The following is a 49,787-nucleotide window of genomic DNA, read 5'->3' as shown; positions in this document are numbered from 1 at the left end:
CGAAGATCGCGCGCTGGACGCGAAAGTAGTGCCGAATTTTTCGGCAAAGCATCGAGATGCTGACGCCAACCTGCCTCAATCGCTTGATCCACCATGCGGTAGCAGGAACGGCGAAGAGGATGGCAATCGCTGCGAGGCAGACGAATTCCACGCGTGAAAACATGAGCCCTACCCAGGGACGTGACGGAGGGCGCTCGGCTGCCCTCGTCAATGTCAGGCAGCCGGAGCGTGATAGTTGGTTGTGATCGGCATGGAACGATCGCAGCCGGGCGCGCGAGGAATCCTGGGGGCAGCGAAGCGAATCACCCCGCATGGCGACATTGCGTGCGGCGGCGCTGGCCCTGTGGCGTCGAAGTGGCGAATACCGAGGAAAGATTCGACGACTCGAACGAGTTGCTGGATGGAAAGATCAATCGCATCGAGGAAGAGACGCAACTCCTCGATCAGGTCAAACGAGCCAAGGCCAGTGAGATTGATCTGCTGAGACGCGTCGCTCTGTACCAACCCGGAGGTGATCGTGGGAAGCTTGTTGTCAGCCTCGGATGTCGACAACAGGGCAGTGCTTGGCACTGCTGAGTGAGTCAGTACCTCGTGGAAGGATTCGATAGCCTTCCGGAGTTCGAGCGTGGTGGCCAACGACGCCCAGGCAACAGCGGCTCTCGTCTTACCCGCGCCAGTGCTCGTGATGACAAGTCGGTCGCCCCGGGCGAGGTGCTCCATGATCACACGCTTGACGAACATGCTCTTGCCGGTACCTGGTGGGCCTGTAACCAGAAGTGTCGCGCTGTCGAGGCTCCGCCATGCTTCAAATGCCAGGGCCTGTGCAGGAGTTGGGGAGCAGATAGCCTGAGGGACACCTGACGTCGTGATCTCAGGCACCTCCCCAAGAATGTTCACGCAGTAAGCGTAGACGTTCGTACCGTTGAGCGAGGCCATTCGTCCGAATCGTCGCTGGCGGACGAGAGCACGGGTTGATCGACATGCGCGATCATGTCTGTAGGGCGCGGGGGCGCACCCGAGCTGTGAAGGACCCCCGCCGTGGGACGCCCCGACAGAGCCGCGCGTGCGGCCATCGCGCGCCGCCGCTCGGACGCCATCGATCTACGCCTCGCCGGCGTGGACTGGTTGACGATCGCCCGCAAGCTGGCAGCCGACCCGGCCGTCAACTCCGACGGCATCGCCTACCCGCAGGGGTACGGAGTCGAGCGGTATCGCAAGAACCAGGACCCGCCCACCAACGAGGCCCTGATTCATACCGCCTGCCGGGACGTCCGCACCGCACTGGCCGACCGCCGCGCCGAACTCAACGATGATGTCGACGAGTTGCGTGCACTGGAAGCTGACCGCCTCGACCGGCTGTTCTTCGTCGCCTACAAGAAAGCCGTCCGCGACCAGGACCTCGCCGCCATCGACCGCACCCTGCGGATCATGGAGCGCCGCGCACGGTTGCTCGGCCTCGACATGCCCGTCCGAGCGGAACTGTCCGGCCCGGACGGCGGGCCGGTCCAGGTCGAGAACGTGACCGTCGACGAACTCGACGCCCTGATCGCGCTCACGGATCTGGACGGCGAATGACCCCGCGCGACCACGAAAGCGTTATCGCTCACTACAGGACCCTTCCGCCAGCGCAGCGCCGCACCATCGCACGGGCCGCATCTCCGACGCTGCGTGCGGAGCTGGCCCGCGTCGAACGCCAACTCGCCATGGATCGCTCGCCAGGTGCGCTCGCCGCCGTCCTCACCGGCGGACGCGAGATGCAGGCCCCGCACCTGGACCTCATCGACCAGGCGTTCATCGACATGGCCGCAGGCCGATGCGACCGCGTCATGCTGACCATGCCCCCGCGGCACGGCAAGAGCCGGCGGGCCTCTCGCTGGGCGCCCCTTTGGTACCTGCGGCGCAACCCCGGCCACCGCATGATGATCGCCAGCTACTCCGCTGACCTGGCCGACGACCACGGCCGGTGGATCAGGGACGCCATCAACACCTGGGGCGACGACCTCGGCATCCAGCTCAAGGCAGGAAGCCAGGCCGCCAACCGCTTCGACCTCGTCGGCGGCGAAGGCGGCCTCCTCGCGGCCGGTATCGGCGGCGGCCTCACCGGGCGCGGCGCACACATCGCTATCGTCGACGACCCGGTCAAGGACATGGCGGATGCAGACAGTCCCACCATGCGCAAGCGCGCCTGGGACTGGTGGACTTCCGTACTGCAGACCCGACTCGAACCCGTTGGTGCCATCTGCCTCATCCAGACCCGATGGCACGAGGACGACCTCGCCGGACGCATCCTCGCCACCGAGCGCGACGCCTGGCGGGTCATCGACCTGCCCGCCATCGCTGACAGCTCCGATGATCCGCTCGGCCGCGCCCCTGGGGAGGCGCTGTGGCCCGAACGCTTCGACGTCACCCATCACGCCAAGACCCGCAAGCGAGTCGGCGAACGCGTATGGGGCGCCCTCTACTTGCAGAAGCCTCGGCCGCCGGAGGGAGGCGTCTGGAAGCGGGAGTGGATCGAGACCGCCCGCATCAACGCCGTCCAGTTCTCCGGCCTCGACATGGCGCGCATCGTCGTCGCCGTCGACCCCGCTGGCGGAGAGTCCACCGTCGGAGACGAAACAGGCGTCATCGGCGTCGGCCGCGACTTCGACCGGCAGCTGTACGTCCTGGCTGACCGATCCGGCTCTATGGGCGCCAACGACTGGGGCCTGGCCGCTTGCCGTCTCGCGCTCGAACTCAAGGCCGACGCGATCGTGGTCGAGAAGAACTACGGCGGCGACATGGCTCGGCAGATCGTCACCCAGGCATGGGAGCAGCTGCGCCGCGAAGGTGTCACCCAGGGGCTCCTGATGCCCATGATCCTGGAGGTCACCGCCAAGGTCGGCAAACGCCTACGGGCCGCCCCTGTCGCCCAGCTGTACGAACAGCAGCTCGTGCACCACGTCGGCGAATACCCCGAGCTGGAAGGTCAGATGGTCACCTGGGTCGAGGGAATGGACAGCCCCGATCGCATGGACGCCGCTGTCCACGGACTGACCGAACTGGCCGACCCCGACCAGCTCGACACCCTGCCCACCGACACCGATGACGACCGCTTCGACGGCCGCCGCTGAACTGGCGAGGGCAGAGGTACGACCGAAAACGGCCCCAAGAGGAAACTGCCCAGGAGGATATGACCGCGGTGATGAGGCTCGTTGAAATTGTCTCTATCATCCGTGCGCACCGGTAGGGTCGGCGGCGTCGGAGCGAGGAGGAAAACCATGGCGCTGACTACGTCGCTGGCTGGCCGGGTCCGGAACACGAGCCTGCCGAAGAGTCATGCCCTCTTGCCGCTCCATGAGGCTGTCATTAACGGGATTCAGGCGATCGACGCCCGATTCGGTGACGATGTCGGGCGTGGCCGTCTGATCGTCCGGATCCAGCGCAGCTCACAGGAGGAACTCGACTTTGGTCCCGCTGGTCCTGGTCGTATGGCGCTGAAGCCCATTGTCGGCTTCAGCGTCGAGGACAACGGGGTGGGCTTCACCCCGGAGAACATGACCTCGTTCGAGACACTGGACAGCGACCACAAGGCCGCCATCGGCTGCCGTGGCGTGGGACGTCTGCTCTGGCTCAAGGCGTTCGACAGAGTCTCGATCCGCAGCGCCTATGAGGACGAAGCCAGAGGCTTCCATCGACGGCAGTTCCGGTTCTCCGTCGAGGGGGAGGTCGAGCCGGGCGGGGAGGTGGACGGCCTGGGCGATGTCGGCACGATCGTGAGCCTCGACGGGTTCAAAAAGCCCTTCCAACAGAGCGCGCTGAAGACCGTCGAGGCCATTGCTCGCGAGACGTTCGAGCACTGCATCTGGTACTTCCTCCGCCCAGGCGGCGCGCCCGACATCACGGTGACCGACGATGGCGAGACCGTCTCGTTCAACGACCTCATGGACGACTTTGTGTTCTCCGAGATGCCGAGGAGCTCAATCGACGTCAAAGGTGAGAAGTTCGACATGGTCAACCTCCGCCTCAAGTCCTCGACGCGCAATCTGCCGCGACTGCACTGGTGCGCCGCGAACCGCGTGGTCATGGACGAGAACCTCACGAGCAAGGTGCCGGGGCTACACGGACGACTCAAGGACGAAGCGTCTTCCCCGTTCACGTATGTCTGCTACCTGTCTTCCGCCTTCCTGGATAACCACGTCCGCTCCGACCGCACGGCCTTCGACATCGCCGAACGCGTGCCGGGCGCGACGCTGATCGAAGACGTATCGCTGGACGACATCCGCGAGGGGGTGCTGAAGGAAGTCGAGAGGATCCTCGCCGGCCCGCTCAGCGCAGCGCGCGAGGAGGGCAAGGCTCGCGTCAACGAGTTCGTGAGCAACCGTGCGCCGAGGTACCGGCCCGTCCTGTCGCGGCTCGAGCCGCTCGGCGTGACCGTGGATCCTTCCATCAAGGACCACGACCTTGAGCTGTTGCTGCACGGCAACCTACAGAAGCTTGAAGCCACTGCGATCGCCGAGGGTCAGGCTGTCTTCGCCGAAGACGGCTCCGCTCAGCCCGAGGACTACGCCGAACGGCTCGCTCGCTATCTGGACATGGTGAAGGACATCAACCAGTCCGACCTGGCCGCGTACGTCTCGCGCCGGCGAGCGATCCTCGACGTACTCACCAGACTGATCAGGTCCGACGACCAGGGCAGGTACAGCAGGGAGGACGCCATCCACTCGTTGCTCATCCCGATGCGGACCGACTCGAACGAGATCGGCACCGACGCCTCGAACCTGTGGATCATCGACGAGCGGCTTGCGTTCCACGACTACCTCGCTTCCGACAAGACGCTCAAGAGCATGCCGATTACAGGATCCGATTCGACGAGGGAGCCCGACGTGCTCGCGACTCGGCTCGTCAGCTCCCCGGTGCTCGCTGCGGAGGGCGAGACGCTTCCGCTGCCTTCCATCGTTGTGATCGAGGTCAAACGGCCGATGCGCAACGACGCGTCAGAGGGCAAGGATCCGATCCAGCAGTGCCTGGAGTATGTGAAGCGTGTGCGCGCCGGTGGCGTGAAGACCGCATCGGGGCGGCAGATCCCCGAGACGCATGAGGCGCCCGCTTTCTGCTACGTCGTCGCCGATCTCACACCGACGATGGTGGATAGGTGCAAATATGCGAGCCTGCGGCCCACCCACGACGGGCTCGGCTACTTCGGTTTCAATGAGCCGTATAAGGCATACATCGAAGTGGTGAGCTTCGACCGTCTCGTCAACGCGGCCACCGAGCGGAACCGAGCGTTCTTCGATAAATTGGGACTTCCGTCTAGTTGATCAATAATGGAGCTATTTCCATTTCATGCAGCCTCATCACCCGTGCCTTGTCTGAAGACTCGCCGATCTATGGACCATTCCTCTCAACACGCAGTGGCTCGCCAGCCACCAGGCGTTCAGCGATGTCCTGTGCCTCCGGGAACGCCGACGACGTCAGCCGCAGCCCGGCGTGGGCCGTTACCGTGGCAACGCGCTCTGCCAGTTCCCTGTGTTCTCCGCCCGGAACGCTGCTGAGGTTGAGCGAGAGGCAGACCCGCATGTCGTGACCCTGCGAGACGAGCACCGGGTCCTGTGGGGGAGTACAGGGAATCGTCGCGTCGGTCAGCGCGTGGACGACTTGGTCCCGTAGTTCGGCCGTGCTCCGCTGGTCGACCTCGCGTGTCGCGGCGTAGATCGCATCGCACAGCGCATTGGCAGCGGGGACTGCCGCGCTGACGGAGATGGTGAACGGCCCCATGGAGACGGTGTCGGTGACCGAGTCGTAGCCGAAACTCCAGAAGCCGCGGGCTACATCCCGCGGGTCAGCGCCCTTGCGGGCGTCGGCCTGGGGGCCGAACTTGCCCATACCGCGAGCCCAGTCCTCGAAGTGAGTGAGGCCGTCACGGACGTGCTTGATGTTCGGCAGGGCGTCAAGGAAGACCTGCTCGGCGTTATCGAGTGCGGTGATCACCGTGGGATCCATGCCGAGGTCCTTGAGGGCGATCCGTTCGAGCTTGACCGCGGCGAGGAGCTGGCGCAGGGCGACGACCAGTGTTCGTGCGTCGATCTGCCGGGAGCTGAACCAGCCGACTTGGACGTCGTCACCGTGCATGCGTGCCACGGTCAAGGCGACTGTGGCACGCAGCCAGCTCGATTCCGAGAGTGCGATCGAGTACGGACTGTCCGCTGGGGACCAATCATCCGGCAGGTTGCTGTTCATGACGGAATCTTCGACCCCGGAGCCTTCGGCTGCTCGGAATTTCCGGATCCCGAGGCGCTCGGAGCTGCGGAAGTCCGACGTAGAAGACGTCTCGTAGGCTGGAGGCGCGGCGCGGGGCCGACTGTCGGAGGGGCACTGTGGGCCTGCGCGAGCTGATCACCGACGCCTGGAGTTGGCTGGACTACAAGCCAGCCATGGCTGACCCGCGCCGACCGGGCCGTAACACCTGGGCGGAACTGACCCGCTCCTGGGTGCCGGACGAGGACCTGCGACGCCTGGCCGCCTACCGGCTCCTGGCCGCGTACGACTCCAACCAGGCCGGCCAGTTCGCCGCCGTGACTGGCGATGACAAGGCAGGCATCGAGCGGAGGGAACTCGGAGATGCCTCCAAGTTGGTCGACACGGCGCTCGGCTACCTCCTCGGCTCCCAGCAGGTCATCAGCGTCGCGGGCGCGGAGCACACCGACGACGAGCCGACCGCCGAAGCAGCCGCGGCGCTCGCCGTACAGGACAAGCTGAGGACGTGGGCAGAGAAGGAGCTGCTGCCGCTGCGCCTTCAGCAGGCCGAGCGAACCGCAATTCTGCTCGGCGACGCCGTTTACACCCTGGCCTGGGATCCCGCGAAGGGCCGGGTCGTGCTGCGTACTTGGGACCCGGGCCTGTACTTCCCGGAGTGGCCGGAGGACGGAGAGCAGGACGGCGCCGAGTTCCCCCTGCGCGTTCACCTGGCGTGGGAGCTGCCCGAGGACAAACGGCGCGGGCTCAAGGCCAGGCTTCGGCGGGTCACCTACGAACTCGGCCCGATCGGTCCGGCCAGTCGGCGCGGCGCAGCGAAGGACGGCAGCCCGGCGCGCGAGTACCTGTACACCGACGACGGCGATCCGATCCTAACTAGCGGCGACGCGCGGAACGCCGACACGGGCATCATCACCCGCACCTACCCTTGGGCACTCAACCGGCCCTCCCCGTGGACGTGCTTCCTCACCGACGCGGAATGGGACCTGGACGACCTCACGCATGCCGACCTCCTGTACGACCTGCCGATGCACAAGGCTCGGTACCGAGTCCGCTCGGACGGCGAGGTCCTCGACCGGCTCGACCTGATGGCGGACTTCATACCCGTCGTCCACATCACGAACAGCATCCCCACCAGCGGAGAGCACTGGGGGAAGCCGACCGTGGCCACCGTCCTCCAGGCCCTGGACGAGCTGTCCGCGACCGACACCGATGGTTCGGGCGCGTCGGCCACTACTGGCTCGCCGATCATCGGCCTGGCGGGTGCCCGGTTGCCCATCGACCGAGCGACCGGCCAGCCGCTACCAGTGAAAGTCCGGGCTGGGACGGTGTGGCAGCTCAGCGACAACGGGCGCATGGACGTTCTCGACACGTCGGCCCAACTGGCCGAACTCCGCGCCCGCGTCGACCACATCCTCGACCGGATCGCAGCGAACAGCCGCCTCACTGCCGCCGGCCTCGGCACCCTCGACCCGACCGCCCTGCCGTCCGGGTACGCCCTACAGCTCGCCCTGGGCCCGCTGGACTCGCTCGTTGCCTCCATGCGATTGGTCCGCAGCCACAAGTACGCCGTGTTGCTGCGCATGGTGCAGCGGCTTCACCAAGCCGGACAGGCCGAGGGCTGGCCCGCAGGGGAGTCATTGCCTGCTCGGCTGATGTGGGGCCCGCACACCCCGACCGACCGTGCCGCCGTCCTTGACGAGGTGGTCAAGGGGGTTGGGGCCGGAGTGCTGTCCGTCGAGACTGGCGTACGGATGTTGATTGACGCTGGATACCCCGTCGACGATGCACAGGATGAGATCGAACGCATCCAGTCCCGAGCCTTCGAGGCCGCCGCTCGGCTCGCCGACGCGACGGGGGACAACGCAGCCGTGCGTAGGTACCTCGGGCTGCCCGCGGCTGACTCTGGAATACCAGCGATCCGGGCGGTGCCGCTTGAGCCTGATCTCTCATAAGTAGGGTCAGGGCATGACCAGTACAACTCCGGCTCAGCAGAGGCTTGTTGACCACGCGGCGCTCGCCGCCGATCCGTACACCGTGTACGCGCAGTTTCGCGAGACCGAGCCCGTCCATCGAATCACCGGGACGGACGGGCTGCCCGCCTGGCTGGTGACCGGCTACGACGACGTACGCCAGGCACTGGCCGATCCTCGGCTGTCCCTGGACAAACGCAACGCGGCACCCGGCGGCTACCGGGGTATGGCCCTGCCGCCGGCGCTGGACGCGAACCTGCTCAACATGGACCCCCCGGACCACACCCGCCTCAGGCGCCTGGTGTCTCGGGCCTTCACTCCCCGCCAGATCGAGCAGATGCGCGAGCCGATCCAGCGCACCGCCGACCGCCTGCTGGACGCCATCGCCCCGCAGGAACACGTGGACCTGATCGGCTCGTACGCGGCGCCTCTGCCGATCACGGTGATCTGTGACCTGCTCGGGGTGGCCCCGGCTGACCGGCTCGACTTCCGGGCCTGGACCGACGCCCTCGTCGCTCCCGACCCCGCACAGCCCTCCCAGGCCAAGGAAGCCGTCGGCAGCGTGCTGGCGTTCTTCACCCGCCTCATAGCCGCCAAGCGAGCTGTCCCGGCCGACGATCTCCTCTCCGCCCTGATCGCCGTACGCGACCAGGAGGACCGGCTGAGCGAGGACGAGTTGATGTCCTTGGCCTTCCTCATCCTGGTAGCCGGATACGAGAACACCGTTCACCTGATCGGCAACGCGATCCTGACCCTGTTGCGCCACCCCGATCAGCTGGCCGAACTGCGCGCCGACCCCGCCCGGCTGAGCGCCGCGGTGGAGGAACTGGCCCGCTACGACGGCCCGGTCCCCCTGGCCATCCGGCGGTTCCCTACCGAGGATGTCACCATCGGCGGGGTGACTATCCCCGCCGGCGAGACCGTCCTGCTGTCCCTCGCCGCCGCCCACCGGGATCCGCATCGCTTCACCGACCCGGACCGCTTCGACATCAACCGCGATGCCACCGGACACCTCGCTCTCGGCCACGGAATCCACTACTGCCTGGGTGCTCCGCTGGCTCGGATGGAGACCGAGATCGCCCTGGCTGCGCTCTTCGCCCGCTTCCCCGACTTGACCCTCGGCGTGGCGCCGAGCGAGTTGCAATGGCGGCCCTCAATGCGATCCCGCGGACTACTCGTCCTTCCGGTCCGCACTGCCAATGTGGCTGCGGCCGCCGACAGTGCTTGAGGCCTTATCCGATCCAGAGCACCAAAGGGCATGTCGTTGGCTGGAAGGCGCGAGACGTGAGGCCTGATGGGTGCGGCGCGATGGCTACACTGATCTTTGGCGCGGGGGCGCTGGAGACCTGTGGATGGTTCACGCATGACGCGCCCCTCACTCCCCAACCCCCTCGAACCGATCTCGCCCGAAGACGACTCCAACAAGTCCGGTGACGAGGGTGACGCCCCGAATGGCGGCGTCACGCAGGAAGACCTCTCGCGGCTGCTGGCTCGGGAGAAGACCCAGGGTGGCCGGGCGGCTGTGAAGAAACTGCTCGTCGACCTCGGGTTCGACAGCTCCGAGGCACTGGCCGAGTTCATCACGACGAAGCGCGATGCTGACCAGGCTGCGCTGACCGAGGTCGAACGCCGTGAGCAGGCCGCTGAGGAGAAGCTGAGGTCAGCCGAGACGCGCGAGGCGCAGGCCTTGGCCAAGGAGCGCGCCGCTATCCGGCGTGCTGCTCTCGGAGGTCTCGGCGCGACGGGGGACGACCTCGATGACGCGGTCCTCTTGATCGACCGTGCCCTGCACGACCAGCCCGACGCCGACGAGGCGGCTGTCGCCGCTGCCGCTGAGCAACTCCAGGAGCGACGGCCCGAGTTGTTCGGCCTCGGCCGGGAGACCGTGCCGCCTGCTCCGGGCGGATCTCCCGCCGGCGGCCCGCCGAGGCGCGGAGGCATTCCACCCCGGCGCGGAGCGGCGGGGCTCGAAATGGCCCGGCGGCGAGGGCTCATCAGCGACTGACCACGTCAACGAGACATGGCCGTGGGACCACGCCCCTCAATCCGTGGACGCCCTTCCGGAACCCGGTCGGGCTGATCAGGGACCACGCCCTGGCGCGGCTCGGCCGCCTTCATCTCGTGGACACCGCCCCTTGCAACTCGCGCCGGGTGCGGGAGGAATTCGATCCGCACCCACGAGGGAGACATCGTGAGCGACTACCAGGTCCTCACCACCACCACGACGGTCACCGACGACCGGACATGGCTCGCTTCACTGGACGGCGTCCACGAAGCCCAGACGATCACTGTCGACACCAGCAAGCTGACGGCAGGCACCCACTACACGGCGGGCACGCAGAACCAGCCCCGCCACATCATCAAGTCCGGCATCCCGCTCGGCAAGATCACCGCATCCGGCCTTTACGTGCCCTACAACGCCGCAGCCAGTGACGGCAGTCAGATCCTCGCCGGATTCCTCGTTGCCGAGACCGCGTTCACCCCCGGCTCTGCGAAGACCGCGGGCGCACTGCTGTGGCGCGGCGAGGTGCAGGCGGCGAAGCTGCCCGTCACCTTCGCACCCCCGGCCGCCGCGAACACGACCGCATTCATCCACTACCGGTAAGGAGGCAGCCCCATGGCCCTTGAGAAGCTCCTTGAGGCGATCGTCCCCGAAGACATCCAGGCGTTCATCCGAGCGATCACCACGCCGGAGGACTACCTCCTCACCCGCGAGGTGTTCGCCGAACGGAACATCGACAACGTCAAGTTCCGTACCAAGAGCAGCAAGCGGCGCGTCAACGCGGCGAAGTTCCGCGCGTGGGAAGCCGCGCCGACGCTCGCCAGGCGGCGTGCCGAGCAGGTCATCAACGAAGGCATGCTGCCCTGGGTCGGCCAGGAACTGCCCTTCTCCGAGCTCCAGATCATCCTGGCGGCCGTAGACCGGGGCCAGGACACTAGCGAGTTCCTCGACCTGCTCTACGACGACCTCGAACAGCATGTGGAGGCCACGAAGGCCGCCATGGAGATCGCCGCCGGACAAATGCTGTCCGCTGGGGTGGTGTCCCTGCCTGGAGTCGCCCTGGACGTGGACTGGAAGGTGCCGGCCGCCAACCGGCCGGTGGTGGCGGTGCCGTGGTCCCAGTCGGATGCGGCCACCCCGGTCACCGACGAGCTGGCGTGGATCCAGTACCTGAAGAGCATCGGCGCACCGCGCCCCGAGCGGGTCATCAGCTCGGAGAAGGCGCTGTCGCTGCTCGGGTCCACGGCGGAGTACCGGGCCGCGTTCTACAACTCGCCGTCCACCGAGCAAATTCCGAGTGGGATGCTCGCGCCGGAGGAGGTCAACCGGGTCCGCGCCAAGTACAACCTGCCGCCCGTGACCGCCTACGACGTGCAGGCGTACGACAGCGGCGACAACCTGGTGCGCACGACCCCGGAGTCGATGTGGGCGATGATCCCGCCGCGCCGCGAACAGTGGGGCGAGACCCAGTACGGTCTGACCGCCGAGTCGATCGAGCTGCGCGGCAAGGGAGTCATCACTGCAGAGGAGGCCCCCGGCATCGTGATCACCACCTACGTGCAGACGCGTACCCCCGTCCAGTTGTCCACGATCTCGGCCGCTGCTGCGATGCCCGTGCTGTACGTGCCGGACATCCACATCGCTGCGACGGTCTTCTAACGGGAGCTGGTCATGGCGAAGTTGGCGCGCACGGTATTCCTGCGAGACCCCGAGCAGGGCCCCATCCGGCTGGAAGCGGGGGAGGAGGTTCCCGAGCGGCTCGCCCCGCTCATCCTGAATCCGGCTGCATGGTCGGGGGAGGCTCGTTCTCCGGATGAGGCCACCCCAGACCCGATCGGCACGGACGGCGATGCGGAAGAGACGCCGACCGTGGCGGACGCTGCCTCGGAGCCGGAGCCGGAGCCGGAGCCGGAGCCGGAGCCGGAGCCGGAGCCCGCCAAGACCCCGAGACGACGCGCCGCGAAGACGGCCGGCGCAGGTGTATAGGTAGCGGCACATCCAGTGAGGCTCGGCACCGCCACGGTGTCGGGCCTCACCTCGAAGGACAGGAGCATCTCGTGGACGTCGCTGTACGCGCCTGGCTGCTGGCTCAGCTCGGCCCCACCACCGACACATCCGACCTGGACGCACGCTACGCGCGACTGGCCTCTGCCCGCGCTGTCGCGAACGAGGTCCTGGCCGAACGGCGCGCGAAGCTGCTCGCCGACCCACTCCGCATGACCGTCGACGGCGTGGTCACCCTCGACCAGTCCAACAACCTGACAGGCCTGGAGAGACAGATCGCCTCCCTGGAAGACACGACCGCACCCGACGATCCAACTGGCGCGGACACGCTGGCCATTGCCCCGCTGCAGCCCGCTCACCGCCGGTACCACCACTGGCGGCGATAGTGGCCTACGAATTCCCGCCGCTGACCCCCGGGGATGCGGCCACCGTGGCGGCTCGTGTCGCCGCAGTACTGGAGGACGCTTGGCAGCGCCTCGCCGCCGAGCAGTCCGCCGTGATCGACGCGATCGGCGACAACAGCCGCTCCCGGATGGTCACCGACCGCCTCGCCCAGTTCCAGGCCGCCATCACAGACTTTCAGCGGCGCGTCGATACCGAAGCGAAAGCGTTCGTTGCCCGGCAACTGCCCCACCTGTACGAGGAGGGGGCGCGCGCCGCGGCCCGCACCGTCGGCGGGCAATTCTCGTGGACGCTCATCCACCGTGAAGCCCTGCAGTCGCTGGCCTCGGACTCCTACGCCGACTTCCTGCGCCGCTCAGAAGAGGAGCAGCGCATGGCCGCCCAGTTCTATCGGGCGGTACGGGAGGCCGCACGCCGTGAAGTGCCGCTCCTGGCCGCGGGCAACACCACCGCCCTGCAGGCCGCGAAAGGGTTGGCGGACCGGCTGGCCGTCGAGCATCAGCTGAGGACCGTGATCTATCGAAACGGGGCTCACGTACCGGTGCGGGCGTGGGCGGAGTCTGCGACGCTCGCCAAGAGCGCGGTCGCCTACAACGCGGGCACCCTCAACCGTGCCCGTGAGTCGGGTGTGCAGTGGATGGAGGTGTTCGACGGCGCCGATTGCGGCTGGACCAGCCACAAGGACACCGACAAGGCGAACGGCACACTCCGGACGGTTGAAGAGGCGGGGGCGTGGCCGATCTCCCATCCCCGCTGCCGACGTGCTTTCGGCGCGCGGCCAGACGTCGGTGCGACTGCGGGGCCTGTTCACCGACCTTGAGCGGGAGTGGACGACGTGGATATCCACTGACCCGGACTCGCCCGGCCACATCGACGCCTCCGCATCCTCGTGTATGGCCTGATCTCCGAGGTCAACCAGGGCGCCATCGTCCACGGCCCCGCGCCTCACGGCGCCACAGCCGCGCGGGCGGACGAGCGGGGCAGCGTCGGTGTACGGGCGCAGGATTGGAAAAGTGAGGCTCGTACTCGATACACGCTTGTAGCTCGTACTCGATACATGGTTTCATTGCAGGCATGACCAATATCAGGCTTACCAAGCCGACCATGGCGGTCTTGGGGGTGCTGCTCAACGTGAAGCCTGACGCGCCTGCGTGGGGCCTGAGCATCTGCCGCGACGCCGACCTCGGCCCCGGCACCGTCTACCCAATTCTCGACCGTCTCCTTGAACGCGGCTGGCTCAGGAGCTGGAACGAGGAGGAAGCCCACCCGGGGCGTCCGGCCCGACGCTTCTACGAGTTCACGAACGTTGGGCGGGCCCAGGCGCTGGAAGCATTGGAAGTCCGAAATGCGCGCCGCGCCCGATTCGGCCTCCGACCCACAGGCGGTGTGGCGTGACGACGTCCGGAAGCAATGATCGGCCGTGGCTACGGAAGAGCCGCCTCGGTGATCGCCTGGCAAACCTGATAGAAGGAGAGCTCGGGGAAGGCGCCCGGGGAAGGGTGCTCGCGCACGTGGCAACCTGCCCGAACTGCAAGGGTGAAGCCGCCGACGTGAAGAGGCTCTTCAAGAGCATCACCGAGGTGGAGCCGACGAGGATGGTGAGGAACGAAGATGTCCCAACCGGATATCGCCTCGGCGGCACGGAGAACTCGAAGTGGTTGGTTCGTGTGCCGCCAGCCGAGCCGGCGCGAGAGCCACATGCAGAACGCTGGGCCTCCCTGGCGGCCAAGATCGCTGGAGACCGCCGCGACATGCACACCGCGTGGCTGGCTGACCTCGATGGCCGGGCGGAGGACGGTGTGTCCCTCACGCCGTTGCAGCAGCGGCGGTATGCGCTTGGGTTCCTTGTTGCCGCTATCCGCTTCGTTCTTCGAGACTCTCTCGGTCGCCTGTGGCGTCCCATCGACTGGATCCTGTCCACGCGAAACCGTCGGGAATCCTTCACCGGTGTCCCACCGGCGCTGCTCGTGCTCTACATCGCGAAACACGACGGGGTTCACACCCTCCTGACGGAAGGGTGGGGCTGGACCGGCGGCTGCGGTGTTGCGATGTTCGCTCTGGTCCGCTGGCTCCAGCGAGTGCGTGGGATTGAGTTGGCGGAGGTAGCTCAACCGGAGGGCGAGTAGCGGGCGCGAAGCAGTTTGAAGCCCGCGACCGGGCGAAGCGGAAAGTGACGACCTTGCGGTTGGCCACGTATCCCATCTTGTAGTCCTGGCAAGGCGGACCGCCTGAGAGCACCTCGGGTACTCCCAGGCGGCCCCGGGTCAGCGGCGCTCGAACCAGTAGGCCGCCCCCGCGAGCACGCCGGTCACGGACGCCTTCACTGCCAGGCGCATGAGTTCGTCGCTTGCGGTATCCAGCAGTCGGCGTGCCCGCATCCGGGCGGGGCTCGGCCGCCTGGTCTGCGGCTTCTCGCCGAGCGCGGGGCCATCTAGGTGCTGGTCAGAGTTGCTTTGACAGTGGGAGCCCGTAGGCTCGTTCTCGGTGGAGATGGTGACCTCCTCAGGTCGTCCGTTTCTGCTGTCGAAGTCGGTGGCCTCCTGTTGTGAGCAGGGGGCCGCCGCCATATAGGCGGCGGCACCGAAAGGCCGCCGGGAACCATTGTGTCGGGTGGTACTGACAACTACGGATGGCTCGGCACCCCGACACGCCCGATGGTGAAGCCGGTCACACGGAGTCGTTCGCACACGGCGCTCCCTACGGCATCACTGGGGCTGACCTGCGTAAACACGCGTTTGATCAGCGTCCTGTCCGTTTCGGTCGGCGATTAGGGGCAGCGCAGAACGTGAGTCCATGAACCACGGCACTGCTTCACCGCTGATCTCCGACAGGGCGCGTGACATGCGTATTCGTGGCTAGGTGCCGGATGCGTACCTTGCCCTTCTCCTACAAGTAGTCCTTGGCGACTACCTTCTGCGCGTACATCGCTGCCGGGCCACCAGAACTCGTGGAGCTTGCCGCCTGCGTGCAGCATGGTCACCTTGCGCACCCGCTCGTCTGCGTGTGTCATGGCTTCTCCGCGACGTTGAGAACGTTGGCTGGTCGATGACCTGCGGCAGGCCGCCTTTGTGCTTTGGTCCTCGAAGTCAGCGGGCTTCGCCTCCGCCTCCTTGTAGAAGGGAGGGTTGCCGAGCTCGTAGTCGAAGGTGCCGACGCTGAACGCGACGTTCTCCGGATTCCTGTCGGCGCTCCCAGAAGACGTTCCTGATCATCTCGATCCGTGCGTCGTACTCTGCCGCTTGCATGAGGTGTCCGTTCTCGTCCTGGCGGTCGACCGACGGGATCTTGATCTGCTTGACGAACTCGGCGATGTCTACTTCTGCCGGCCCCTGGTTCACGAAGTCGTTGTTTCCGTATCCACCCTTGACGTTGAGGGTCGTGATGATGGACTCGACGTTCTTCGCGATGACTTCGATCATTGGTGGGGCGTCGTCCTCGGTCCAGGACGGGATGCCGGTGCGTGGTGGGCCGGCTGGGAGCACCTGTGCAGTCGCGGGCGGCACCCGCTTCACATGAACTGCTGGCAGAGGCCGACGCCAGAGTTTGGCAACGAGTATTCGAATCTGTCCGACTTCCGCAGCTGCCCTGCCTAAAGCGACCGCGCCGAACGGCTGCTGGGTCTCAGGCTCACCCAGATCCGGTGGGCCGACCTGTTCAAGGGACGTGGAGACACTGGGTATCTGGGCGGCCGCTGATCCTCGTAGGTCCTGCCCGTACCCCCTCCCAGGGCCGTGCCGAGGGAACTCACCCTTCTTGCTGGCTCCGGGCCGGTCGGAACAAGGACCTCTGCCAACGGCGGGGAGACCCGGACGCGTTCTGCCTCAGACGGGAGTAGCGGACCACTGACCTGGGGCTGGCGGTGCGCACCCATACCGGTGCACCGACCAGGATCCGGGAGGCGCCGTTCAGGGGGTCGTCCGCCTGAAAGTTCCAGCGTGCCGGGGCCAGCACCACGTCCGTGAAGATCTCGGCGAACCACTCGCACTGCGGTGCGTGGCCGAGGGTGTAGCCGCGTGTCCAGGGTCTGTTTGCATGGTCCATTCCGGGGCGGTCTCCCTGTGCAAGTGCGATCTTGAGGACTTCCACGGCGAGAGACTCCGGGTCGTCCCATTGGGAGGAGTTCCGTGTGCCGCGGGTTTGCAGCAATTCGTAGACCGCCGTCCACGCCGACGAGGACCATCCGGCCTCAAGGACCTCGGAGCGCCGGAAGTCGGCGAGGTTATCCATACTGCCGAACAGCACCAGGTCGACTTGTTCCCCGGCCGTGCTGTGAGTGCGTACGTGCAGCAGAGTGCCCTTGTCTCGCTCGGGGCCTTCCCCATACCAGGCGATGTTGACCTGGTCCACGCCCTGGGCGAAGTGGACCGGCGGCGGCTCGCCGAAGGTGACGGTGGCCTGGGCGCCGACAGCCTTGAGTAGCTTCCGGGCGATCTTTTGCCGGTTCTGGTCTTGCCCTTGCGTGGGAGCGAACTCCACCTGCGGCAGCGGGACGCCCATGACCTCTCCGGGAGACGTGACTGCTGTCGGGTACCAGGGCCGATGCAGGGACAGCCCGTTGTCCCGTGCCATGTGGCGGATCTTCCGGTCTGACCAGTACAGGTACCGGCCGAAGTCGCTACGCCTCATCAAAGCCTCTTCTCGGTTCAGCCAACTGCAGGTCGTCACCACCGACACGAGCGGCGCCTACCACGCGAGCACGAGCTGTGCTCTGTTCCAACGGGGCTACAGACCGCCCTGATCCGTCCCTTCGCCCCCGTCGACGTGCCGGCGAACCGCAGCCGTGCCAGTGCATCACCCTGAACAGCACCTGAGGTAGCGGGAACCCCGCCGCCCAGGGGCGGCGGGGCCTGTTCAGCCTGCCCAACCCATGTCGTACACCTCGATGCCGTCGAGGTACGCGGCGAACGCGACCCACGACCGCGGCCCCCAGTAGAACGCGCCGTGTCGACCGCCAGGTGGCGGCCAAGAGTCCGGCCGGACGAGGGCCGCCGCGATCGTCTCGAAGATCTCCTGCTGGCCTTTGCCCGGGAGGTTGGCCAGCGACTCCTCCACCCGAAACGCAAGATCGACCCTGTACGTCATCGCGCACCCCCGTGCATCGTGATCATTGAGGCAGCAATGTACGGCGAAGCGGCGAAGCGCATGACGGCCTGTGGATAACCACAAATACCTGTGGATAGCTCACCGCAACCGCGTCACCGACACGACGGCGTGCCGGGTCGTGTCGGCCAGCACCTCCACCATCAGATCGACGACCACGGTTGTGTACACCTCACCCGTTCCCAGAGCGGCGGCCGTGCGCCTCGACTCAGGAAGGGGCAGCTGCGCCGCGACCTGGGCGGCCAACTGTGTACCGATGGCCCGGGTCAGCCGGACTCGCCCGTCGGGCAGTCGTACGACGAGCGCCTTCGGGCGCTTCGCCGGCCCCGTATAGCCGACCACAGCAGCGTCGGTCGTCTCCGTGTGCCTGATCTTCTTCCACGATGAGGCGCGCCCTGCCCGGTACGGCGACGTTCCGAGCTTCGCGACAACACCCTCGACGCCCGTGTTCTGAAGCGAGTCGTACCAATCCTGCGCCACCGACAGATCGTCTGTCGCCGACACCGCCTGAATCGGTGACGGCGACGACAGCCCGGCGAGCACGTCGAGCATCATCGCGCGCCGCTCGACGTACGGTCGCCCGCGAACATCCCCTGTCGGCAGGGCGAGGACGTCCCACACGATGTACAGGGCTGGGTGCTGCTCGGCCAGCTGGCGGGCCCGCGCGGGCGCCGACGCCGCCCGGGACTGCGCTGCCTCGAAGCTGATCCGCTTGTCCACGACGACAACGGCCTCACCGTCCAGGACCACACCGGGCGGCATGTCCATCCCGGGCAGCGCGATGTCCATCCACGTGGCCGTCACGTCGCGCCCGGAACGCGCTTGCAGACGCACGCTTTCGGCTGTACGCCACATGACCGTCCTGTGGCCGTCGAGCTTCATTTCGTACCACCATCCCGGTGTGGCTGGCAGCACGGGAGCCAGCTCGGCCAGCGCGACCTCCACGGGGAACTCCACGTGATCAGCCTCCGCCCACGAACGGCCGCCCGCCCGTCGGCCTACTCCGGGACGAAGTGGAGCGCCGTATCGGGATTGCAGAACGGGCAGGCTTCGACATGCTCGTACAGCGCCCTCCGCGCCTGGCCCTCGCTGATCGGTTGGATCCGGACGCCGTCCGCCATGGCGCACCCACCCTGGTGAATCAGCGCGGGCGGGCTCTCGGCGCCGATACCCCGCTCCAGCAGCCATTCGGGCGGAGGCGGACGTCGATCCTCGGCCCTCCGTCGCGCAGCCTCCCGCTCCTTCTCGACCGAGATCCAGCGATCCAGCTGGGCAAGACTCGTCTGCGCCTGCTGCACGATCACGCGCCGCGCGAAGTACAGCAACTCAAGACGAGACGGCTTGTCGGTCATGCGTTCGATTCTAGAGGCGATTTCGCGCCAGATTCACTGCAGGTGGTTCCGCAGGTCCTTTGGGTGATCGCACAACCTCTACGGGGAAGGTTGTAGACCCTCTGACCTGCTGCTTTTCCTTCATCCGTCCACGCAGATCGATCAGGCTGAAGATTCACTCTTAGGGACATGGCTGACGACAAACCTTGACGGAATCAAGGCCGACCTGCACCGCCTAACGTCTACCGCGCAAGCGGACGGGGGCCACCCCGGCTGTTGTGGAATCATGACAACTGAGAAGAAAACTGAGGGGGTTGACCTTGGCTGACGTGCTGATCAGGCGCGGAGTTGCCGGACTGCCGAGCGTGTCCCGCTCGGACGTCCCCGGGAACTACCCGTACGAAGCGATCAGGGTGGCGAAGCTCATCCGAGCCGCTGGCTTGACCGTCGAGTTCGAGGACGAGAAGCCTGATCGCACCTACCTGACCCACGACGCCGCCGAGTTCTGGTTGCCGATCATTGAGTTCGCCAGGGACGTCGGGAAAGAGACCCTGATCGCAACGCTGACTGGCTTGGTCTCCTCCTACGCGACGATGAAGATCCTCAGGAGGGGCGATTCGTCCGGCGAAGAGGTGACTGTTCCGTCCCCCGTTCTGCACGTGGAGGTAACCCGGCAGGGTGACCTGACCACCAAGCTGGTGCTGGACGGCCCGGCCGCCTCGGTCCTCGAAGCGATCACCAGGATCGAGAGGTGGGGTTCTGAGGATGAGCGCCGTCAGCTCCCCGAGGGATGAGAGCGAAGTCTTCCAGCAGTGCCAGGTCGACCTTGAGCAGGCCAAAGCTGCACGCCACCCCGATCCAGCTGCACTAGAGATCCTGCGGCGGCTGAGGGGGGAGCTGCGGCAGGTAATGGACCGTTCCGAAGAGCACGACCTTGCCCTCTTCGACCGAGCTCATGAGCTGCTGGACGAGGTAGGCGGATTGCTGAGGCGCGGCTATCCGAAGGCTTGCACCATGGCCTACCGAGACGGCGTCTACTACCGGGAGTGTCCAGTTGATCTTGGGCATCTTCGGGTCGGGTTTAGCGTGGAGACACGCGTGGACGAGTGGGAGTGCTCGATTTGCGGACTTGATCCTGACGAATGCGATCACATCCCCGGTGAGTCGTACGAAGGCCGTGAGTGCCTCGTCATCATCACGAAGGCCCAGATCCTGGCAGTGGCCCTCGTAGCTAACCCGAGGTTCCGGGATGCGCGCTTCGGCAGCCTGTCGCTCGGCACATCTACCGAGCTGCGTGCTGCTCTTGGGCCGAATTTTCGGCCGGGAGTGAGGCTCAGCTGCGATAAGTGCCTCGCGGGATGCCACGGCCTCAACCGAAACTTCGATGGGTCGACACACGGCTGATCGACAGTAACTGGCCGGACGAGACTCGGCGCTGCCGCAGAGTCGCGCTTCCGCGTGCTGGTCGTTCTCGTGGTGCACCCATGAGCTGCTTCACCCCCGTGCCGGTGACACCAGCTCACCGCCACTTCAAGGAGACAGCCTCTAGGGCGATCCCCGAAGCGTCCGCACTCTAACCGCTGCGCGCAGAAGAGAGAGACGTAACCCATGGAAGCGCAGGCGTGGAAGCCCCTCCCTGGTCCAGTACAGACGCCCCCGCCTCGGCATCGCTGGTTGGAAGGAGGGGCAGCCGGTGGAGGTGCGCGGCTACACCACGGTGGCCGAGCTGAGCGCCGACATCGACCGGTACGCCGAAGACATCTGATCCCCGCCCCGCTACGCCCCGGCCGCTCGACCTGGCCGGGGCGTAGCCGTGCTCTCGGTACGGGCGCCGACTACGGGCGCAGCGGGTCTCGTAGCATCGTCGCGAAGACCGGCGAGTCGTCGAACGGCTGCTGACGGCCGATCTGCTTATATCCCCAGGACTCGTAGACGGCCTTGAGGCGCCCGTCGGACAGTGCAGGGTTGACGAGCAGAGTGACGCGCTGCTCCTGCCGCTGCGACAGTAGCTCCTCGTGCAAGGCCCTGGCGGCGCCCTGACCGTGGGCACCCCGCCACTGCTTGCGGACAAGGATCTCGTTGAGGGCGAGGGTCCGCCTGCCGTCTTCCTCCACGTACTCGTCAGGGTGCGGGTCTTGTTCGGCGGACCACCATCCGGTGTTCTCACCGAGCGGCACAGCGAAGACGTACCCGGTCGGGTCCTCCCCGTGGTACCCGACGACGGCCTCCCAGCCGGGGCGGGACGAGTACGCCGTCAGCCGTTCGTCGAACCGGTCCCGGTGGTAGAACGGCCGGTCCATCAGCCCGAACTCTCCACGCACCTCCACGTGGATGTCGACGATGAGCTGCCGTATCTCCTCCACGTCCTTGGTCCGGCGGTAGGTGATCGTGCCGTTCATGCTGCCCTCCGATGCTCAAGCCACACGGTGCTCTCGGAACTGCGTGGCGCTACGGCCGTGAGACGGGTGGTGAAATCGTTCAGGAGCACGTTCACGCGCCCTTGCGACGCCATCCCGGCCGGTACCTTTCGGGCTGCGGTGACGGCCGGCTCGATGTCGCCCTGGCCGAGCTGGGCCAACGCCAGGTTGGCGTACGTCAGGGCGCGGTTTCGTTCGAGCTCCGGCCGCAGGCCCGCGAGGCATCGGTGCGCGTGACGCTCGGCGTCTTCCCACCTTCGGAGCCGCAGGTAGGCGAAGGTGGCCAGGCTGTCCAGCTCGGCCTGGTCGTAGAAAGCCATCCACGGTGGGCGGTGCTTCGTCTGGTCAGCGCGCTCAAAGCTGGCCTGCGCGAGGCCGATCGTGCGGATGGCGCTGCGATCGTCCCCGATGTCGGCGTGGAAGGTCGCGAGTCGTGCCAGCGCGAGGGAGGCGTACACCGGGTCGCTTCGGGTGACGGACGTGGCCCTCGCCGCTTCACCGGCAGCGATGGCGTCGGAGGGTCGGCCGAGGTGGCGGTACATGATCCCAGCGTGGCCCCATACGCGGAAGAGCACGGGGCGGTTGTTGGCGAGCCCTGCGAGGGTGACCGCCTGGTTGAGGTACGGCTCTGCCTGGTCCAGGCGGCGGCCGTCGATTGCGGCCCACATGGCGCTCGCGGTGAACGCTGCCGCGACGCCGTACAGCTCGGACCGGATGCGGCTGGAAGCGGTGTGGGTGTTCTGCATGCGCACCGTCTCCTCGGCGAGCCCGGCCGCATGCCGTTGGAGTTCCTGAGTCCCGCCGTACTTGTTGTCCATGCTGACGACAGCCGCCAACTTCGCGTTCATCCGGTCCACGTCGTCCGATCCGAGTCGGCGTTGCGAGGCGGCAGGGGCGGTCAGTGAAGCGCCGGCGGCGGTGGCTGCGGCGAGGAAAGTGCGGCGATACAAGGGGTCGTCCTCAGGTGCGGGGGAAGGGCTTGAGTTCTTACTCCCCCGGGGAACGAAGCCTAACTCTGCGGCTGGGACACCTGTGGCCTTCTCCAACGCTGTCCTCAACAGGGCGTTGGGTGACCGGTGTTCGCCTTTGAGTAGCTTGAAGATGTGTCTCTCGTTCACCGTTCCGCAACGGCCTGTCAGGTCTTCAATTCCCGTGTTGACCAGGGAAGTTAGCTCCCTGACGAGCATTCCGTGCGCCAGCATCCATGATGCGAGCGCGTCATTCCGTGTCCCCGACATAACAGAACGTTAGAGGGTGTCGCCAATCCGAAGAGTAAAGAGATAGCCAAAACGGCAGGGTGCCTGCGGGCAACCCCGGGTCGATACGGCATCCCCACAGCAGCGGTACGGCGGTTGTCTGAGTACCCAGACGAGCACGACCGTGGACCAGGGAGTCCCCATGCCCCACCCCAGAGACGCAGAATCCGCCAGCCCCCATGAGGTACGTGCCCCCGTGGAGGCCGCGGCCGATGTACTCGTGCACTCCCGCAAGGACCGTGAGTTCGCGGCCAGCACCTGGCTCCTGGCGGCAGCTCTGGACATGAGGGAGGCCCGGGCGGCGTGGGAGAAGAGGAACGGCATCGCGCTCCTGCGGTGCGGTGGCATCTTCGGCGCGGTCCGGCTCTCGACTGACCTGGTACGTGCTGCGGCCGCCACGGAGAACACCGCAGAGGTCGACGCCTTCCTCGCACAGGTACTGCACGGTGCTCCCGTGTTCACGGACCAGTTCTCCCAGTGGTACTACGTCCTCGTCCCGGTGAGCACCGGGCGGCGCCAGGAGTGGGAAACCGCCCGCCTCGCCCCGAAGGCGGAGTTCCTCGGGAGTAACACCTTCCTCGGCGTGCCAAGGCCCGATGTGACCGAGCCGGAGGGCGTGCGCTCGTACTGGTGCGTCCCGATGGACGGCCCGGGTGCCCTCGCGGTCCCGGACAGGGTGTCCCAGCTCGTCGCGGTCGCCCGGTTCCGGCAAGCGGCGACGGACAACCCGGCGCCCACGCCCGCCGCATAGACCGGCGCCGGCCGCGCGTGGTCCCCCGTCGCGCACGGTCGGCGCCCTCCAACTCCCTGCCCCGTCACCGCGAGAGAGACATGACCGAACTCCTCACGTACAAGAACCTTCCCGTCCCCTACATCGCCGCGTGGAGCAACGAGCACCTTCCGGAGCCAACCGTCGTCACCGCCGCTGACGGCATCGCCTTCGTGGACGGGCTCGGCCCCAACGGGCACGCCCACGGCCGTGACACGGCCGGGGTGCTGTGGATGCGGTGGGCGCTGCGCCGGGGCGACGGGAAACCTGAGTTCAACGTGGTGCACGCGCCCCGGCAGAAGCGCGCGATGTGGAAGTTGCTGTGCCAGGTGTGCGGCGGTCCCTCTGACGTGAACGAGCTGGGCCGGTTGTGGCTGCTGGAGGACAACCGGGACGTGGAGGGCTGGCCCGAGGAGGAGATCACGACGCACCCGCCGTTGTGCCTCAGGTGCGCGCCTCTGGCCGCGCGGCTGTGCACGCACCTTCAGGACAACGTCGTCGCCGTCCGGGTCGGCCGGGTTGAGGTCGATTGCGTGTACGGCGATGTCTATGCCCGCAGCGAGGGACCGTTCCCGGTCCTGGTCGAGAAGAAGCAGGTCGTGCCCCTCGACGACTGGCGCGTGAAGTGGATGGTCGGCGGGCAGTTGGCCGCCACCCTCTTGGACGTCACGGTCGTCGACCTGGCCGAACTGGGCGGCGCCGTAGGAAAGGGGGGCATCCCGTGGAGCGGCAATGGGTCACCGGTGACTGCTGGCTCGGATGCGAGCGCACCGGCATGTCAGTGATCTGGCTCGGCCCGGTGCAGTGGGACGGCCGACACGTCCCGGGAGGCGGAAAGACCTTTCAGGCACGGATGCGTCCCTCTTCCTCGGTAGACCGGACAGCCACCGCCTGGCCCTGCTACTTCCCTGCGCCGGCCTCGCACCCGCACCCGTAATCCCCTTGTCGGCCACCGTGCTGTGGTGCGGCGGTCTTCCACCTCCCCCTTGCTGAAGGCCCCCATGCCCCCGAAGGCCCCCTTACACCCCCATACCAGGACTGCCGGTCCGGCTACGGCAGGCGCCCGTACACCTCGGAGGCGCGTCGATGTCCCCCACTGACATACCCCTGATCCACCATCCGGCCGGCACCGACGAGGCGCTGCGCGTTGCCCTGGAAGATCTCCTGTTGGGGCGGTGGCTGTCTACCCGGGATCTGCTGGCTGCCACCGCCCGCGACAGGGCGTTGCGTACGTCGCGCAGTCAGGTCCTGGCGCTGTACGCGGCGCAGGGCGACGCCGTGTCCGCCTGGTGCCAGGAGGAGCCCGGCAACGGGGACGCGGTCATGATGCGTGCCCGGGTCCTGACGCAGCGGGCGCTGGATCTCCGAGGTGAGCGGTCTGGTCTTGGGGCTGCCGAGGCCGCTCGCCAGGCCTGCTTGGTCGCCCGGGAGCGGCTGCCGGTGGACCCGGTGCCGGTGGTGTGCCTGTTGGCGCTTGCGCAGTTGGACGTCGACCCGCGCTACCGGCGTTACCGGGACAACTGGGAGCCGGCCGCGGACTCTCTGCTGCCGGCGGGTCCGTGGAAGCTGCTGGACTGGGCGAACCAGCTCGATCCTCCGTACAGCAGGGAGGCCCATCACCGGGTCCTGCAGTGTCTGCACGCCCGCGGTAGCGGGGCGTTGGGCTTTGCCCGGTGGGTGTCGCGTGACGCCGAGGTCGGGTCGTCTTTGCTGGTGTTGCCGTTGTACGCGTATGTCGAGGACTACCGGCGGCAGCGGCAGGCGGGCACCCGTCACAGCCGTGGGCCGATCGGGTACTGGACCAGCGAGGCCGTTCAGGACATGGCCCGAAAGGCGCGCGACTACTGGTTCTACCCCATCCAGAACCTTCCCCCGGATGAGCGGCCGGCTCGTTCGCTGGCCGATCTCAACCACCTGGCATGCATTTTGGTCAAGGCCGGGCTGCCGGGTCTGGCGGGCCAGGTGTTTCGGGAGATCGGCCCGTACGCCACTGCCGCGCCGTGGGCTCAGGTCAGCGAGAGCGCGCCGTGGCAGGACCACTTCCACCGGGCCCGCGCCTTCGCGCTCAGGAAGGAGCCGGCACGCGGATGAAGAGCCGGGCACCCCCGCAGTGGCACGCCGTCCCACACCACCTTGTTGTGTCCCTTCCGAGCAGAGGAATGCTTTCGGTGTCTTCGAAAAGAGCAGCTCACGCGCAGTTGGACGATGCTGCCGACCTGGCCGCGCACGGTTACCCCCAGGAACTGGCCCGCCGGATGAGCCAGTTCGAAAACCATGCGATCTCCCTTACCGTCATCTGTGTCCTGGCCGGATGCATGAGCCTCTTCAACTTCGGTCTGGGGGCCGGCGGTCCGGCGGTCATGATGTGGAGCTGGGTCGCGATCGGCGCGATGGTGCTGCTCCTGGGCCTGTCCCTGGCGGACGTCACCTCCGCCTATCCGACCTCCGGCGGCATGTACTTCATGGCCGACCGGCTCGGCGGCCCCCGCTGGGGCTGGTTCACGGGCTGGCTGAACTTGATGGGCCTGCTGGGCGCGATAGCCGGGATCGACTACGGCTGCGCCACGTTCACCATGGCGTTCGCCAGTTTCCAATGGGGTGTGGAGCCGACCGCCGGCGCGACCATGACCGTCTTCGCGGTGATCCTGCTGCTGCACGGCTGCCTGAACGCGCTCGGGATCCGCGTGGTCAACATCCTCAACTCCGTCTCCGTGTGGTGGCAGCTGGGCGGCGTCACGGTGATCGTCGGCGCCCTGTACCTGGCCCCGGCGCCGCACCAGTCGGCCGAGTGGGTCTTCACCCATTTCAACAACGACACCGGCATCTCCAGCCCGCTGATCGTGTGCCTCGTCGGCTCCCTGCTGGCCGGCTACACGTTCTGCGGCTACGACGCCTCCTCGCACCTGTCGGAGGAGACCAAACAGGCGGGGTACGCAGCTCCAAAGGGCATGGTCCGCGCCATCTACGTCTCGTGGATCGCGGGATTCGTCCTGCTGGCCGGGCTCCTGTTCTCCATCCAGGACTACACAGGCACCCAGAACACCAGCACCGGTGTCGCCCCGGCGCAAATCTTCCTCGACGTCCTCGGCGGCACGGGGGCCAAACTCCTGCTGCTGGTGGTCATGGTGGCGATGTTCTTCTGCGGCAACGCCGAGACCGCCGCCACCAGCCGGATGGTCTACGCGTTCTCCCGCAGCGGTGCGCTGCCGTTCTCCGCGACCTGGAGGCGGGTCAACAGCCGTACGAAGACCCCGGTGCCCGCCGTGTGGCTGGCGGTCGGGTCGGCGTTTGTCCTGGCCCTGCCGGTCCTGTGGTCACCCGCAGCGTACTCGGCGGTCACCGCGATCAACGCCGTCGGGATGACGCCCGCGTACGCCGTTCCCGTCTTCCTCGCGCTGCGCAAGGGCAGCAGCTACCGGCCCGGTCCGTGGACCCTGGGCAAGTGGCGCCGTCCGGTCGGCTGGATCGCCGTGGTCTACGCAGTGTTCATCACCGGCGTCTTCATCCTTCCCCAGACAGCTCCGGTCACCTTCGCAACGATGAACTACGCTGGCATCACCCTGCTCGTCGTCCTGGCCCTGGCTCAGCTGATGTGGATCACCCGGGGCCGCCGCGCTTACCACGTCCCCACACTCGGCAGCGCCTCCCAGCAGGCCGACCTCTCCAGCCGGGTGATCTGATGACCAGCCATAACCCCCAGCACGACCAGCAGTCCGCAGGACTGCTCACCGCCGAAGAGCTCACGACCCTCGTGGCCAGCGGAGAGATCACCACCGTGATGCTCGGCGTGCCGGCCATGATGGGCCACCTCAAAGGCAAGCGCCTGGACGCCGTGCACTTCCTCGCCCAGCTCCCCGAAGGCCCGGACATGTGCGCCTACATCCTCGCCACCGACGTCGACATGAACCCGGTGCAGGGCTTCAATCTTGCGGGCTGGCACACCGGATACGGCGACTTCCAGGTCGTCCCCGACACGAAGACCATCCGGCGGCTGAGCTACCTGCCGGGCACCGTCCTCGTGCACGGCGACGCCATGCGCCCTGACGGCAGCGACCTCGACGTCGCCCCCCGCCAGATGCTGCGCGAGCAGCTCAGGCTCCTCGTCAAGCACGAGGTGACGGCGAAGGTCGGTATCGAGAGCGAGTTCGTGCTGTACGAAGGCACCGAGGCCCAGATCCGCGAGGCCGGATACCGCGGGCTGACCCCCGTATCCCCCCACAACCTGGACTACGCGCTGGACCACCCGCCGGCCCTGAGCGCGTTCTTCCACGACCTGCAGGACGCCCTGTCCCAGGCCGGCTCCCCCGTCGAAGCGATCAAAACCGAAGGCGCCCCCGGCCAGATCGAGGTGACCTGGCCCTACGGGGACCCGGTCCGCGCCTGCGACACCTACACCGTCCACAAGCACGCCGTACGCCACCTCGCAGCCCGCCACCTGATGACGCCCACGTTCATGGCCGCGCCACAGACCGGCGTCGGCTCGGGCCTGCACCTGCACGTGTCCCTGTGGCGCGACGGCCGACCGCTCTTCGCCCCGGGAGCAGGCGGCGAACTGCCCGACCTCCTCCAGCATGGTGTGGCCGGACTCCTCGACGCTCTGCCGCACCTCGTACCGCTGTACGCGCCCACCACCAACTCGCTCAAGAGATACGCCCACCACAGCTTCGCCCCCACCCTCTACACCTGGGGAGTGGACAACCGCACCTGCGCCGTCCGTATCGCCGGCCATGGCGAGAACACTCGGCTGGAGGTACGGCTGGCGGGCGCCGACGCCAACCCCTATCTCGCTCTCGCGGCCACGATCGCGGCGATCAACCACGGTCTCAACAACTGCCCGAAGCTGCCTGCACCAGTCACCGGCGACGCCTACACCGCGTTCGACCCGCTCCCTATACCCCGCACCCTCGACGAGGCGCTGACCGATTTCCGGGAGAGCCACCTCGCCCGGCACGCATTCGGCCCCGGCGTGGTCAACCACTACGCCCGTGCCGCCGAGATCGAGATCGCGGCAGAGCGCGGCCAGGTCACCGACATCGACCGCGAGCGGGGGCTCCTCCGTGCCTGAACCCCGCCCTCATCCCGGGCAGTTCGCCGCCGGCGTCTCGCGGGTGCACCCCGCTTTCCCCTCCGTATGACTCCTGCGGGCGGCAGCCCCGTTTGAAGTCCACTGCCGCCCGCAGGTCCCGTGCCCCGTCGATGAGCCCGAAGCCCCTACTCCTCGCTCGGCGGCGGGACACCACCCCCCTTCGTTCCCCGGGCCTTGACGGTGGCCGGGGAACGAAGGGGGCCAGCGAAGCCCACACATGAAGGACACGCCTGTGAGAGCAGTCGAGGAATCCGTCGGTCCTGTGCGGCAGCCGGATACAGAGCGCAGCGCGGCACCCGGCACGCTCCCGGAGTGGAGGCGGATATTGCAGGAGGCGCCTGCCTGGACACCGGGCGTGTGGCTGACCGGCCAGGACGCCGAGGTGTTCAGGGCCTTGGTCACACAGTCCTACCAGGCCGGCGGGACTATTCGCGGCATCAGCGAGGTCATCGCCCGCTCGTATTCATCGGTGTACACCGCCCTTGACCAGGCGGGAGTCCTACGCCCGCGCGGAAAGCCCGTTACCCAGGGCCTCGCCGCACACCGGCCGAGCGGCGAATACCTCCAGCCCTTCGTCGAGCGAGTCATCCGGGAACGCATCAGTGACGGCACCTACCCACGCGGAAAGCGACTGCCTCCCGGCAGGTCGCTCGCCCAGGAGTTCGGCGTCAGCCCATCCACCGTCCACGAGGCGCTCAAGACGCTCCGGCAAGAGCGCGTCCTCGAACGCGCCGACGCCGACACGTTGGGCACGTGGGTCAGCCCACCGGACCCCCCTCAGTAGCGCCTCCACCAACCCCGGCAGCGGCCGAGAAGCCACAGAGCCCACAGCCCACATCAAGCCATAGGAAAGATCTTCTGCGGATGCCCGATCTCATCCACCTCGTCCCGCAGTACCCCGAGCACCGCCCCGGCCGTGCCGACCGTATCGCCGGCGTCATCCTGCACCTGCTGTTCGACCTGACTCAAGAAACCGCGCGATTCGGCTCCAGCAGCAACCCGTGGACGCACCTTGCCGCCTACGACACAGACGCCTTCGCGGCCTTCCTCCCCGGCGAGCTGGCATGAGCGCGCACATCGCTGCACGGGCCAAACGGATACTCCTGGCCATTGGCTGGCAGGACCTGGAGATACCCGCCGGCACGCCCCGGATCGAACTCGTCGACCCGTTACCGCAGCTGTCGGTGCGTCGCGCGAGCGTGCACGTGACCGGACTGCTGCTGCTCGCCTCCATGGTCCCTGTGACCAGCGGGATGGCGAGGGCCAGTGCCATGTACGGCGCGCCGTGGGGGCGGCGCGTGTTCCTGGCGTTCGTCGCCGCCCAGGTCGCCGCTGCCGTGATCGTGTTCTTCTGGCTCGCGTGGCGGGTGATCGCCCGCACCACACTCACCCAAGTCACCCAGCGGCAGCGGCTGCTCCAGCGCGCCGCTGCCGTCGCCTGCGGCATCGCGGCCATGTACACGGCCGCTACCCCACTCAGCGTGTTGAGGGCTGACCTGGGGATGGCGATGTTCGGGTGTGTGGTGGCGTGGCTGGCCCTGGAGGTGTGCCGGGACCACGGCGTTCTGATCGGCACCGGATTTCCTGCCACGGCCACCCAGCGGCTCCACGACTGGAAGATCGCGGGAAACGTCATCTGCGCCTGCGGATTCGGTGCCTTTTCCGCTACCGCCCTGACGTTCCTTGTCCGCTGGACCGGTATCGACGGCGTACCGGTGATGAACGGCGACCAACTGAACGCCCTCGGAGTCGGCCGCCTCACGAACCTCGCCGGAAGTGGGCCCGTTGCTGATCACCGACTACATCCGGGCCAGCCCAGACGGCCTCGCCGCAGAGGGCATCAACTTCGTCTTCGACGGCGGCACCGTCGAAGACGACACCCTCATCACCTTGCCCGCCGTACGGCCGGGGGGAACAGCCGGAGCTGACCGCGTGGGCGTTCGTCCCACCGGCTCAGCTCGCCGAATACTGCATGCCCTACCAACTTCGGAGGGTCACGGAGGCGCTGGCTGCGCTCGCCGACCCCGCTCAGCGCGGCTACCGCGTCAGAGGCCGCCATATCTGACCCGCCTGCCGACACCTGCCGACCTCCTACCCCGGTGCGGAGGGCCAAGCAACCACGGTCCCTTGATCTGGAGAAACCGATGCTCGAACCATCGCCCGAGAAGCAGAAGCCACCGTGGGCGCAGGAGCTGCAGCCCCTGCCCATCCCGTATCCGCCCCGCACACAGCTCAAGGGCGACGCCGCCGCCCTGTTCAAGAAGTGCGTGATAGGTGCGTACGGCAAGGGTGGCTCGATCCGTGACATCGCCGGGCGCACGAACCGCTCGTACGGGGTTGTCCACCGTGTCCTCGTCGACGCACCCGACGTAAAACTGCGCAAGCGCGGCGGACGGCACCGCCCTGTAGGCCCGACCGTCGCATAGGACACCCGGCGCGGAAGGAACACTGCCCCGACCCGTCCCCGCGGGCAGGGCAGTTCAGATCTCCGCGCTGGCACTCCGCTCTCGGCACTGTGGTCATGGACCACGATGCCCTACCCGCCGGATCTACCTGTCGCCGACATTGAGGTGCGCAAGCGATCGGGGCTGATACAGACCTGGACCCTACCGAGAGCCCAATCGACCCACATCCGCTCCGCCATCACGTAGCGGATCAAGGACGGCACCTATCGAGAAGGCAGCAGAATCCCCGGCACCAAGGCACTCACCGAGGAACTCGGCACCACCGAAGGCACTCTCAAGTCCGCCCTCAGACCGCTGAAGAAGCTTGGATGCCATGCTTCGCTTCCTGAATCCAACAATTGCCGATTTGATTACGGCTCTTGAAGAGGTCGCACCGTTTCCTCAAAGCGGATCGCATCATCAGGTGCTGCGCGGACCTGTGTGCGGTCCGAACGTGCCGGTCTCTGCCGATGAGTTACGCGGCGACTTGGTCCAGCAATTCGGTGACTCCCTCAGCGTGCGGGTACGCCTCGAACGCCGGAACGAGATCACGCACGAGGCTGACGCACCGCGGGGCACCGATACGCTGGGCGACCTGGAGTGCTTCCAGCGCGGCTTGGGCCGCGCGTTCGGGCTCTCCCAAGTCAAGGTGACTGCGGGCCTCGTAGGCACGGAAGACGCCACGGGTCTTGTCACGGCTGGGCGGCAGCAGCTTTCGGCCCTCGCGGATGAGCTGGTGGGCGCGGCGGCTGTCGCCCAGGTCCAGCAGAGCTTGTCCCGAGTCGACGGCCAGATCCGCGCTGGACATCCACGCGCACCACGCTGGCACAGGTTCCCCGGACGAGGCGTCGAGGAGATGCTCGGCTGCGGCGAGAGCACGCAAGGTGGCGCGCCGCTCGCCTTGTGCCGCCAGGGCCCGGGCGAGCCGGAGTTGGAGCAGGGACTGGGCAGCCGGGTGCCGGGTTCCGGAAAGGGCCCGTTCGAGAATGCCGGAGGCCGTGCGCGGATCGTCTCGCCAGGAGGCCTGGTAGGCGAGGTCGCCCAGCAGCGCCGCGCCCATGTCGCGGTCGCTTCCGGTGTGGGCGCTGTGCAGGCCGGCGATCCAGTACTGGCTGGCCTCGGCGTGCAATCCGTGGTCGAACCGATGCCAGCCCACGGTTTGGCTCAGGTTCGCGGCGAGTGCGTGGAGGCGCAGCTGGACCGGGCGGTTGTAGCGGCTGCCTTCGATGATGTCCGTGACCGTGGTCAGGAGCGTGTCGATCAAGGGTGCGGTGTGCTGGCGCTGCTCGGTCGCCTGAACGGTCAGAAGGGCGCTGGTCTCTTCGAGAAGGGCGACCACTTCCTCCCCGACGGCTTTGGTGCCGTGCACCGACTCAGTCGTCAGGGCCTGGGTTTCGGTCGACGCCCAGGTGCTGGCCAGTGTGACCAGAGCACTGCCGGAGATCGCGGTCAGGAAGGTACGGCGGGAAGAGCGTTCCATGGTCGTTCGCAATGCCTCTCGGAGGGCTTGCACCGGGCTGGCTGGACCGAGGGGGATCACCATGCCGCCGGCGCCCGGCAACCAGTTCGGCCACGAGCGAGGATCCACCGCTCCAACAGGTACCCCGAATACCTCGGCGATGTAGGTCTGGGAGTCGGCATCGGGGGTGACGCCCTCTGTCTCCCACTTGTAGACGCGTTGCTTGGTCGCACCCGATCTCAGGCCGCGGCGCTCGGCGGCACGGCGGATCTCCCGGGCGAAATCAACTCCTGTCAGCCCGCGCGCGATCCGGGCCTGCGCCAGCGGGTGTGTCTTCTCGGCCACGCTGTCATCCAATCACCGGTGCCTGCACTGAGCGTAGCCGCGAGCCAACCGGGATTACCGGGGGATGACCGTCAACTCCTTCTGCTGCAAGCACAGTTGATCGACACTCGATCACCCCGGCGACTGGGAGCTGGCCCCAGGGCAGTCTCAGCCAGCACCCACGGGCTGAGGACTTCTCTCGTCCATCACCAGTACGTCGGTCACCGGCGTCGCGTGCATGCATCGTGAAGGGAATTCAGGGATGCAGCAGTCACCACCCCTCCGCACAGCCCCGCTCCTCGCCGACGACTTCGCGGCGAGCGGGCGCCAGGTCCGCACGGACCTGGGTCAGCACTTCCTGAGGTCGCCCGAAGCAGCTCGCCGTCTCCTGGAGCGGGCGGAGATACCGAACGGAGGCCAAGTCCTCGAGGTCGGCGCAGGACTGGGCACGCTCTCCGCGACGATCGCCGCGGCGGGCCACCGCATCTGGGCGGTGGAGAAGGACCATCGGCTGCAGCCCCAACTGGAGCAGCAGCTTGGCGAGTTCGGCGACCGGGCCCGGATCACGATCGACGACGTCCGCCACGTCGATCTCGATCAGGGCCTGGAGGCGGGCAGCACGCTGGTGTCGATCATGCCGTTCGCCCCGGAGCTGGCCGCCGCTCTGGTGCGCCACGTGTTCGGCTCGCCGCGGCTGACGCGCGGCCTGGTGGTGATGCCGGCGCTCGGCGCCGAGCAGCTGGCGGCCGACGGGGATGGCGGTCTGCGGGTCGCCGAGGTCGACGGCATCGCGCGGGGCGACTTCTACCCGCCGGCGCCGTCGGTCCTGCGCGTGGTGGCGATTGAGAGGACCTGGCCGTGCTCGAAGTGATCGCCACCGGCTGCTTCCACTCCGCTCTCCCCGATGGCCGTGCTGCGCTCGCTGCCGTGCGGTCGGCGAAGGCGAACGGCGCGGTCGTCGTCGATGCGGGGGACTTCTTCTCCGGCAGCGCCTTCCACACCTTCTCGCAGGGACGGGTGGAGGAGCGACTCCTGTCGGAGCTGTACGACGCGGTCGTGCCCGGCAACCACGATCTTCCCGATCTGATGCGGCTGCGGGCTCCCGATCGCTTCCCTCCCGTGATCTGCGCCAACCTCCGCCCGCCTGCCGCGTTTGCGGGCCGCTGGGTCAGCGGACTGATGCTTCAGCGGGGCTCGCACCGTCTGGGCGTCGTTGGCTATCTGGGGCGGCAGGCCTTCGAGGCGATCCCCGACCATGAGCGGGCCGACTTCACGTACTGCGACCCGACCGCGGAGCTGATTGGGGCGGAGGCGGCCCGGCTCCGGGAGGCGGGCGCCGACATCGTCATCGGGGTCAGCCACACGGGTTTCCTCGCTGATGTCGCCGCCCAGGAGGCCGGTTGGCCGCTGCCTGTGGTTGTGGCCGCCCACTGTCACTCGCCGTGGTCGCACTGGACGGCAGCCGACCGTCACGTCGCGAAGCCGCCGGCGGGCGGAGCGGGTCTGCTGCGCCTGGCCCTCGATGCGACCGGCTGCCACCGCGTCGCCCAGGAGACCTGTCCGCCCTGCGCGTCGTCCGGCGACGGCCTGGAAGCCGACCTGGACGCGTACGGGACGTGGGGCAACGAGCTGCTCGGCACCCTGGACGCGTCGCTGGCGGACCGCCGCGACGTCGCGCGCCGCCTCACCGAACAGGCCCGCCGCAGCCTCGGAGCACAGACGTTCGTGCTCAACCTCTACACCTTGCGCGGCGGCCTGCCGCAGACCGTGACGCGCCAGGACCTGATGGCCTGCGCCCCGTTCGACAGTGACCTCGTCGTCCTGGACGCCGTCATCCCGCCCGATGTCCTGACGGCCCGGGCTCACGCAGTCGGCGAGGAACTCGTCGTCGCCACCTCCGACTCTGCTGCAGGCCCGGGCCAGGTCGCGACCACCGGCTACGTCGCCGACCGCCTCGGCTTGCCCGCACGCCGCGTCCATCCCCCGCGCACCCTGCGCGACACCCTCACCGATCTCGTTCGGAGTCCTCATGAGTGATGTGCTGACCCTGAAGGGCCGCGACCTGACCCACGGCCCGCACGCACCCGGCCAGCTTGCCGACGCCGTCACCGGCCCGGGCAGTGGCCGAGCCCTGGTCCAGTTCGATGGACAGGACCACACGCTGAACTTGGAACTCGGCCTGAGCCTGCTCTCCAGCCTCGGACCCGTCCTGTCCGTGTACCCGGGCGACGGCTGCTGGAGCGACCTGGCGGTCAGCATGGCCGCCGACCCCGGGCGCACGCACGGTGTCGGGGAGAACCGGCTGCACGTCGACCTGGTCGACCGTGACCGTCTGCCCCGCTACATCGCCCTGTACTGCGTCCGCGCTGACCCGTTGGGCGGCGGAGCGTCGGCGCTGGCCGATCTCTGGCATGCTGCCGACCGGCTCTCGGACAGCGACCGCACGCTCCTGGCCCGGCCGGTCTTCTCGTACTTCGCTGACAGGGACGTGCATGGCGTCGGCGCGAGCATGGAGCGTTTTTCCGTCCTGCCGGAGCACATCGACGGCAGTGCGCCGATCCGGTTCACCGCCAAGGCGCACCCGCACCTCGAACGCGGCGAACTCCTCGACGCCGAGGATCTCCAGGCGACCGCCGCGGCGTTCGGCCGGTTCGTCAACGCCGTCGTCGCCTGCCGCTCCGCCATCCGTCTGATGCCGGGCGACTTGCTTGTCTTCGACCAGCACCGCTACGCGCACGGCCGGATGCCGCTCGGCGAAGGCCAGGACTGCTATGGCGCCGACGAGCGGCGGCTGCTGCGGCAGACCTACGTCGGCGCTGGAGCGATCGGAGGGACACGATGATCCTCACGGGCCCCGCGATCCGGGCGTCGGTCGAGGCCGGGCAGATCACCATCACCCCGTTCGACGTAGATCTGCTGAACCCGAACAGCTACAACTACCGCCTCGGCAGGACACTGAAGCAGGTCACCAGCAATCCGGCCGACCCGACGTGCTCGGCTGAGACGGTCTCGATCGAGCTGCCCGACGAGGGGTACGTCCTGCGCCCGGGCGTCGTGTACCTGGGCGCGACCGTGGAAACCCTCGGCAGCGCCGAGTTCGTGACGAGCCTGATCGGCCGGTCCTCGCTCGGTCGGCTGGGCATGTTCCTGCAGATCTCCGCGGACCTCGGCCAGCTCGGCCCCGCCCACCGTTGGACACTGGAGATCAAGGTCGTCCAGCCGCTGCGGGTCTACCCGCAGATGCGGATCGGGCAAGTCAGCTTCTGGGCGCCGGTCGGCGACCGCCTGCCCTACACCGGGCACTACGCCCACATCAGCGAGCCCGCCCCGTGCTCGCCATCCGTGGCCGCCGGCCTCGGTGCGGCACCCCTGCGGCAGGGAGTGGCGGCGTGATCCTCACCGGTCCCGAGATCGAGGCACAGGTCAAGACCGAGGCCATTCGCATCAGCCCCTTCGACTCCGGGCTGATCCAGCCGAACTCCTACAACTTCCACCTGGGCGAGCGCATCGGCTGGTACTCCAGCGAGGTCCTCGACTGCGCCCGCGAGAACCCGTTCGAGGCGCACACCATCCCCGGCGAGGGCATGGTGTTGGAATCCGACCGCATCTACCTGGCCGCCACCCGAGAGGAGATCGGCAGCGACTCCTACGTGCCGATCATCCGCGCCCGCTCCTCGATCGCGCGCCTGGGCCTGTTCGTGCACTGCACCGCCGACCTCATCGACATCGGCTCCCACGGGCAGCTCACCCTGCAACTGCACGCCGTGCAGCGCGTAAAGATCTACCCCGGACTGCTCATCGGACAGGTCACCTTCTGGGTTCCACAGGGAGAGATCATCCTCTACGACGGGAAATACCAGGGATCCCAGGGGCCGCGCCCGTCACTGGTCCACCGCGATTTCGAAACCCGGTGACGCCCATGTCCCCCACATCCACAAGCGGCCCGGAGGAACGGGTGGTCGCCGTGGTCGCCCACCCGGACGACGCCGAACTGCTGTGCTACGGCACGCTGCGCAAGGCCCGCCAGGCCGGTGCAGTCGTGTCGGTCGTCGTCGTCACCCACGGCGTAAACGGCGTATCGGTCGCCGACGCCGACGCCGGCCGTCAACTCACCGAGGACGAGCGGGAGAAGGAGGTCACCGCCGCCTGGAACAACACCGGCATCGACGTGGTCTTCCTCCACCTGACCGACGGCGCGCTGACGGCCGACCTCCACCTGATCTCCCTGGTGGAGACCGAGCTGAAGCACCTTGGGTGCACGCTGCTCATCACCCACAGCCCGCGAGCGGCCAACGACCACCAGGACCACCTGGCGGTCGCCGCGTCCGCCGCGAACGCCGCCACACGCGTGCCGACGTGCCACACCGTGCTCCACGGCGAACCCCACGCCCCCCGCTCCGACTTCAGCCCGACCGTCCTCGTCGACGTCACCGACGTCGTCGACGACAAGGTCCGCGCCCTTTACGCGCACCACAGCCAGGGCGGCCGGTGGTACCTGAGCGAGGAGTACACCCGCCACCGCGCCGCCCAAGCCGGATGGTCCCTGCGCCCTGCGGCCGCGACCGCGGGGCGCGCCTTCGAGGCCTTCGAGACGACCCTGCTCACCCTCACCTTCGCTCCCTCGCGAGAGGACTCCGGACCTTGATCTACATCGAACAGCCGCCCTTCGCCCCGTGGTTGGGGTTCTGCGAGGCCCTGCTCGGCTGCGACACGGTCGTCTTCTACGACGACGTGCAGTACACCCAGGGCGGTTGGCAGAACCGAAACCGCATCAAGACCGCGGACGGAGTCGCCTGGCTGACCGTGCCCGTCGTCCGCCAGAGCGGCCAGCTCATCAAGGGCACCCAGATCGCGCCCTCCTTCGACCCCGACACGCTGCTGCGCCAGATCCGCCTTGCCTACGCCCGCACCGCCTACATCGACGAGGCCCTGAACGTGCTGCGCCCGGCGCTGACTTCCGGCCACAGGTATCTGGCCGACCTCAACATCGATCTGATCACCGGCCTCGCCACCGCGCTCGGTTCCCGGGCCCGTCTGCTGCGCACCTCCCAGATGAAGATCACCGTGGACGGCAAGACCGAGCGTCTGGCCCAGATCTGCGCAGCCGCCGGGGAACGGGTCCTGTGGGCTGGCTCCGGCACCCGGGGCTACCTCGACACCGGCGAGCTGGAACGCCACCGGCTGTCGGTTCGGTGGAACGAATTCGCCGACCGGCACCCGCAGTACGCCCAGGCATGGCCCCGCCAGGAGTTCATGGCGGGCCTGTCCGTCATCGACGCGGTGTGCGCCCTGGGGTGGGCAGGCACCGCCGCGCTGCTGCGTACCTCGTTCGACGCCTACTTCCCGCATGCCGAGAGTGCGGCATGAAGCGCCCGCTGATCGTGACCGGGATCGACCTGCCGATGGAGCCCTCGTGCGGGTCGACAATCTGGTGCAGCGACGTCTACCAGCGGCTCGCCGGCGACTTCCGGGTCCTGTACCTCGGCCTGCCCGGCAGCGGCACGTGGAAGCACAACTTCCCCGAGACCGCCCTGCTCACCGCCGACAAACAGCCCTACGGCCCGGACTTCGACGCCTACGCAGCCCAGCTGACCGACGAGGTCGCAGACCTGATCGGCGAGCACCAACCTGACCTCATCCACGCCCAGCACCTCGGATTCGGACTCGCGCTCGCGTTCGCCCGCGCGGCCGGCACCATCCCCGTGGTGTCCGTCGCACACGGCACCGACGTCATCGCCGCCGCCGGAAGCGAGCAGGCCCTTAAGGTCCTCACCGAAATCGTGGCGGCCAGCACCAAGGTGGTCGTCCCGAACACGGCCATGGGCTTCGAGGTGGACCGGCTCACCCGCCACGCCTACACCGACCGGCTGACGACCATCCCCTGGGGCCTCCCGCTCCCACCCGCGCCGACCGCCAGGCCCCGTCCCGGGCCCCGGCTGGACCTTCTGCACGCTGGCCGCCTGGACGCCAACAAGTCCACCATCACCGCGATCCAAGCCATCGCCCTCACCCAGGACACGCACCACCTCACCGTGATCGGCAGCGGCAGCGAACTCCCGCTGCTCAAGGAGCGCACCCAACGGCTCGGCCTGGGCGATCAGGTCACCTTCGAGCCGTTCCTGCCGCGCGAGGAACTGTGGCAGCGGTTCCCCGGATTCGACGCGCTGGTGTTCACCACCCGCCAGCTAGAGGCCTTCGGACTGGTCGCCGTCGAAGCCCAGGCTCACGGACTGCCCATCCTCTACGGCGACCTGCCCGGACTGGGCCACACGCTCGGCGACGGCGGTGTGGCCTACCGGCCCGGCGACGCACCGGCGCTCGCCGCGCTCATCGACCGCGTGGCCGCCGACGAGGCACTGCGCCAGGACCTGCACGGCGCGGCCACGGCCAACGCCCGCCGCCACAACATCGCCAACACCACCGCACAGATGACCCGCCTGTCCCAGACCGCGATCGAGGGGCGCCGATGACACCCACCACTGCCCTGTATGCCAGCCGGATGTGGCCACCGGTCCGTCGGGGGGCGGGCGAGGCCACCGATGCCACCCTCGACCTGCTTTACCACCTGGGTCTGGTGGCCCGCACCGGCGCCACCGGCGTCCACACCCTCCTGCCGCTGGGCTTACGCGTCCACGACCGGATGTCGGCGATCACCCGCAGTGCGTTCGAGAGGCACGGCGTGCTCACCTTCGCCGCCCCCACCCTGCAGAGCCGCCGACTGTGGGAGGAGACCGGCCGGTGGCAGGCCTATCAGCGCGAAGGCGCTCTGCTGACAGTGCGAAGCTCCAGCGGCGAGGAGATGTGCCTCGCGCCGACCTCGGAGGAGATCGCGACTGCCACCATCCGGGAGCACCTGCGCTCCTTCCGGGATCTGCCCGTGCGGCTCTCCTTGTCCACGAGCAAGTTCCGCGACGAACTCTCCCCGCGCGGCGGGCTGATGCGCGGCCGCGAGTTCACCATGGCCGACGCGTACACCTTCGACGCATCGGCCGACGCGATGCGCGAATCGGTGGACTTCCTCAACGACGCCTGCACAGCCGCCCTGACCGGCATGGGGCTGAGCGGGGTCTTCCGGGCCGCCGCCGACGGCGGCGCCATCTCCGCCGGACCCAGCACCGAGCACCTGGTGCTGTCCGACGCCGGACAGAGCACCATCGTGGCCTGCGACCACTGCGGCAACCGCGGCGACGGAGCCGTTACACCCGCGCGGCCCGCACCGCCACCCCCCGCGCCCGTCGTCAACGTGATCGCCTTCGTCCTCACCCACCCCGACGGCGACATCCAGCCGGCCGCCGTGGCCGTCCGCTCCGACCTCAAGGTCAGCGCCCGCAAGGTCGCGGCCACCACCGGAGCCTCACGGGTCGCCCTCATCGAGCCGCAGGACCTGCCGGGCATCCTCGGGAAAGAGGCCGGGACCCTCACCCCGTGGGATGCCGCGGACAGCCCCGACGACACCCTCCTGCTGTTCGACCATTCCGTCGCCGACCTAGACGAATTCTCCATCTCGGACGGCGCCGACGGACTGCGAGGCGGCGTGACCTGGAACGGGGACAAGGACCTTCGCGCCCTGAAAGTAAGCGGACGCGACCTCGCCGAGGCCTCGGACGGCAGCCGGTGCACCGTGTGCCCCGGGACCTACCGCGCCGTCCGCGCCGTCGAAGTCGCCCACGTCTTCGAACTCGGCACCCAGTACTCCCAGCCGATGAAACTCGCCTTCACCGACCACACCGGGCGCCAGGCCGTCCCCTGGATGGCCTGCTCCGGTATCGGCATCACCCGCTGCATACAGACCGCCGCCGACCTCCACCGCGACCACCAGGGCCTGCGCTGGAAACCCGGCACCGGCCCGGCCGACGTCCACCTCGCCGTGCTGCGCTCGGACCAACCGGAGATGCAAGAGCGCACCGACCGGCTCGTACAGGACCTCACTTCCCGCGGGCTGAGCCTCTTCGTCGACGACCGGCTCCTGTCCGCCGGGGAAAAGCTCCGCTACGCCCGCCTGCTGGGTCTGCCGCACGCCGCCGTGCTCTCCCCCGACCGCCCCGCCGAGGAGATCGAAGTCATCAGCCGCTGGACCGGGCGCATCAGCATCACTCAATCCAGCCACATTCCCCAGCTCGCCACCCGCGGATAACCCCAGGAGAAACGGCCAAGCCGGACTGGAATAGCGTCGCCGAAACACCCGTCACGGCGACGCTATTCGCCATGCCCAGACTTAGATAAGAAGCCGTCTATTCGCGTGAGTGGGCGATGGCAGAAATTCCCCGGCATTCCATCGATCCTGTTGACGTGCGGATGCTGCGGCCCCTAGCGTGATGCCCACCACAGTGAACGGGTCGTAGCTCAAGTGGTGGAGCACGGCAAAAGCGTTGCCGAGGAGCCTGGTTCAAGTCCGGCCGACCCGACCAGCTCAGTCGATACTCCGCGCCCGGCCAGGTCAGCGACCGTGACAGGGTGCGGAGTACCGCTGAAGGAATATCGACCTCCCACACACAAGGTCATGCGAACCCGGAAACGGTATTGATGAAAATTGCGATCACCGGCGGCGGCAGCGCCGGACACGTCGTTCCCGCTCTTTCCGTCGCCGCCCAGCTCGCGCAGAGCGGCAACGAACTCTTGTTCTTCGGGCGGGACGGAAGTATCGAACACGAGTACGCCGAAAAAGCCGAAATCCGTTTCCGCTCGGTGCCGTCCGCCGGGCTGAAGCGTTACGGTTCGTGGAGCAACTTGCGGATGCCTTTCACTGTCCTGCGTGGGATCGGGGCCGCCTGGCAGGCCATGCGCCGTGAGCGCCCCGACGCCGTGTTCAGCAAGGGCGGCTACGTCACCGTCCCGGTCGGCATCGCTGCCTGGTTGTGCCGCGTTCCGGTCGTCATCCACGAATCCGACCACTCCCTCGGACTCGCCAACCGGATCCTTGCCCGGATGGCGACCCGCGTCTGCCTCTCCGAACCGGCCCGAACCAAACTGCCGCGCCGGCTCGCCCGGAAGACGGTCGTCACCGGCCTGCCCCTCCGGCACGACCTCGGTGAGGGCAACCCGGACAGACTGCGCAGCCAGCTCGGCATCAAGCCCGGCGCTGAAGTCCTGCTGATCTTCTGCGGCAGCAGCGGATCCGCCCGCATCAACGACGCCGTACGCAGCCAACTGAACAACCTCTGCGACCGGTTCGCGGTAATCCACGTATGCGGCAAGGGCAACCTCGACCCGTCCCTCCACGGAACCGCCGACTACTGGCAGTTCGAGTACCTGCACCAGGAGATGACCGACGCGCTATGGCTGGCCGACCTGGTCATCGGCAGGGCCGGGGCCACGACGCTGGCCGAGCTGGAGGCGCTCGGCAAGCGCGCCGTTCTCATCCCGCTGCCAGCCAGCGTCAGCCGCGGTGACCAGCTGGTCAACGCCGAGGCGTACGAGCGTCGCCACGGGGGACGCTGCCGGGTCATCCATGACGACGACGCTCTGGCCGGCGGCGCCACGCTCGTCGAGGCCTGCCTTCACTTGGCCGGCGCACGCGCGAGTTTCAGCAGGCCGGATCCCGCCGTGATCCACCAGGCGGCCAGTCGCATCGCCGATGAGACCCTGTCCGCCCGGCCACGGCGCCGCCGAGCTCGCTAGGTCGCCCCACCTTAAGATCCCCGGCGCGGCCGCCTAGCAGCAGGCAGGTCACACGCCGGGGCGGGGAGCTGTTGCGATGACCTGCCGCGACTTTGTGAAGAACGCCTCCCTGAGATCCCAGATCTGGCCAGTCCAGCCCATCAGTTCGCGTCGCGCCGCAGCCTTTTCCTCCGTGGTGGAAGCCCCTGAGAAGCCGACCATGGAGGCGGCGATGCAGTAGTGGTCCATCGCCTCGTGCATCGCGGTAGCCGCCTCAGCAACGGAAGTCGGACCGAGCAGCAGGACAGCGTCGTACGCGGCGTAATGCATCTCCCACGCACCGCCCACTTTTTCCTCGAAGAAGGCGCGCCGCTGTTCTTCGAACCTGCCCTCGTCGTACTGGGCCGGGTCCAGGTACTTCTCAATGGACTCCGTCACTTCGTCGACCTGCTTGTTCGCCGTATCGAACACCGCGAGGAAGGCGATGTACGCCTCGCGGCGCTGCCCTCGCAACCACTGCTCGTGCTCCACCTGCGCCTGGTCGGTGGTCTGTCGGCGGCCTACGTAGATGCCGGCCAGGACACCGCCGACACCAAACACGCCAGCGGCCGCGGCCGCCACAACTGCCCCCCACGCTTCGTTCATGCAGTGCATCCTGCCTGTTTACGGGCCTCCGCCGCCACGCGATCATCGGTGCCCGACCGACGGCCATGAGAGGGACGCGTAAGACTTCACCCCGAGGCCTCGACAACGCCGACAGCCGACCGGCATGGCCCCAGGACGCCGGCTCGTGCCGGTGCAAGGCTTCGCTTCGCTTCGAGATCCAGGTCGTCCGGGGAGAGAACACCCGGCTGCGCCAGGAATGCGCGCCTCAAAACTGCCGTCTAGGTGATCATCAACGACAAGATTTATGTTCGCTAGGCGTCAGTTGTCACCATGGCCGTACATCTCGCGGATCTGCTCGTCGGTCTCGCCGCGGTGGTAGACGTGCCAGTGCAGGTGCTTGGACTCCTGGTACAGGCCGACGTTGGTGGTCACTGAGGCAGCGCCGTGCTTCTCACGTACCTGGTCCGCCACCTTGGCCACGACGCTCATGACCTCCGCCAGCAGCTCCGGGCCGCCGTCCCCCAGGTCCACAAGCGACGGAATGTGCTCCTTGGGCACCACCACGATGTGCACCGGATGTGACGGCTTGGTGTGGTGAAACGCCAGCACCCGGTCCGTCTCCACCACCCGCTCGATCTCCACGAGGCCGGGGATGGCCTGGTGGCAGTAGAAGTCCGAGACCTTCGCGGGGGCCGCAACAGCAGTGGTCACAGTTCGTCACTTTCCGTGTCTGTCGGTGATCTAGGCGCAAGATTACCGTCCGGCCACACAGCACACCTGCCGCACACCCACACCTTCCGTCCCCGAACTCCGCATCGAGGAAGGGAATACCGCGTGACTCCTTCCGCGTGCGAAGCTCTACAAGGGGGACACGCGAGTGCAGCGACCATCGGCCGCGATAGTCGAGCGCGCCGACATGCACATCAGGGCAGCGCAGCATCGCCGTCGACCGCTCCCGAGTCAGCCGGTGGATCTGCCACGGCGGCGAGGCTCTGCAACCGAGCGGCGAGCGTCAGCTGCTATTTCGCTGCTCCCCTGCACGGGCGACGTCCTCGTAGGTCTCCGCGAGGGACTTATTGATGTCAATGAACTGAGCGGCGCCGGCGTCGAGCCATCCCTGGTCGGATGACCATCGCAACGTGGCCGTACCGGGATCGAGCGCACTCTCCTTCGCGTCTCCTGGGACTGGCTTCCCTGACGACTTCTGCCCAGAGCCGACGACGGCGCTCCGCCTGCGGAGACGCGCCCATTGGTAGTACTTTTGGAACGGGCCGCTCCCGATGCTCGGAGCAGTAGTGTCGGGGCGGCGACGTGTTCGAATCGCGGCAGCCTGGCGGGCGAGCCAAGGACGCAGACGCCAGAGGCGGCGCACCCCGTATGCAGCGGCGAAGGCTGAGATCAGAACGCCTGACACGAGCATCATGGCCAGCAGCCAGTCGCGGGAGGCGGGTGGCACCGGGGCGTGCGACGGGTCGCCTCCGCTGGAGACACCGATCCGCTGCAGCGCCGAATAGATCCAGGCCGTGATCCCGCCGATCGTCCAAATGCCTATGGCGAGGGAAGCGGTCTTCAGGAACGACATGGCCCGTGCGACATGGGTGGCCACGGTCCCCGGGCTCTTGCCCAGGTCCTGGGCGGTCTCCTGTTGGGTGCGGCCGACCGCTTTGTTCAGCCACACTGCCCGGCGCTGCTGCGGTGGGAGCTTCCTTAGGGCCGCGTGCAGGTCGATGCGTGCCACCGTCTCGTCGCTGAAGTCCCGGACTGAAATTGCCGCCATCGTCTCTACGGACCCGGCGACTGCCTCGTCAAGGTGCTCGTCGTAGTAGCGCCGGGCCGCGTTTGTCAGCTCGTACCGCAGCACCGCGTACAGGTATGCGCGCGGGTGGGTGATCTTGCTGGGGGTGGCCAGTACTCGGGCGATGACTTCATGCACTAGGTCCTCGGGGTCGATCCGGGTGAGGCCCCTGGCATACAGCCGACGGCGGGCGTATCCCACCATCGCGTGTCGGTGCTGTACGCACAGCGAGTCAAGCGTCTCGGCGCGCGCTGCCTGCTCGTCAGCCACGACGCCTCCGCTTGGTTTTGGAACGCGTGCTGCCCTTGCTCCGGTTCTGCTCCACCTCGCGCTTGGCGCGGATGACGTCTGCCTTGCCGGCGGCTCTGATCCGGTAGGCCACGCTCTTTAGCAGGTTCTTAAAGCCGGGAGCGAGTAACACGATCAACAACAGCATGACGCCGGTGACCTCCACCGGTACCTCCCTTAGTCTGCGGCCTTCAGCGCCTCGCGGTCGAAGCAACGGCCGTGCAGACAAGGAGGAGCGCCTCGGCGGCGATTCTCTTGACACCGCTTCCAGGAATTTTCGGCTTCCGCCCGGTAAAGGCGGCGCCGAAGCGACCCAGGCCCAGCAGTGCATGGACATGGGCTGCGTCACGACGGAGGCTGTCCGCGACACTCCGTAGGATCGAACACATGAGCGTTTCTGTGAATGAAGGGCTGACGCTGGGGGCCGTCAGCGCGATCGTGGAGAGAAAGATCCTCACGACACGTGAGATCTCCCGGCCGGGTGAGCCGGTGTTCAACCCGGACACCGGCGTGTACGAGCCGGGTCCGCCTGTCACGGTGTACGAGGGGCGGGGCGGGGTGTTCCCTGAGGGCGGGCCGGGCATCGTGCTGCATCTGGAAGGACAGGCATACGTGGACGACTCCAAGTCCCGGTACAAGTTGCTCACTCCGCTTGCCGCTCCGGTTGCCTCCCGCGAAGACACGGTGACGATTACGGCCGCCGCCGATCCGGCTGCCGTCGGCCGCACTTGGCGAGTCCTCGATATCGGCGAGACTTCCACGCTTGCCGTCGTGCGTACGACCTGGTTGGACCAGGACACGCAGACGAGCGGCGGCACGTCGTGAGTGCGCCCATCGACACGGAGACGGAGCGGCAACGCCTGGAGGCCGAGGTGCTGGTCGACACCGTGCGCATCACCCGACCGACTGGTACCGCTGATCTGGACGCGGAGACAGGACTGCTCGGCCCGGTGCCCTCGGTTCTCGTCTATGAAGGTCGCGGCGCGGTGCTGTCCGGGCACGGCCAGGTCACCGCACAGCATGTTCTGGGGCGTGAGTGGCTGGACGACACGGTGTCCTGGTACCGGCTCCTCACTCCGATCTCCGCCTCCGTGCCGTCCCGCTATGACCGGGTGGAGGTTGTCGAGGCTGCGGCGGAGCATGCGGCGACTCTGGGGCGGGTGTGGCAGGTCCTTGATCCGTCAGAGGCCTCGACGGTGGAGATCGCGAGGGTTACCCGCCTGGACGAGATCACTCCGCCGTGATCGGGATCGGTCGGTACTGAGAGCCTCCCGTGAGCGATGAGTCGAGGCGGGCGGCGCTCGGAGGAGGGGAAAGCAGGCTGTCCGGCACAGGCCGTACGTTGAGTGGATGACGTTATTGGATAAGGAGAAGCCCGTGTCGGGCTCGGGTCTGCGTCCTGTGAAGGTCACTGCTTCCGGGCGTGGCGCCGTGGTGGAGCTCGAAGGGCACGATGTCTCGCGGCAGGTGGCCGCTTACACGATCAGCCAGAGGGCCAGTGAGGTGCCCGAGGTTGTCGTGTGGCTGGCGGCACATGCTGCCGGGGGCACCGTGTTTGACGGGATGGCCCGTGTGGTGGTCGGTGAGCCGCCGGATCCCGGGCCGGCTGCCGCCGCGTTCCTGGAGGCAATCGATGCCGGTCAGCTGGAGAAGGCGTCGTTGGCCCGGCACGATCTGATGGACGGCGGTCCGCACGAGCTCATCAGGGTCATGCTCGCCCAGCTCAGGGAATGGGCACTCGGCCAGTGGCAGGACGCCAACGAGCCTTCGACGTACGAGGAGTAGCCGGTGGCTTCCGTGCCTCCTGCCCGCCGGACGGCTGGCGCGTCTTCCAACGCTGCTGTGATCGCGGTCCAGTTGGACGCCCGCGCCCTGGGCACTCTGCCTGGGGTGACTGGGGTGGTCCGTCACTACGCGATGCTGCTGGAGACGCGTATCAAGGCCAAGGCGAGCGGGAGGCCGGGCCCGAATGCGCCGACCGGTGACTACCGTCGGTCGTGGACGCATGAGGTGTCGTCGGACGGCGTGTCCGTCACGGCCGTGGTGGGCACCAACAAACCTCAGGCGAGAAGGCTGGAGTTCGGCTTCGTGGGTCCGGACTCGCTGGGGAGGGTCTACAACCAGCCGCCGTTCCCCCATGTCGGCCCGGCCGTGGAGGAGATTCGCCCGCTGTTCGTGGCGACGCTCGGCGAGACGATCGGCGACGGGCCATGAGCGGCGGCGGCAGGTTCAGCCCATATCTGCATCACGCGGTCGTCGAGGGCGTCGACGACGGGGCACTCGGATCGATGGTCGGCCCTTCTCCAGCAGGCCAGGTGGTGTGGGACCGGGCGGGGATGCTTCGGTTCGCCGTGCTCGATATCGAAGCCGACGTGGCAGCTGGCCGTCGCAATGGCGGAAACGAGGAGGAATAGGTATGCCCGTCTCCGGACGGCTTGTGTCGTTGGCGGCGCAGTCCATGCTCGCTACCGCGACGACTCGATCATGTGGATACGGCACTGCGCCGACCGCATCCAGTACGCCTACGGGCGCGGTCATCCCGTACAGCGTGCTGTACCCGCTGGGCATCACCACCTCCGGTCCGGCATACGGTGACGCCGACGCGGACGCGCGGGTCCTGTTCCAGGTCACCTGTGTCGCCTCCACGGCGGAGCAGGCGGAGTGGATGGCTGACAAGGTCCGCGCCGCGGTTCTCGGGCGCACGGCCAAGGGCGAGTTCGTCACGGCGATCGCCATCGCCGGGTGCGCGGTGATCGGCAGGGAGCTGGACAAGGAGGAAGGCGTCACGGTCAGCGGTGGCGTATACAGTTATGTACAGCGGTACGTCCTTACGGTGACCACTCTCGGGTCCTGACGTATCGGCCACCTCACCGCGGAGGCCCTGTCGCGGACGCCCGGCCATACCGGTACGGGCCGTATCCCTCTTTCGCGTCATGCGAGTTGTGGGGGACGGGCCTCCGGTGCACGCTCCTGAGGCTTGTTCCCGGAGAGCGAGAATCAGTGGCCATTACGCAGCAGCGGTACATGCGCCGCGGCGTCACGAAGTTCCTTTTCCTCAAGGCCGTCAGGGCGGACGACAACGTCCCCGTGCGGCCAGAGCTGGTCAGTCCCAACGCCACCGAGCTGTCAGCGGCCATCAGCGACATCGAGGGCTGGGCGCTGGAGAACACCGCGATCGATACCCCGGACATGGCGAGCGAGTTCACGTCGAACATCCCGGGCGAGGACAAGGCCGACAACAGCTCGCTGACCTTCTACGAGGACAAGGTCGACGACACGCTGGAGTCTCTCCTGTCCAAGGGCGTGGAGGGGTACGTCGTCATCTTCCGCAAGGGCGACATCCCAGGCAGCAAGTCCATGGACATCTTCCCCGTCCGGGTCGGCAGCCGTGCGGCTGCCTTCACGGCGAGCGCGGAGCCCGCGAAGTTCAAGGTCAGCTTCGCCATCACCGCCGAGCCCACCCTCGACGCCGCCATCCCGGCCGCGGCCTGACCCGAGGGGATTCCACATGACCACGACCACGAGACACGAACCGCCCGCGCAGGCCGTAGCGCGGGATGCGCACTGGTCGGCGAAGATGGCCCGGCTGAGGGCCCGGAAGCTGCCCCAGCGGCCGGTGACGTTCGTCGACGATCCCCGGCTGAAGACCGCCGTCAGCGAAGCGGCGCTGCAACTCGCCAAGGCCCGCACCACCGCCTCTGCGGAGTCGATCGAGCAGGGTGTGGCGGAGGAGGCGCGGGAGCAGTGGGTCCAGGTGCACCCGAACGTGCTTGCTGCCCTCTCTGCGGTGGAGTCTGCTGAGAGTGCGCTGGAGGAAGGGACGATCCGGCTCGTCTTCCGGGCTCTGCCCCGGCCGGTGTGGGCGGACCTGCTGGGTGAGCATCCGCCGACCGAGGCCCAGGCGGACATGGGGCACGAGTACAACGTCGAGAGTTTCCCCGCGGCGTTGATCGCCGCTTGCTCGGTGGACGGTATGGAGGAGAGCGAAGCGCAGGAGCTTCTTGACGAGTGGTCCGATGCGGAAGCCAAGGCGCTGTTCACCGCCGCTCTCCTGCCCAACCAGACGCTGCGGGCCGACCTGGGAAAAGGCTGACGGATGATCCGGGCTTCCGGGCGGAGATGGAGCTGTGCGCTCAGTACGGCATCCCGCACAGCCAGTTCACGGGGGCCGGCGAGGGGCGCTGGTCGGCCCTGGACCGGGCGAAGGCCCTGGCGTGGCTGGCGTACGCGCGCGCGGTGTGCGGCAGCTGCGGAACCCGGGCCGGTGAGTGGGATGAGGCGCACGGCGGGGACCGGTTCGCCTACATCCCGGAGACGACGCGCTGCCCGGGGTGCGAGCTGATCGAGATGGAGCGGGACCAGGTGCCGGAGGGTCCGGACGGGCGCGGGGTGAAGATCGGGCTTCGGCCCCGGAAGGACACGTAGCCGTGGCCGGCGCCTACAACCTGTACGTCAACATGATGGCCAACTTCGGTAACCTGACGAGTGGTCTGCGCACGGGAGCGACCCAGCTCCGCGCGTTCGACGGGCAACTCGGCGGTGTCAACAACCGGTTGAACCAGGTCCAGAACGCCACCCGGCAGCTCGCTCGTGCGCAAGCTGAGGCTTCGGCGCAGATGGTGCGTTCTCAGGCGCAGGTCACGCAGGCTGCGCAGCGTGCCGCCCGGGCCCAGCAGATAGCCGCCCGCGCGCAAGCGGTGGCC

58 protein-coding genes and 1 tRNA gene are annotated in these 49,787 nt (G+C 67.6%); 45 read left to right on the top strand and 14 right to left on the bottom strand.

Translation table 11 applies throughout. The features are described from left to right. Window positions 1-213: 213 nt before the first annotated feature. Window positions 214-936, bottom strand: a complete 723-nt coding sequence (locus STRTUCAR8_RS47300; RefSeq protein WP_143666456.1) for a DEAD/DEAH box-containing ATP-dependent helicase — start codon at window positions 934-936, stop codon at window positions 214-216. A gap of 102 nt (window positions 937-1,038) precedes the next feature. On the opposite strand from STRTUCAR8_RS47300, the gene STRTUCAR8_RS47295 reads away from it, so the two are divergent. The 3 genes from STRTUCAR8_RS47295 to STRTUCAR8_RS47285 all read left to right on the top strand — a co-directional run bounded on the left by STRTUCAR8_RS47295 (window position 1,039) and on the right by STRTUCAR8_RS47285 (window position 5,297). Then, on the top strand, window positions 1,039-1,575 hold the full coding sequence (locus STRTUCAR8_RS47295) for a hypothetical protein (RefSeq protein ID WP_006383620.1): 537 nt from the start codon (window positions 1,039-1,041) through the stop codon (window positions 1,573-1,575). Between the two features lie 128 nt (window positions 1,576-1,703). Continuing rightward, on the top strand, window positions 1,704-3,110 hold the full coding sequence (locus STRTUCAR8_RS48625) for a terminase large subunit domain-containing protein (RefSeq protein ID WP_234372456.1): 1,407 nt from the start codon (window positions 1,704-1,706) through the stop codon (window positions 3,108-3,110). Between the two features lie 147 nt (window positions 3,111-3,257). Further along, a complete protein-coding gene (locus STRTUCAR8_RS47285) occupies window positions 3,258-5,297 on the top strand; it encodes a hypothetical protein (RefSeq protein ID WP_006383627.1) in 2,040 nt (679 codons plus the stop codon). A gap of 67 nt (window positions 5,298-5,364) precedes the next feature. Here the strand turns inward: STRTUCAR8_RS47285 and STRTUCAR8_RS47280 are convergent, their stop codons facing one another. Beyond that, window positions 5,365-6,216: a hypothetical protein gene (locus tag STRTUCAR8_RS47280; RefSeq protein WP_044474119.1), complete on the bottom strand. Its 852-nt coding sequence runs from the start codon at window positions 6,214-6,216 to the stop codon at window positions 5,365-5,367. A gap of 137 nt (window positions 6,217-6,353) precedes the next feature. Between STRTUCAR8_RS47280 and STRTUCAR8_RS47275 the strand changes: the two genes are divergently transcribed. The 10 genes from STRTUCAR8_RS47275 (at window position 6,354) to STRTUCAR8_RS55970 (ending at window position 14,738) form a co-directional block, all read left to right on the top strand. After that, on the top strand, window positions 6,354-8,186 hold the full coding sequence (locus tag STRTUCAR8_RS47275) for a hypothetical protein (protein ID WP_006383634.1): 1,833 nt from the start codon (window positions 6,354-6,356) through the stop codon (window positions 8,184-8,186). A gap of 13 nt (window positions 8,187-8,199) precedes the next feature. Further along, entirely contained in the window at window positions 8,200-9,432 is a 1,233-nt protein-coding gene (locus tag STRTUCAR8_RS47270) for a cytochrome P450 family protein (RefSeq protein WP_006383617.1), read from the top strand. Between the two features lie 135 nt (window positions 9,433-9,567). Then, window positions 9,568-10,209 carry a hypothetical protein gene (locus STRTUCAR8_RS47265; protein ID WP_044474118.1) on the top strand — a complete coding sequence of 214 codons (642 nt, stop codon included), beginning with the start codon at window positions 9,568-9,570 and terminating at the stop codon, window positions 10,207-10,209. 186 nt (window positions 10,210-10,395) lie between these two features. Continuing rightward, entirely contained in the window at window positions 10,396-10,809 is a 414-nt protein-coding gene (locus tag STRTUCAR8_RS47260) for a head decoration protein (protein ID WP_006383656.1), read from the top strand. Between the two features lie 12 nt (window positions 10,810-10,821). After that, the gene (locus tag STRTUCAR8_RS47255) at window positions 10,822-11,865 is read left to right on the top strand and encodes a major capsid protein (RefSeq protein WP_006383609.1); all 1,044 of its coding nucleotides are present in this window, start codon (window positions 10,822-10,824) and stop codon (window positions 11,863-11,865) included. Window positions 11,866-11,877: 12 nt separating this feature from the next. Then, window positions 11,878-12,192, top strand: coding sequence for a hypothetical protein (locus STRTUCAR8_RS51485; RefSeq protein WP_006383636.1), 315 nt, complete (start codon window positions 11,878-11,880; stop codon window positions 12,190-12,192). A 71-nt stretch (window positions 12,193-12,263) separates the two neighbouring features. Next, window positions 12,264-12,596 carry a hypothetical protein gene (locus STRTUCAR8_RS47245; RefSeq protein WP_006383598.1) on the top strand — a complete coding sequence of 111 codons (333 nt, stop codon included), beginning with the start codon at window positions 12,264-12,266 and terminating at the stop codon, window positions 12,594-12,596. 110 nt (window positions 12,597-12,706) lie between these two features. Continuing rightward, the gene (locus tag STRTUCAR8_RS47240; RefSeq protein ID WP_241784729.1) at window positions 12,707-13,432 is read left to right on the top strand and encodes a hypothetical protein; all 726 of its coding nucleotides are present in this window, start codon (window positions 12,707-12,709) and stop codon (window positions 13,430-13,432) included. Window positions 13,433-13,686: 254 nt separating this feature from the next. Then, the gene (locus STRTUCAR8_RS51095) at window positions 13,687-14,007 is read left to right on the top strand and encodes a PadR family transcriptional regulator (RefSeq protein ID WP_059072848.1); all 321 of its coding nucleotides are present in this window, start codon (window positions 13,687-13,689) and stop codon (window positions 14,005-14,007) included. Further along, window positions 14,004-14,738, top strand: a complete 735-nt coding sequence (locus STRTUCAR8_RS55970; protein WP_086025890.1) for a zf-HC2 domain-containing protein — start codon at window positions 14,004-14,006, stop codon at window positions 14,736-14,738. The genes STRTUCAR8_RS51095 and STRTUCAR8_RS55970 overlap by 4 nt, the downstream gene beginning before the upstream one ends. 960 nt (window positions 14,739-15,698) lie before the next feature. Here the strand turns inward: STRTUCAR8_RS55970 and STRTUCAR8_RS47230 are convergent. From STRTUCAR8_RS47230 to STRTUCAR8_RS47210, 5 genes are all read right to left on the bottom strand, one after another. Continuing rightward, window positions 15,699-16,031: a hypothetical protein gene (locus tag STRTUCAR8_RS47230; RefSeq protein ID WP_006383612.1), complete on the bottom strand. Its 333-nt coding sequence runs from the start codon at window positions 16,029-16,031 to the stop codon at window positions 15,699-15,701. Window positions 16,032-16,356: 325 nt separating this feature from the next. Further along, window positions 16,357-17,109 (bottom strand): hypothetical protein, encoded by a 753-nt coding sequence (locus STRTUCAR8_RS47225; protein ID WP_143666457.1) that lies wholly within the window; start codon window positions 17,107-17,109, stop codon window positions 16,357-16,359. Between the two features lie 354 nt (window positions 17,110-17,463). Continuing rightward, the gene (locus STRTUCAR8_RS47220; RefSeq protein WP_006383633.1) at window positions 17,464-17,694 is read right to left on the bottom strand and encodes a hypothetical protein; all 231 of its coding nucleotides are present in this window, start codon (window positions 17,692-17,694) and stop codon (window positions 17,464-17,466) included. A gap of 99 nt (window positions 17,695-17,793) precedes the next feature. Next, a complete protein-coding gene (locus tag STRTUCAR8_RS47215; protein WP_006383602.1) occupies window positions 17,794-18,669 on the bottom strand; it encodes an ATP-dependent DNA ligase in 876 nt (291 codons plus the stop codon). Between the two features lie 41 nt (window positions 18,670-18,710). After that, on the bottom strand, window positions 18,711-19,064 hold the full coding sequence (locus tag STRTUCAR8_RS47210) for a DUF6233 domain-containing protein (RefSeq protein WP_006383599.1): 354 nt from the start codon (window positions 19,062-19,064) through the stop codon (window positions 18,711-18,713). Between the two features lie 299 nt (window positions 19,065-19,363). On the opposite strand from STRTUCAR8_RS47210, the gene STRTUCAR8_RS47205 reads away from it, so the two are divergent. Then, complete coding sequence (locus STRTUCAR8_RS47205; RefSeq protein WP_143666458.1) at window positions 19,364-19,837, top strand: hypothetical protein; 474 nt, start codon at window positions 19,364-19,366, stop codon at window positions 19,835-19,837. Continuing rightward, window positions 19,809-20,447, top strand: a complete 639-nt coding sequence (locus STRTUCAR8_RS47200; RefSeq protein WP_044474115.1) for a hypothetical protein — start codon at window positions 19,809-19,811, stop codon at window positions 20,445-20,447. Before STRTUCAR8_RS47205 ends, STRTUCAR8_RS47200 begins: the two co-directional genes overlap by 29 nt. 431 nt (window positions 20,448-20,878) lie before the next feature. On the opposite strand, the gene STRTUCAR8_RS47195 is transcribed toward STRTUCAR8_RS47200, so the two are convergent. Both STRTUCAR8_RS47195 and STRTUCAR8_RS47190 read right to left on the bottom strand, forming a co-directional pair. Next, window positions 20,879-21,442, bottom strand: coding sequence for an N-acetyltransferase (locus tag STRTUCAR8_RS47195; RefSeq protein ID WP_006383621.1), 564 nt, complete (start codon window positions 21,440-21,442; stop codon window positions 20,879-20,881). Then, window positions 21,439-22,410: an NsdA family TPR-like regulatory protein gene (locus tag STRTUCAR8_RS47190; RefSeq protein ID WP_234372455.1), complete on the bottom strand. Its 972-nt coding sequence runs from the start codon at window positions 22,408-22,410 to the stop codon at window positions 21,439-21,441. Before STRTUCAR8_RS47190 ends, STRTUCAR8_RS47195 begins: the two co-directional genes overlap by 4 nt. A gap of 448 nt (window positions 22,411-22,858) precedes the next feature. Between STRTUCAR8_RS47190 and STRTUCAR8_RS47185 the strand changes: the two genes are divergently transcribed. The 9 genes from STRTUCAR8_RS47185 (at window position 22,859) to STRTUCAR8_RS47145 (ending at window position 30,997) form a co-directional block, all read left to right on the top strand. After that, complete coding sequence (locus STRTUCAR8_RS47185) at window positions 22,859-23,467, top strand: hypothetical protein (protein ID WP_143666459.1); 609 nt, start codon at window positions 22,859-22,861, stop codon at window positions 23,465-23,467. Window positions 23,468-23,547: 80 nt separating this feature from the next. Further along, a complete protein-coding gene (locus STRTUCAR8_RS47180) occupies window positions 23,548-24,270 on the top strand; it encodes a hypothetical protein (protein ID WP_044474113.1) in 723 nt (240 codons plus the stop codon). A 301-nt stretch (window positions 24,271-24,571) separates the two neighbouring features. Continuing rightward, window positions 24,572-25,576 carry a hypothetical protein gene (locus STRTUCAR8_RS47175; RefSeq protein ID WP_006383655.1) on the top strand — a complete coding sequence of 335 codons (1,005 nt, stop codon included), beginning with the start codon at window positions 24,572-24,574 and terminating at the stop codon, window positions 25,574-25,576. A 68-nt stretch (window positions 25,577-25,644) separates the two neighbouring features. Beyond that, a complete protein-coding gene (locus tag STRTUCAR8_RS47170) occupies window positions 25,645-27,165 on the top strand; it encodes an amino acid permease (RefSeq protein WP_044474112.1) in 1,521 nt (506 codons plus the stop codon). Further along, window positions 27,165-28,550, top strand: a complete 1,386-nt coding sequence (locus STRTUCAR8_RS47165; RefSeq protein WP_006383654.1) for a glutamine synthetase family protein — start codon at window positions 27,165-27,167, stop codon at window positions 28,548-28,550. Before STRTUCAR8_RS47170 ends, STRTUCAR8_RS47165 begins: the two co-directional genes overlap by 1 nt. Before the next feature lie 346 nt (window positions 28,551-28,896). After that, window positions 28,897-29,355, top strand: coding sequence for a winged helix-turn-helix domain-containing protein (locus STRTUCAR8_RS51085; protein WP_234372454.1), 459 nt, complete (start codon window positions 28,897-28,899; stop codon window positions 29,353-29,355). A gap of 80 nt (window positions 29,356-29,435) precedes the next feature. Further along, on the top strand, window positions 29,436-29,639 hold the full coding sequence (locus tag STRTUCAR8_RS47155) for a hypothetical protein (protein ID WP_006383624.1): 204 nt from the start codon (window positions 29,436-29,438) through the stop codon (window positions 29,637-29,639). Then, window positions 29,636-30,499: a hypothetical protein gene (locus tag STRTUCAR8_RS47150; protein WP_006383607.1), complete on the top strand. Its 864-nt coding sequence runs from the start codon at window positions 29,636-29,638 to the stop codon at window positions 30,497-30,499. The genes STRTUCAR8_RS47155 and STRTUCAR8_RS47150 overlap by 4 nt, the downstream gene beginning before the upstream one ends. A 216-nt stretch (window positions 30,500-30,715) precedes the next feature. Continuing rightward, complete coding sequence (locus STRTUCAR8_RS47145) at window positions 30,716-30,997, top strand: helix-turn-helix domain-containing protein (protein ID WP_006383610.1); 282 nt, start codon at window positions 30,716-30,718, stop codon at window positions 30,995-30,997. Between the two features lie 493 nt (window positions 30,998-31,490). Here STRTUCAR8_RS47145 and STRTUCAR8_RS47140 read toward each other — a convergent pair whose 3' ends face one another. Beyond that, complete coding sequence (locus tag STRTUCAR8_RS47140) at window positions 31,491-32,819, bottom strand: NsdA family TPR-like regulatory protein (RefSeq protein ID WP_006383632.1); 1,329 nt, start codon at window positions 32,817-32,819, stop codon at window positions 31,491-31,493. A gap of 241 nt (window positions 32,820-33,060) precedes the next feature. Between STRTUCAR8_RS47140 and STRTUCAR8_RS47135 the strand changes: the two genes are divergently transcribed. The 11 genes from STRTUCAR8_RS47135 (at window position 33,061) to STRTUCAR8_RS47085 (ending at window position 42,416) form a co-directional block, all read left to right on the top strand. After that, window positions 33,061-33,669: an rRNA adenine N-6-methyltransferase family protein gene (locus STRTUCAR8_RS47135; protein ID WP_006383637.1), complete on the top strand. Its 609-nt coding sequence runs from the start codon at window positions 33,061-33,063 to the stop codon at window positions 33,667-33,669. Further along, the gene (locus STRTUCAR8_RS47130; RefSeq protein WP_006383657.1) at window positions 33,657-34,835 is read left to right on the top strand and encodes a metallophosphoesterase; all 1,179 of its coding nucleotides are present in this window, start codon (window positions 33,657-33,659) and stop codon (window positions 34,833-34,835) included. Before STRTUCAR8_RS47135 ends, STRTUCAR8_RS47130 begins: the two co-directional genes overlap by 13 nt. After that, entirely contained in the window at window positions 34,828-35,640 is an 813-nt protein-coding gene (locus STRTUCAR8_RS47125) for a TauD/TfdA family dioxygenase (protein WP_100247810.1), read from the top strand. Before STRTUCAR8_RS47130 ends, STRTUCAR8_RS47125 begins: the two co-directional genes overlap by 8 nt. Next, on the top strand, window positions 35,637-36,191 hold the full coding sequence (locus tag STRTUCAR8_RS47120; protein WP_006383601.1) for a dCTP deaminase: 555 nt from the start codon (window positions 35,637-35,639) through the stop codon (window positions 36,189-36,191). Before STRTUCAR8_RS47125 ends, STRTUCAR8_RS47120 begins: the two co-directional genes overlap by 4 nt. Continuing rightward, window positions 36,188-36,712: a dCTP deaminase gene (locus STRTUCAR8_RS47115; RefSeq protein ID WP_006383606.1), complete on the top strand. Its 525-nt coding sequence runs from the start codon at window positions 36,188-36,190 to the stop codon at window positions 36,710-36,712. Before STRTUCAR8_RS47120 ends, STRTUCAR8_RS47115 begins: the two co-directional genes overlap by 4 nt. A gap of 5 nt (window positions 36,713-36,717) precedes the next feature. Further along, window positions 36,718-37,443 (top strand): PIG-L deacetylase family protein, encoded by a 726-nt coding sequence (locus tag STRTUCAR8_RS47110; protein ID WP_044474111.1) that lies wholly within the window; start codon window positions 36,718-36,720, stop codon window positions 37,441-37,443. Next, a complete protein-coding gene (locus STRTUCAR8_RS47105; RefSeq protein ID WP_006383651.1) occupies window positions 37,440-38,165 on the top strand; it encodes a WbqC family protein in 726 nt (241 codons plus the stop codon). The genes STRTUCAR8_RS47110 and STRTUCAR8_RS47105 overlap by 4 nt, the downstream gene beginning before the upstream one ends. After that, entirely contained in the window at window positions 38,162-39,268 is a 1,107-nt protein-coding gene (locus STRTUCAR8_RS47100) for a glycosyltransferase family 4 protein (protein WP_006383615.1), read from the top strand. The genes STRTUCAR8_RS47105 and STRTUCAR8_RS47100 overlap by 4 nt, the downstream gene beginning before the upstream one ends. Beyond that, a complete protein-coding gene (locus STRTUCAR8_RS47095) occupies window positions 39,265-40,932 on the top strand; it encodes a proline--tRNA ligase (RefSeq protein ID WP_006383631.1) in 1,668 nt (555 codons plus the stop codon). The genes STRTUCAR8_RS47100 and STRTUCAR8_RS47095 overlap by 4 nt, the downstream gene beginning before the upstream one ends. A gap of 198 nt (window positions 40,933-41,130) precedes the next feature. After that, a tRNA-Ala gene (locus tag STRTUCAR8_RS47090) sits at window positions 41,131-41,206 on the top strand. A 115-nt stretch (window positions 41,207-41,321) separates the two neighbouring features. Further along, entirely contained in the window at window positions 41,322-42,416 is a 1,095-nt protein-coding gene (locus tag STRTUCAR8_RS47085) for a UDP-N-acetylglucosamine--N-acetylmuramyl-(pentapeptide) pyrophosphoryl-undecaprenol N-acetylglucosamine transferase (protein ID WP_006383630.1), read from the top strand. A 48-nt stretch (window positions 42,417-42,464) separates the two neighbouring features. On the opposite strand, the gene STRTUCAR8_RS47080 is transcribed toward STRTUCAR8_RS47085, so the two are convergent. The 4 genes from STRTUCAR8_RS47080 to STRTUCAR8_RS47065 form a co-directional block, all read right to left on the bottom strand. Further along, complete coding sequence (locus STRTUCAR8_RS47080) at window positions 42,465-43,040, bottom strand: hypothetical protein (RefSeq protein ID WP_143666486.1); 576 nt, start codon at window positions 43,038-43,040, stop codon at window positions 42,465-42,467. Window positions 43,041-43,319: 279 nt separating this feature from the next. Then, window positions 43,320-43,712: an HIT family protein gene (locus STRTUCAR8_RS47075; RefSeq protein ID WP_006383650.1), complete on the bottom strand. Its 393-nt coding sequence runs from the start codon at window positions 43,710-43,712 to the stop codon at window positions 43,320-43,322. A 301-nt stretch (window positions 43,713-44,013) separates the two neighbouring features. After that, window positions 44,014-45,066 (bottom strand): RNA polymerase sigma factor, encoded by a 1,053-nt coding sequence (locus tag STRTUCAR8_RS48615; RefSeq protein ID WP_006383622.1) that lies wholly within the window; start codon window positions 45,064-45,066, stop codon window positions 44,014-44,016. After that, on the bottom strand, window positions 45,059-45,250 hold the full coding sequence (locus tag STRTUCAR8_RS47065) for a hypothetical protein (protein WP_006383648.1): 192 nt from the start codon (window positions 45,248-45,250) through the stop codon (window positions 45,059-45,061). The genes STRTUCAR8_RS48615 and STRTUCAR8_RS47065 overlap by 8 nt, the downstream gene beginning before the upstream one ends. Before the next feature lie 221 nt (window positions 45,251-45,471). Here STRTUCAR8_RS47065 and STRTUCAR8_RS47060 point away from each other — a divergent pair, with 221 nt between their 5' ends. The 10 genes from STRTUCAR8_RS47060 to STRTUCAR8_RS47020 all read left to right on the top strand — a co-directional run. After that, window positions 45,472-45,909, top strand: a complete 438-nt coding sequence (locus STRTUCAR8_RS47060) for a DUF6093 family protein (RefSeq protein ID WP_158697509.1) — start codon at window positions 45,472-45,474, stop codon at window positions 45,907-45,909. Further along, the gene (locus tag STRTUCAR8_RS47055; RefSeq protein WP_006383604.1) at window positions 45,906-46,328 is read left to right on the top strand and encodes a DUF6093 family protein; all 423 of its coding nucleotides are present in this window, start codon (window positions 45,906-45,908) and stop codon (window positions 46,326-46,328) included. Before STRTUCAR8_RS47060 ends, STRTUCAR8_RS47055 begins: the two co-directional genes overlap by 4 nt. Before the next feature lie 106 nt (window positions 46,329-46,434). Then, window positions 46,435-46,869: a hypothetical protein gene (locus STRTUCAR8_RS47050; RefSeq protein WP_143666484.1), complete on the top strand. Its 435-nt coding sequence runs from the start codon at window positions 46,435-46,437 to the stop codon at window positions 46,867-46,869. 105 nt (window positions 46,870-46,974) lie between these two features. Further along, window positions 46,975-47,298: an HK97 gp10 family phage protein gene (locus tag STRTUCAR8_RS47045; protein ID WP_143666483.1), complete on the top strand. Its 324-nt coding sequence runs from the start codon at window positions 46,975-46,977 to the stop codon at window positions 47,296-47,298. After that, window positions 47,295-47,498: a hypothetical protein gene (locus STRTUCAR8_RS53670; RefSeq protein ID WP_006383628.1), complete on the top strand. Its 204-nt coding sequence runs from the start codon at window positions 47,295-47,297 to the stop codon at window positions 47,496-47,498. The genes STRTUCAR8_RS47045 and STRTUCAR8_RS53670 overlap by 4 nt, the downstream gene beginning before the upstream one ends. A gap of 2 nt (window positions 47,499-47,500) precedes the next feature. Next, complete coding sequence (locus STRTUCAR8_RS47040; protein WP_006383626.1) at window positions 47,501-47,938, top strand: hypothetical protein; 438 nt, start codon at window positions 47,501-47,503, stop codon at window positions 47,936-47,938. A gap of 146 nt (window positions 47,939-48,084) precedes the next feature. Further along, the gene (locus STRTUCAR8_RS47035) at window positions 48,085-48,576 is read left to right on the top strand and encodes a phage tail tube protein (protein WP_006383642.1); all 492 of its coding nucleotides are present in this window, start codon (window positions 48,085-48,087) and stop codon (window positions 48,574-48,576) included. 16 nt (window positions 48,577-48,592) lie between these two features. Next, complete coding sequence (locus STRTUCAR8_RS47030) at window positions 48,593-49,177, top strand: hypothetical protein (protein ID WP_006383640.1); 585 nt, start codon at window positions 48,593-48,595, stop codon at window positions 49,175-49,177. 26 nt (window positions 49,178-49,203) lie between these two features. Next, complete coding sequence (locus STRTUCAR8_RS47025) at window positions 49,204-49,509, top strand: hypothetical protein (RefSeq protein ID WP_052350956.1); 306 nt, start codon at window positions 49,204-49,206, stop codon at window positions 49,507-49,509. A gap of 2 nt (window positions 49,510-49,511) precedes the next feature. Further along, window positions 49,512-49,787: hypothetical protein (locus STRTUCAR8_RS47020; protein ID WP_044474106.1), on the top strand; the 276-nt coding region annotated here is incomplete at its 3' end.

This window comes from Streptomyces turgidiscabies Car8, assembly GCF_000331005.1.
Classification (GTDB): Bacteria; Actinomycetota; Actinomycetes; order Streptomycetales; family Streptomycetaceae; genus Streptomyces; species Streptomyces turgidiscabies.
Note: the sequence above shows the minus strand (reverse complement) of the source record. Positions and strands in the feature narration are given on the sequence as shown.

What these genes read in the sequence shown, in the direction of transcription:
- STRTUCAR8_RS47300 (WP_143666456.1), bottom strand. Translation starts at nt 936, where the DNA reads ATGGCCTCGCTCAACGGTACGAACGTCTACGCTTACTGCGTGAACATT.
- STRTUCAR8_RS48625 (WP_234372456.1), top strand. Translation starts at nt 1,704, where the DNA reads ATGGATCGCTCGCCAGGTGCGCTCGCCGCCGTCCTCACCGGCGGACGC.
- STRTUCAR8_RS47285 (WP_006383627.1), top strand. Translation starts at nt 3,258, where the DNA reads ATGGCGCTGACTACGTCGCTGGCTGGCCGGGTCCGGAACACGAGCCTG.
- STRTUCAR8_RS47280 (WP_044474119.1), bottom strand. Translation starts at nt 6,216, where the DNA reads ATGAACAGCAACCTGCCGGATGATTGGTCCCCAGCGGACAGTCCGTAC.
- STRTUCAR8_RS47270 (WP_006383617.1), top strand. Translation starts at nt 8,200, where the DNA reads ATGACCAGTACAACTCCGGCTCAGCAGAGGCTTGTTGACCACGCGGCG.
- STRTUCAR8_RS47265 (WP_044474118.1), top strand. Translation starts at nt 9,568, where the DNA reads ATGACGCGCCCCTCACTCCCCAACCCCCTCGAACCGATCTCGCCCGAA.
- STRTUCAR8_RS47255 (WP_006383609.1), top strand. Translation starts at nt 10,822, where the DNA reads ATGGCCCTTGAGAAGCTCCTTGAGGCGATCGTCCCCGAAGACATCCAG.
- STRTUCAR8_RS51485 (WP_006383636.1), top strand. Translation starts at nt 11,878, where the DNA reads ATGGCGAAGTTGGCGCGCACGGTATTCCTGCGAGACCCCGAGCAGGGC.
- STRTUCAR8_RS51095 (WP_059072848.1), top strand. Translation starts at nt 13,687, where the DNA reads ATGACCAATATCAGGCTTACCAAGCCGACCATGGCGGTCTTGGGGGTG.
- STRTUCAR8_RS47230 (WP_006383612.1), bottom strand. Translation starts at nt 16,031, where the DNA reads ATGATCGAAGTCATCGCGAAGAACGTCGAGTCCATCATCACGACCCTC.
- STRTUCAR8_RS47225 (WP_143666457.1), bottom strand. Translation starts at nt 17,109, where the DNA reads ATGGGCGTCCCGCTGCCGCAGGTGGAGTTCGCTCCCACGCAAGGGCAA.
- STRTUCAR8_RS47220 (WP_006383633.1), bottom strand. Translation starts at nt 17,694, where the DNA reads ATGACGTACAGGGTCGATCTTGCGTTTCGGGTGGAGGAGTCGCTGGCC.
- STRTUCAR8_RS47210 (WP_006383599.1), bottom strand. Translation starts at nt 19,064, where the DNA reads ATGACCGACAAGCCGTCTCGTCTTGAGTTGCTGTACTTCGCGCGGCGC.
- STRTUCAR8_RS47200 (WP_044474115.1), top strand. Translation starts at nt 19,809, where the DNA reads ATGAGCGCCGTCAGCTCCCCGAGGGATGAGAGCGAAGTCTTCCAGCAG.
- STRTUCAR8_RS47195 (WP_006383621.1), bottom strand. Translation starts at nt 21,442, where the DNA reads ATGAACGGCACGATCACCTACCGCCGGACCAAGGACGTGGAGGAGATA.
- STRTUCAR8_RS47185 (WP_143666459.1), top strand. Translation starts at nt 22,859, where the DNA reads ATGCCCCACCCCAGAGACGCAGAATCCGCCAGCCCCCATGAGGTACGT.
- STRTUCAR8_RS47180 (WP_044474113.1), top strand. Translation starts at nt 23,548, where the DNA reads ATGACCGAACTCCTCACGTACAAGAACCTTCCCGTCCCCTACATCGCC.
- STRTUCAR8_RS47175 (WP_006383655.1), top strand. Translation starts at nt 24,572, where the DNA reads ATGTCCCCCACTGACATACCCCTGATCCACCATCCGGCCGGCACCGAC.
- STRTUCAR8_RS47170 (WP_044474112.1), top strand. Translation starts at nt 25,645, where the DNA reads ATGCTTTCGGTGTCTTCGAAAAGAGCAGCTCACGCGCAGTTGGACGAT.
- STRTUCAR8_RS47165 (WP_006383654.1), top strand. Translation starts at nt 27,165, where the DNA reads ATGACCAGCCATAACCCCCAGCACGACCAGCAGTCCGCAGGACTGCTC.
- STRTUCAR8_RS47155 (WP_006383624.1), top strand. Translation starts at nt 29,436, where the DNA reads ATGCCCGATCTCATCCACCTCGTCCCGCAGTACCCCGAGCACCGCCCC.
- STRTUCAR8_RS47150 (WP_006383607.1), top strand. Translation starts at nt 29,636, where the DNA reads ATGAGCGCGCACATCGCTGCACGGGCCAAACGGATACTCCTGGCCATT.
- STRTUCAR8_RS47145 (WP_006383610.1), top strand. Translation starts at nt 30,716, where the DNA reads ATGCTCGAACCATCGCCCGAGAAGCAGAAGCCACCGTGGGCGCAGGAG.
- STRTUCAR8_RS47135 (WP_006383637.1), top strand. Translation starts at nt 33,061, where the DNA reads ATGCAGCAGTCACCACCCCTCCGCACAGCCCCGCTCCTCGCCGACGAC.
- STRTUCAR8_RS47125 (WP_100247810.1), top strand. Translation starts at nt 34,828, where the DNA reads ATGAGTGATGTGCTGACCCTGAAGGGCCGCGACCTGACCCACGGCCCG.
- STRTUCAR8_RS47120 (WP_006383601.1), top strand. Translation starts at nt 35,637, where the DNA reads ATGATCCTCACGGGCCCCGCGATCCGGGCGTCGGTCGAGGCCGGGCAG.
- STRTUCAR8_RS47110 (WP_044474111.1), top strand. Translation starts at nt 36,718, where the DNA reads ATGTCCCCCACATCCACAAGCGGCCCGGAGGAACGGGTGGTCGCCGTG.
- STRTUCAR8_RS47100 (WP_006383615.1), top strand. Translation starts at nt 38,162, where the DNA reads ATGAAGCGCCCGCTGATCGTGACCGGGATCGACCTGCCGATGGAGCCC.
- STRTUCAR8_RS47095 (WP_006383631.1), top strand. Translation starts at nt 39,265, where the DNA reads ATGACACCCACCACTGCCCTGTATGCCAGCCGGATGTGGCCACCGGTC.
- STRTUCAR8_RS47085 (WP_006383630.1), top strand. Translation starts at nt 41,322, where the DNA reads ATGAAAATTGCGATCACCGGCGGCGGCAGCGCCGGACACGTCGTTCCC.
- STRTUCAR8_RS47080 (WP_143666486.1), bottom strand. Translation starts at nt 43,040, where the DNA reads ATGAACGAAGCGTGGGGGGCAGTTGTGGCGGCCGCGGCCGCTGGCGTG.
- STRTUCAR8_RS47060 (WP_158697509.1), top strand. Translation starts at nt 45,472, where the DNA reads ATGAGCGTTTCTGTGAATGAAGGGCTGACGCTGGGGGCCGTCAGCGCG.
- STRTUCAR8_RS47050 (WP_143666484.1), top strand. Translation starts at nt 46,435, where the DNA reads ATGACGTTATTGGATAAGGAGAAGCCCGTGTCGGGCTCGGGTCTGCGT.
- STRTUCAR8_RS53670 (WP_006383628.1), top strand. Translation starts at nt 47,295, where the DNA reads ATGAGCGGCGGCGGCAGGTTCAGCCCATATCTGCATCACGCGGTCGTC.
- STRTUCAR8_RS47040 (WP_006383626.1), top strand. Translation starts at nt 47,501, where the DNA reads ATGCCCGTCTCCGGACGGCTTGTGTCGTTGGCGGCGCAGTCCATGCTC.
- STRTUCAR8_RS47030 (WP_006383640.1), top strand. Translation starts at nt 48,593, where the DNA reads ATGACCACGACCACGAGACACGAACCGCCCGCGCAGGCCGTAGCGCGG.
- STRTUCAR8_RS47025 (WP_052350956.1), top strand. Translation starts at nt 49,204, where the DNA reads ATGGAGCTGTGCGCTCAGTACGGCATCCCGCACAGCCAGTTCACGGGG.